Below are 57,671 nucleotides of genomic sequence, written 5' to 3'. Positions count from 1 at the left end.
AATATGTTGTTGATTTAGTGACCGTTCATACTGTTGGGGGTTTGCAGAGGGGGTATTTATAGGGCAAAAAAAATCCTCCTGCGACAGTAAGTTGCCGCAGGAAGCGCTTAAATTCAGGAGATTTTACGTGCCACAGTTTCGGATTAAACCGATTTTGCTGATGAATGATTTAGGCGTTTTCTACGAACTTGCTGGCTATAATAGCTCAGCGTTTTGCGCAGTTGCTCAAGCGTGACCGGCTTGGACAGACAGTTGTCCATGCCCGCCTCAAGACAAAGCTGCTTCTGCTCGGCCAGCGCGTTGGCCGTTACACCGATGACCGGCAGTTTATAATCGAGCTCACGCAGTCGTTTGGTTAAGCCGTAACCGTCCAAGTTTGGCATGTTAACATCGCTGAGCACGATATCAATCGAGTGTACTTTCATGGCTTCAAGCGCGTCGAGACCGTCATTGGCGGTGACCACCAGATACCCCATCGAACCTAATTGATCTGCCAGCAGTCGGCGATTAATGGGATGGTCATCAACCACCAGCAGATTAATGTCGCCATTATCCTGCGACTCCCCAACTTCCGGCAGCATCGCCAGGCTATTTTCGCTTACGTCGTTCAGACGATAAATACGATTAAGTAGCAAGGTAATCTCCAGCGGCGTTGAAGTGCTGTGGATCCAGTAACCGGGGCTACTTTCCTGCGGCGGACCAATATGGTCGATTGAGAATTCGATTTGCGCACAGAGTGCACCGCGGTGAATAAGCGGCGTATCGGTGATCAGCACGTCTTCAATGCGGCTCTCATCCTCGGGCTTCCAACGCTGAACATCAGCGCCGTGATGATGTAAAAGCTGCATCAAATAGCTCTCGAGATAACCGTTGCGGATATTGACCCACAGACGTTTTCCCGCCCAAAACGCCAGCGGCGGCGGTGCTGGATGTTTCTGCCCGTACAGCGGCAGGCGCACGGTGAACGCGCTGCCCAGTCCCGGTTCTGAATCGACTGAAATATCGCCATCCATCAGATTGATCAGCTTTTCGCAAATCGCCAGCCCCAACCCCGTCCCCTGGAAATGCCGCTGCACCCCGCTTCCGACCTGGAAAAAGGGATCAAACAGGCGAGTAATTTCCTTACCGGGAATGCCAACGCCAGTATCACGGATCATAAACTCCAGGTAATTTCCGCAGGTACGCGCGTGCAGTATGATGCAACCGGTATCGGTAAATTTAATGGCGTTATTGAGAATATTGGACAGCACCTGCTGCAAACGCACCGGATCGCCGACAAAAATCTCTGGCACGTTGTGCTCGATAAAGCAGTAGAGAGCAAGGTGTTTTTTAACCACCAGCGGCAAATAGTTACCGGCTACGTGGGTTATCACTTCGCGACATGAGAACTCCTGCGGCTCGATTTTAAGTTGCTCAGACTCTATTTTCGAGAAGTCGAGAATATCGCTGATGATTTTAAGCAGCAGCGCCGATGAGTTGTTCATCGCCGTTACCAGACGATCAACGCCCTGCGGCAGTCCCTGAGTTTGCAGTAAATCGAGGTTACCGATAATGCCGTACAGCGGCGTGCGCAGCTCGTGACTGACCGTCGCCAGGAACATCGACTTCGACTGGCTCGCCTGCTCGGCCGCGTTAGCCATTTCTTGCAGCGACTCTTCCATCTTGACGCGCGCGCTGACGTCGATCAGCACACAGATGGCCACGTCCTCGTTGCGGTAGCGAGAATGTACAAAGCTGAGCTGTATATTGTTGTTATCACGAGTAATAATGTCCATAAACCGCGTTTGCTGGTCACAGATAATACGCGTGATGCGCTGTCGGTCTTCGTGCGTCAGCATCGAAATATAGTTATGCGCCAGCTCGTTACTGAGGATGTTGACCCCGTCGCTGATGCGCAGAATAGAAATACCCACCGGCGCCGAGGCGACAATTTTATGGTTGAACTGCTCGTGCTCCTCGAGGCGGAAGGCGTTCTCTTCAGCGGGAAGGAACATTTTTCGCTCAAATAGCCATGCCAGCACAAAAAGCAGTAGCGCAGAGAAAAGGTTCAGCAGTACCGCATTGAGGATGAGAATTTTGAAACGCTCAATGATGGTCTTGAACGGCAGGGAATAAACGATGCTCATCGAAGACGGCGGCAGAGGCTTTTTGTAAATCAGGTCGTTATAACCGTTCATGTAGCCAAAATAGCTTTTCCCGGCAGGATAGCGGTCAAGGATCGAAATATAACGATCACCATCGGAAAAACTCATCAACGGCGTGTCATCGGCGTCAAGCACCGTGACGCTAGTGTGCGAGGTGCCGGAGGCCGTTAAATCGTCGAGACGCAGTGTTTGCTGAACGCCCATCAGCGCTTCTAACTTATTGCCGATATAAATTGGCGTCAGCACATAAAGATTTCCCTGATCTTTATTGGAACCCGCCTCTACCCAGTACTGACTTTTATCTTTGTCCTGACTTTTACTGTTGCGGTATTTAATAATTTTATCGTGCAGCGTCTTGAGCACGTTTTCGCGCTCGATAGGCGTGGTGTTGGCAATCAGACCAAAGTCGACCAGGCAAAGATTCTCGCCGCCGATGTAGAACACCCTCTTCAGGTCATAATCATCGGAGAAGTTATCCTTCCAATACTGGATCATATTGCCCAGCGAGGTCAACGCGTTGTGATTACTTTCAGTGACTTGTGAGCAATCAGAGTCGCTAAAAGGTGAATGATAGGAAGGGGTGACATTTTTGGTGCTCAGAACGCCGTTGATGATGTCCAGACCATTTATCGAGTCACCAAGGCGTTTTTCAGCCATCGCCTTTACGCTGCGCACAATATCTGCAGTATTTCTGATGTAGCTTTGGGCCTGATTGTAGCTGAGGTTGTCCTCTTCGCGGATTTCAGACTCTTTATTATGGAATATATTCAGTACGTAGAAAGTCGTCAGCAGTGCGCCGAGCGACCAAAGCATGATAGCCAGTACCCTGAACAGGTAACGGGAGATTCTTAACGTTGTTCGAAACGAAGTTAAATACTTCAAGCGGCTACCATATCTATCACGTAAAAACGTATAAAAAAACAAGGGCACAATATGTCGCCATATTATGCCCTTTATTATTCAACCAATGAAATCGATTTTATTCGTCTTCGGCCGGTTGTTCGTCATCTTCTGCGTCGACGTCTTCAGGTGCTTCACTTTCCTGCGCGGCTTCCAGTTCACCTTCAACCGTTGCTACGCCGTCCAGCTCTTCATCTTCAACAGGTTCGGCAACGCGCTGTAGGCCGACAACGTGTTCGTCATCGGCAGTACGGATAAGCGTGACACCCTGGGTGTTACGGCCTACGGTACTGACTTCAGAAACACGTGTACGAACCAGCGTACCGGCATCGGTGATCATCATGATCTGGTCAGCGTCATCCACTTGGATTGCGCCGATAACCGGACCATTACGTTCACTTACCTTAATGGAGATAACGCCCTGAGTGGCACGAGATTTCGTTGGGTATTCGCTCGACTGGGTACGTTTACCGAAGCCGTTCTCGGTAACGGTAAGAATACAGCCGTCTCCGCGAGGAATAATCAACGACACTACGCTGTCGCTTTCGCCCAGACGGATACCGCGAACACCGGTCGCCGTTCGGCCCATCGAGCGCACGGCCTCTTCAGAGAAGCGCACAACTTTACCGGCGGCGGAGAACAGCATGACTTCATCTTTACCGTCGGTCAGGTCGACACCAATCAGCTCGTCACCCTCATTGAGGTTGATAGCGATGATACCCGCGCTGCGTGGGCGGCTGAAATCGGTCAGTGCGGTCTTCTTGACCGTACCGCTTGCGGTTGCCATAAATACGTGGCGCCCTTCTTCGTATTCACGCACCGGAAGAATCGCGGTGATACGTTCGTTAGGCTCAAGCGGCAGCAGGTTGATAATCGGACGCCCACGGGCACCACGACTCGCTTCCGGCAGTTGGTAGACCTTCATCCAATACAGACGTCCACGGCTGGAGAACATCAGAATGGTGTCGTGCGTGTTGGCAACCAACAGGCGGTCAATAAAGTCTTCTTCTTTAATACGTGCCGCAGACTTGCCTTTACCACCGCGACGCTGCGCTTCGTAATCGGTCAGAGGCTGGTACTTGACGTAGCCCTGATGCGAAAGCGTAACAACCACGTCTTCCTGATTAATCAGGTCTTCGATGTTGATGTCGGAGGTGTTGGCCGTGATCTCGGTGCGACGTTTGTCGTTGTACTGATCGCGAATCGCTTCAAGCTCTTCACGAATAACTTCCATCAGACGGTCCGGGTTTTCGAGGATAAAGATAAGCTCGGCAATTTGCGTCAGCAGCTCTTTATATTCGTCGAGCAGTTTTTCATGCTCAAGCCCGGTCAGTTTCTGCAAGCGCAGATCCAGAATCGCCTGTGCCTGTTGTTCGGTCAGGAAGTATTTGCTGTCGTGAATACCGAACTGCTTCTCGAGCCATTCAGGACGCGCGGCGTCATCACCGGCAGCGGCCAGCATGGCGGAAACGTTGCCCAGATCCCAGGAACGGGCGATCAGACCCGCTTTCGCTTCGGCAGGCGTGGGTGCAGCACGAATAAGCTCGATGATAGGGTCGATGTTTGCCAGAGCAATCGCCAACGCTTCGAGAATGTGTGCACGGTCGCGCGCTTTACGCAGTTCGAAAATAGTACGACGCGTCACCACCTCACGGCGATGGCGCACAAACGCGGACAGGATCTCTTTCAGGCCCAGAATCTTTGGCTGACCCTGATGCAGAGCAACCATGTTGATGCCGAAAGAAGTCTGCAGCTGAGTGAGTGAATAAAGGTTATTCAACACCACTTCGCCAACCGCGTCGCGTTTGATTTCGATAACGATACGCATACCGTCTTTATCAGACTCGTCGCGCAGCGCACTGATGCCTTCGAGACGCTTCTCTTTAACCAGCTCAGCAATCTTTTCGATCAAACGCGCTTTGTTCACCTGATAAGGAATTTCGTGAACAATAATGGTTTCGCGGCCGGTTTTGGCATCAGCCTCTACTTCAGCACGTGCGCGAATGTAGATTTTGCCGCGACCGGTACGATAAGCCTCTTCAATACCGCGACGACCATTGATAATGGCAGCCGTTGGGAAGTCAGGACCTGGAATGTGTTCCATCAGCCCTTCAATGCTGATGTTTTCGTCTTCAATATAGGCCAGACAGCCGTTGATAACCTCAGTCAGGTTATGCGGCGGAATGTTAGTGGCCATACCCACCGCGATACCGGAAGAACCGTTGACCAACAGGTTGGGAATACGGGTCGGCATAACGGCAGGGATCTGCTCTGTGCCATCGTAGTTCGGCACAAAATCAACGGTCTCTTTTTCAAGGTCTGCCAACAGTTCGTGGGCAATTTTTGACATGCGTATTTCGGTATAACGCATGGCAGCAGCGGAGTCGCCGTCTACCGAACCGAAGTTACCCTGCCCGTCCACCAACATATAGCGGAGGGAGAAGGGTTGAGCCATACGAACGATGGTGTCATATACCGCAGTGTCGCCATGCGGGTGATATTTACCGATAACGTCACCGACCACACGGGCCGATTTCTTATAGGCTTTGTTCCAGTCATTACCCAGAACGTTCATTGCGTAAAGTACGCGGCGGTGCACCGGTTTTAAACCATCGCGCACATCTGGCAGCGCACGTCCGACGATAACGGACATCGCATAATCCAAATAAGAGTTTTTAAGCTCTTCTTCGATGTTTATCGGTGTGATTTCTCTGGCAAGGTCGCTCATGGAGCTGCTATCCCTCTACTGATTATTCATGGCCGCTGCCTAGATAGGCAAAGGTGTAAAATTATACCACAAAGCTGTGATTCGTGGGAAACAACCGCACCCTTATGCTCACTATTATTCCGCGTCTTTCAATCCATTGCACAAGTTGAACAATTGGCAGACGTCTTTTGTACAAATAACAGACGAAAGACAAAGCGCTGACTCTCGGTCACTGGAATATGTATAATCCGTTTTACCAGGCATAAGGAGTTTATCAGCCCAATGACAACCACATCGAACGGTCATCAACAAAATATCATCCCGAAAAATGGGGCAACCCAGAACGTGGATCAGTCTGAAATCGCCAAATTTGAGGCCGTAGCCTCACGCTGGTGGGATTTGGAAGGCGAGTTTAAACCGCTGCACCGTATCAATCCGCTGCGTCTGAACTATATTCTCGAGCGTTCGAACGGGCTGTTCGAGAAAAACGTGCTCGACGTCGGCTGCGGCGGCGGTATTCTGAGCGAAAGCATGGCTGTAGCCGGTGCTACTGTGACCGGTTTGGACATGGGGGCAGAGCCGCTTGAGGTCGCCCGTCTTCACGCGCTGGAAAGCGGTGTGAAGGTAAAATACGTGCAGGAAACCGTGGAAGCGCACGCCGAGGCTCATCCACAGCGCTATGACGTCGTCACCTGCATGGAAATGCTCGAACACGTTCCTGATCCAGCTTCCGTCGTTGCCGCCTGTGCGCGTCTGGTTAAGCCCGGCGGTCACGTGTTTTTCTCAACCATTAACCGCAACAATAAAGCCTGGCTGATGGCAGTATTCGGCGCCGAGTACGTGCTCAAGATGGTGCCTAAAGGTACCCACGATATCAAAAAGTTTATCAAGCCTTCCGAGCTGCTTTCGTGGATAGACCGCACGCCGCTGTTTGAGCGTCACATTATTGGTTTGCACTACAATCCGCTGAGCGACAGTTTCAAGCTCGGCCCGAACGTTGACGTTAACTACATGCTGCACACCCAATCGCAGGAATCTGCTGAAAGTTAAGCATTAGTCAACCCCTCTGCGCCCTCCTGGCCGGCTAAATACGGGCTTAACCGAATTTAGCCGGCCAGGATTTAAGATAAAAGCTTAGTTTTTAGCGCGTTGAGTGCTATCACTGTTTAACATGATTTTTTAGAATAGTTTTCTTCTGCAATATAGCGTTTTTTTCTAACGTTTAATAAACCGGCAGTCGATCAAGTTTTCGAAAAATATAAGAAAATCGTATTACAGATATTGACAGTTCTTTAAGGCCTTCTGCGCTGGGCACTGCGGACGCGACCACAGATTTTCTCCCCAACTTATCCACAAAACAGGCCGGTTTCATCCCTTGCAAAAGTATGGGTTGAACACTATCTTGTCGTCATTAAATATCAAATCCACAATATGTAGTGTTTATATCCTGAGCAGCACACTAGGTTTGGTCTGGGCGTCTTAGCTCGGCGAAGCCTTTTGCACGTTGTCGTCAGTAACTTTATAAACCTTAAAGGTATAATCCCGAATGAATCAGAGTCTACTTGTTACTAAACGTGACGGTCGTAAAGAACGCATTGATCTTGATAAAATCCACCGAGTCATCGACTGGGCGGCGGAAGGTCTCCAAAACGTATCAGTTTCTCAAGTAGAATTGCGTTCCCACATTCAGTTTTACGACGGGATTAAAACGGCTGACATCCACGAGACTATCATCAAGGCTGCCGCAGACCTTATCTCCAAAGATGCACCGGACTACCAATACCTGGCCGCGCGCCTGGCTATTTTCCATCTGCGTAAAAAAGCGTACGACCAGTTCGAGCCGCCGCACCTGTTTACTCAGGTCAGCAAAATGGTCGAGATGGGCAAATACGACAAACATCTGCTGGAAGACTACACGCGTGAAGAGTTCGAGCAGATGAACAGTTATATCGATCACTGGCGTGACATGAACTTCTCTTACGCTGCGGTCAAGCAACTCGAAGGCAAGTATCTGGTGCAGAACCGTGTAAGCGGCCAAATTTATGAAAGCGCCCAGTTCCTGTATATTCTGGTTGCTGCCTGCCTGTTCTCCGGCTACCCGCGTGAAACGCGCCTTAACTACATCAAGCGCTTCTACGACGCCGTATCAACCTTTAAAATCTCGCTGCCTACGCCAATCATGTCCGGCGTGCGCACCCCAACCCGTCAGTTCAGCTCCTGTGTACTGATCGAATGCGGCGATAGCCTGGACTCCATTAACGCCACCTCCAGCGCCATCGTGAAATACGTTTCACAGCGTGCCGGTATTGGCATCAACGCCGGCCGTATTCGTGCATTGGGTAGCCCAATTCGCGGCGGTGAAGCGTTCCATACCGGCTGCATTCCTTTCTACAAACACTTCCAGACGGCGGTTAAATCCTGCTCTCAGGGCGGCGTTCGCGGCGGTGCTGCAACCCTGTTCTACCCAATGTGGCATTTGGAAGTTGAAAGTCTGCTGGTACTGAAAAACAACCGCGGCGTTGAAGGCAACCGCGTACGTCATATGGACTACGGCGTGCAGATCAACAAACTGATGTACCAGCGTCTGGTCAAAGGCGGCGACATCACGCTGTTTAGCCCGTCTGACGTGCCTGGACTCTACGATGCCTTCTTTGCCGATCAGGATGAGTTTGAGCGCCTGTATGTTCAGTACGAGCAGGACGACAGCATCCGCAAGCAGAAAGTGAAAGCGGTTGAACTGTTCTCCCTGATGATGCAGGAGCGCGCCTCTACCGGCCGTATTTACATTCAGCACGTTGACCACTGCAACACGCACAGCCCGTTTGATCCGGCGATTGCACCGGTTCGCCAGTCCAACCTGTGTCTGGAAATTGCGTTACCTACCAAGCCGTTAAACGACGTTAACGACGAAGAGGGTGAAATTGCGCTGTGTACGCTGTCAGCCTTCAACCTTGGCGCTATCGACAGCCTCGACGATTTGGAAGAACTGGCCACGCTTGCCGTACGTGCACTTGACGCCCTGCTCGACTATCAGGATTATCCAATTCTGGCGGCTAAACGCGGTGCAATGGGTCGTCGTACGCTGGGTATCGGCGTAATAAACTATGCTTATTATCTGGCGAAACATGGCGTTCGCTACAGCGACGGCAGCGCCAATGGCCTGACTCACCGCGCGTTTGAAGCTATTCAATATTACCTGTTGAAAGCCTCCAACGAGCTGGCGCGCGAGCAAGGTGCCTGCCCGTGGTTCAACGAGACGACCTATTCGCAGGGCATTCTGCCTATCGACACCTATAAAAAGGATCTCGATGCGTTATGCGACGAGCCGCTGCACTACGATTGGGAAGCGCTGCGTGCCAGCATTGTCGAACATGGTCTGCGTAACTCGACGCTGTCTGCGCTGATGCCGTCTGAAACGTCTTCACAGATTTCAAACGCCACCAACGGTATTGAACCTCCACGCGGCCACGTCAGCATCAAGGCATCAAAAGACGGCATTCTGCGTCAAGTAGTGCCTGAGTACGAGCGTCTGAAAGACCAGTACGAGCTGCTGTGGGACATGCCGAATAACGACGGTTACCTGCACCTCGTCGGCCTGATGCAAAAATTTATCGACCAGGCGATTTCGTCGAACACCAACTACGATCCATCCCGCTTCGCCAACAGCAAAGTGCCAATGAAGCAGTTGCTCAAAGACCTGCTGACCGCCTACAAATATGGCGTGAAAACGCTGTACTACCAGAACACCCGTGACGGTGCGGATGATGTTCAGGAAGATATGAAGGCTGACGTTGATGACTGCGAAAGCGGTGCCTGCAAGATTTAATGGCTCAAATTCAAAAACCGCCCCTGATTAGGGGCGATTTTTTCAGAGGATGTTATGGCTTACACCACTTTTTCCCAAAATAAAAACAATCAACTGCTAGAGCCTATGTTCTTTGGCCAGTCGGTGAACGTTGCGCGCTTCGACCAGCAGAAATACGAAATTTTCGAAAAGCTGATTGAAAAACAGTTGTCTTTCTTCTGGCGTCCGGAAGAGATTGACGTTGCGCGCGATCGTATCGATTTTCAGGGTCTGCCTGACCATGAAAAACACATCTTCCTCAGCAACCTGAAATATCAGACGCTGCTGGATTCGATTCAGGGTCGTAGCCCTAACGTCGCCCTGCTGCCGCTTATCTCTATTCCAGAATTGGAAACTTGGGTTGAAACCTGGGCGTTTTCAGAAACCATTCACTCACGTTCTTACACGCACATTATCCGTAATATCGTGAACGATCCGGGTCTGGTATTTGACGATATCGTCACCAACGAAGAGATCCTAAAGCGCGCGAAAGACATCTCCGGCTATTACGATTCGCTGATTGAGATGACCAGCTATTATCACCTTTTGGGTGTTGGCACGCATCAGGTTAACGGTAAAACCGTCGTGGTAGACCTGCACGAGCTGAAGAAAAAGCTCTACATCTGCCTGATGAGCGTGAATGCGCTCGAAGCAGTGCGCTTCTACGTCAGCTTTGCCTGTTCGTTTGCCTTCGCCGAGCGCGAGCTGATGGAGGGTAACGCAAAAATCATCAAGATGATCGCCCGTGACGAGGCTCTGCACCTGACCGGCACTCAGCACGCGCTGAACCTGCTGCGCAGCGGCGTTGATGATCCGGAAATGGCCGAAATCGCCAAAGAGTGCGAGAAAGAGTGCTATGACCTGTTCGTGCTGGCCGCCGAGCAAGAGAAAGACTGGGCAGAATACCTGTTCCGCGACGGCTCGATGATTGGTCTTAACAAAGATATTCTTTGCCAGTACATTGAATACATTACCAATATTCGTATGCAAGCGGTGGGATTAACGGCACCGTTCAAGACGCGCACTAACCCGATCCCTTGGATTAACGCTTGGTTAGTGTCTGACAATGTGCAGGTTGCGCCTCAGGAAGTAGAAGTCAGCTCTTATCTGGTGGGTCAGATCGATTCAGAAATGAATGCCGATGACCTGAGCGATTTCGAGTTCTAATTAATGAGTCAGCCGATTATTACGCTGCAGGATTCCGGCACAACGCTCGTCTGCGAAGGCGAGCACAACAACCTTCTGGAAGTCTTTGAATATCATAAGGTCGTGGTTGAATACCAGTGCCGCGAAGGCTACTGCGGCTCGTGCAGAATGCGTTTATTGAAAGGTGAAGTGGCGTACAGTGCCAAGCCGCTGGCATTTATTCAGGACGGTGATATTTTGCCGTGCTGCTGCCTGCCGATCGGGGACGTTGAGCTGGCGTTTTAAAAATCTCACCTCTATCTTCTGTTGTTTTCTCCCTCATTGAGACGCCATTTCCCCCATCCCACCCCAAAAGGGGACGTTGGGATGGGGGCACAACATACTGATTGCTAGATTTTTTCCAGCACCGTCAGCCACGGATAATCCGCGACAACCGGCCACTCATTCAGATAACGGCGCAGCATATCCATAGCCACCATCGCTATCGTCTCTTGACGCAGCTCGTGACCGTGACGGCCTGCGGTGTACTCAATGGTCATGCCGCGGGTGCCCGCGGGGGTATGCAACGCCAGGCTTAAGCGGTTTTCCCACACCCCGCCTACTGCTAACGCCAGCTGCGTGCCGCTGCTCTCGGCCAGGGTTTGTGCGCGAGCCAACACGGCAGAAAGCGATTCATCGGCCGTGCCGGTCGGCAATAGCTCGCCACCCGCCAGCGGTACATCCGCATTCTGCATCCGCCAGTTAAGCAGCCCGCCGGTAAAGCTTTCACTGATCGCCAGGCGTAAATTCTGCTCGAGCAGCCTTTCAGCAAGGCGCGCTGGCAGGCCACCCCAGCCTTCAAAAATAGTACTTTCGCCCGCAACTTCACGTACGCGTTCCCAAATCTGCCGCATCGCTGCTTCCTGGCTGCGAGGGCCAGTAAGCTTGAGCTCGATAATTGGCGAAGAAGAACGATAACCAATCGCCACACCTTCTGGCAGCTTCAGCACGTCGAGCTCACTTGCTAAATCACTTTCTCCGCGTCCGAAGGTGGTTAAACGCAGGCACAGTGGCGCTTCAAGGGCCGGATGGTCGCGATGCAGACGCGGTACAATCTGCTGTTCGACCATGACTTTAAATTCGGAAGGAACACCCGGCGTAAAGAACATCTGGCAGCGATTGAGCTTTAAGGTAAAGCCGCAGGCGGTGCCAACCGGGTTATCAAGGACGTCTGCGTTAGCAGGAATTTGCGCCTGCTTGCGGTTGGATGCAGCCATCGGTCTGCCGCGCTGAGAGAAAAAGGCTTCCATAGTCGCAATCCAATCGGCATCCTCAATCAACTCGACGCCGCAGGCCGTTGCCGCCGCCAGAGAACTGAGATCATCACTGGTTGGCCCAAGACCGCCGTTAACAATCAATACGTCAGCGATGTGGCTGCGTTCAAGCAGAACAGCAACCAGCGCATCGAGGCTGTCGCCGACGGTTTCACGGCTCGTCATGGGCAAGCCCTGTTCAAACAGGTAGCTCGCAAGCCACGCCGCGTTTGAATCGACTATCTGCCCGTGCAAAACTTCTTCGCCGGTGCTAAGCATCTCAACCCTAAGCATTGTCCTCTCCTTCCGTTACGTAGTTTTTGCTTTAAAAATTAACCGCCCCACCGATATAAGCACCGTCTGCGATAACATTGTCGCGATGACCGTCTTTGCCCTCAAGTGCCTGATAACGATAGCCTACATCAACGCTAACCAGGCTGATAGGTGTGAAGCGGATGCCGCCGTTAGCTTCTTTATAGTTATTGATGCCGCTGGAAAGTGAATCTGGCGCGTAATAACCCTCACCGTACAGGCTCACGTAGCGGCCGAGTGGCAACTGCAAACCACCGCCCACAGGAACCGCATAGCCGTCGCTGCCGTTTTTAGGGCTGGTGTAGAGTGCCTTGGCGCCTACGGTTGCCATAAATGGGCCGAGTCCGATGTTGTAACCCAGACCAAGACCTGCAACGTCGCCGTCGTTGTCGCTGTGGGCCCAGTTGCCGGTCAATGCCAGACCTGAGGTCGTAGTACCCAGGCCAAAGCCCAGATTAGTGTAGTGTTGGCCGATTTCTGCATTCACGCCAATTGCGTGGGCAGAAACGGTGGCCATCATAAGCGCAGCGGCCGAACAGGCCAGTAGAGACTTTTTCATTATTTATCCTGAATAATCATAAAACTAGTGTTTGAAACATCAGCAGGCAGTCTAAAGCAATTCACCGGCGGAGTAATCAGCCCAAATGCTTAAAATTTATTTCAACCTCAAGGTAAGTTACCTGATGGAAATTAAATAAATGCGACGAATTGAAGCCAAAAAATGAAAAGCCCCACCTTCAGATGACCTTAGGCGGGGCTTTGTTAATCCCTGGGAAGAAGTCGCCCCTTAACTTGCCGTTTTAAGCATACTCTGCTGATACGCACGTTGACGGGTTACCCACGGCAGCACCACAATCGCCAGCAGTCCACACACTGCTGAAATCGCCAGCCACACGCCGGGCATCGCTTTGTTACCGGTCACGTGGATGAGGTAGCTGGAAATTGCCGGCGTAAACCCGCCGAAAATGGCGGTTGCCAAACTGTAGGCCATCGAAAAACCGGTCGCTCGCACCTCGGGAGGCATTACCTCGGTCAGAGCCACGACCATTGCCGAGTTGTAGCTGGCGTACATAAACGACAGCCACAGCTCAACCTCCAACAGGCGTGCAAAACTCGGGGCACCCACCAGCCAGTTTAGCGCTGGATAGGAGGTCAGAAGAATCAATGCGCTAAAGGTCAATAGCAGCGGACGGCGCCCAACTTTATCGGAGAATGCTCCCATAATCGGCAGCCAAAACAGGTTTGAAATCCCTACACACAGCGTAACGATAAAACTTTGCTGCTCACTGAGCTGCAACACGTTTTTACCATAAGTCGGCGTAAACGCGGTGATCATGTAAAACGAAACGGTCGTCGTCACCACCATCAGCATGCCAACCAGCACAATTTTCCAGTTGCTGCCTACGGAGCGTACAATTTCGCTCATTGAAGGATGGTGCTTACGCTGCTGGAAGGCATCGGTTTCCTCCATCATGCGACGGATCCAGAACAGGAACGGCACAATCATGCAACCAATGGCGAACGGGATACGCCATCCCCACTCGTTCATCACCGTGTTGCCCAACAGGTTATTCAGCAACACGCCAAGCAGCGCAGCAAACACCACTGCCACCTGCTGACTGGCCGACTGCCAACTGACGTAAAAGCCTTTTTTCCCTTTTGGCGCAATCTCGGACAGATAAACAGAAACACCGCCCAGCTCAACGCCGGCAGAGAAGCCCTGCAGCAGGCGGCCGAGCAGGATGAGGATCGGCGCGGCGACGCCAATACTGTGATAACCGGGCACGCAGGCGATGGTCAAGGTACCAAACGCCATCAACCCCAGCGTGATAAGCAGTCCCTTTCTACGGCCATGATGGTCAATGTAGGCACCAAGCACCATGGCGCCCAAAGGCCGCATCAGGAATCCCGCGCCGAAGGTCATCAGCGTGAGCATCAGCGAGGCAAAGGGGTTGGAATCAGGGAAGAAGGTGTGTGCAATGGCGTTAGCGTAATAGCCGAACACCATAAAATCGTACATTTCGAGAAAATTCCCGCTGGCGACGCGGAAGATATTTTTGGCTGTACCCTGCCGGTTGCCACCGGAAGTGGCGTTAATGGATGACATTGTGTTAACTCCTGGTTTTTTTATACCTCCAGTTAACATTTCTTTATCATCACTCAATGTGATGGCATTCACATTTCCATAGCCGGCTATGTAGTTATCGGTAACACAATATTAACCAAGGTTATCGATCGGCGTATTTTGCCCTACCCCAGTGCATGACCTCGCGTCGAGACACTTTTATACCGCCATTCTGCAAATTTTCTGGCAGCCTAAAAAGTGCGATCGGCCGTTGAAAACTCGCCAGTTTATCGCGCGCCCATTCCATTAGCTCGGCGAGCGTCGGGCTGCCCTCTCCTTCAATAACCGCTACCGGTCGCTCGCCATACTGCGGGTCGTCAACCGGGATAATAAATACCGCATTAAGCTGCGGATGTTCCAGCAAAATTCGCTCAACCTCTTCCGGCTGAATCCCCTCGCCGCCGCTAAAAAAAAGATTATCCAGCCTGCCGTTAATATTCAATTCGCCGTTCTGCCACTCGCCGCTGTCGCGCGTGTGCAGCCAACCGTCGGTTTCATCCAGAGGCTGCAATCTGCCCTGTTGCCAATAGCCCAGCGCCATTGAAGCCGCACGCAGCTGAATTTCCTGATTAACGACTCGGACCTCGCGCCCTTTTAACGGATTTCCCACACCTGGCAAGTCATCGGCGCGCTTGGCGGTAACAGTGGATGCCGTTTCGGTCATCCCGTAGCCACACCAACAGCGAATGCCCGCCCGTTCGGCGCGCTGAACAAGCGCTTGTGGAATATCAGCCCCGCCAAGCAGCACGTCGCACAAACCCGCCGTCGAGACGCTACTCTCGAGCAAACGCCACAGCTGAGTAGGCACCAGCGATGCATGGGTGCTGAACTGCAGAGCCTGCGCCAAAGGACGGCCATCGCTGAGTACTAATCCTGCGCCAACTGCGAGCCAGCGCCAGACAATGGCCTGCCCCGAAACGTGAAACAACGGCAGCGAGAGCAGCCAGCGGTGTTGATGCGTGAAAGACATCAGCTCAACCACGCCCTCGGCGCTGGCAATATGCGCCGCGAGTGTATGCACCGCCGCCTTGGGTAAACCGTTAGACCCCGAGGTTAGGGTCAGCGTGGCCGCTCTTGCCGATGACCACACCGCAGCGTGCTGACGGGATAGTGTGGCCTTTTGCGCCACGACCTCGGGTCGGATAACTTCATGGGTTAAATCCATTACGCGGGAAATACCCAAACGCGTGAGCAATACTGGCAGTGTGCCTGCGGCAAGCTGAGGATTCAGCGGCAAACAGCACGCGGCGAGCTGTAACAGGGCAAAATAAGCCAGCAATAAGTCGAATCCGTTATTACCACGCACATCACCGATCAGTGCCACTGCCTCGCCGGCCCGAACGCCTTGAGCGCTAAATTCGGCCGACTTATGGTCGATTTCACGGGCCAATTCTGCCCACGTCAGCGTTTTGTCTGCCAAAAAAATAGCCACTGTGTTGGGTGAGCGCCGCTGCCAGTGTTGCCAAGGCCAGTCGTTTATTGCTGCCATATAACCTCCAGCGCATCGGCCGTTATTAACGGCAATCTACTGCCCGGCCAAGGACGCAACAGTTGGGCTTGCATCAGGTTGAGGGTATCAAGTCCCGGCGTACTTTCCGGTAACAGCCAGCGGGAGAGCCGCGCCAGCTGACTCAGCCCTAAGCTGGATTCAAGACTGGAACTGATAACCACCTCTATCCCCAGGCTTTGCGCCTCGGCTATCTGCCGCTGGCAGGCGTCAATACTGCCGGTGAGGGTAGGCTTGAGGATAATAGCCGCTACGCCAGACTGCCGCTGCAACATAAAGCCTGTTTCGCGCAGGCTTTCGTCCCAGGCAATCGCAATACCGGTGGCGGCGGCAAATTCCAGCGACTGCTGCGGGGTGTGACACGGCTCCTCAATAAAACAAATACGCCTGCGCTGCTCGGCGCAAAGATAGCGTGCAAAGGCCGCGGCCTGGCTAGGGCTCCAACTGCGGTTAGCATCGAGGCGCAGCTTCAGGTCAGGCAACGCCTCAAGCAGTGAGCTGACGTTTAATCCATCGCCCACCGCCTCATACAGTCCGACCTTTACCTTACCCAACTTACTGTTCGGCAGAGCATTAAGTTGGAGCAGCAGTTCGTCTGGGTCCCCGTGACACATCACTGCGCGTCGCGTGTCGAAAGCCGTAGGCAACGAGCCGTCAATTTCCGCCAAGGCGCAGCTCACGCCAAAGGCCACTGAGGGCAACGCGCAATCGGGAAACGGGTCGCCTCGTTGCCATCTGTCGAGCAGCGGTAGAAGCGCCAGTTGCGCCTGCTCTAAAGACTCTGGGCTAAAACCGGGCAGCGGCGCTATTTCTCCCCACCCTTGTCGGTGGTTTTTCCATAGCTCAATCAGCAAACCCTCACGGGTTTTAAGCCGCTGATTGCGCAGTACGACTCCGGCGTCCATCGGCAGTGAGTAGCGGTACACTTTTACACGGCGCATCACGGATTACGTTTAAATCGGCTGAAATCAGGCGCGCGCTTTTCATTGAATGCATTGCGCCCTTCCTGACCTTCAGCGGTCATGTAAAACAGCATGGTGGCATTACCCGCCAGCTCCTGAAGGCCCGCCTGTCCGTCGCAGTCGGCGTTAAGGGCCGCCTTCAGACAGCGCAGTGCTATCGGGCTGTTTTGCAGGATTTCTCGGCACCAACGGATGGTCTCTTTTTCAAGCTCGGCCAGCGGCACTACGCTGTTCACTAATCCCATATCCAACGCGGCAGCCGCGTCGTACTGACGGCAGAGGAACCAGATTTCACGGGCTTTTTTCTGCCCGACGATGCGCGCCATATACGAAGCGCCCCAACCGCCATCAAACGATCCCACTTTAGGGCCGGTTTGCCCAAACATTGCGTTGTCTGCGGCCAGCGTGATGTCACACATCATATGTAAAACGTGTCCCCCCCCGATGGCATATCCGGCCACCATCGCCACCACCGGTTTGGGGCAAGTGCGAATTTGGCGCTGAAAATCCAGGACGTTAAGGTGATGCACGCCGCTGTCATCACGATAGCCACCGTAGTCGCCGCGCACCTTCTGGTCGCCGCCCGCGCAGAAGGCTTTATCCCCCTCCCCGGTTAAAATAATCACCCCGATGCTGTCATCAAAACGGGCGTCTTCCATTGCGCGCATCATCTCTTTGACCGTCAACGGACGAAAAGCATTGCGCACCTCGGGACGATTAATCGTGATTTTAGCCATGCCGTCGGCCGATTTATGATAGCGGATATCCTCAAAATCAGCCGAGCAGTCCAGCCAGTTGAGGGGCGCATAAAGGCGTTTCTCGTCGATAGGGATCATCTCGGTTCTCTTTTAAACGGTTTAAGGAAATAAATTCAGTCAGACGATTGGCAAACAGTGCCGCCTGCGCCCGATGGGCATTGTGACCGGCTCCCTCTATGGCAGTGTGCGGCAGGTTCGAGCGATGGATAAGCGAGAGGAATTTTTCATCTTCGCTGCCACACAGCCAGAGATAGGGAATACGAAGCTTGCGGATTTGTGGGCGTAAATCAGGCTGCAGCGCCAACGAGGTCGCGGTAAATATCGCGGCCAGCCTTTGGGGATCATTGGCCAGCCGCAGCTGAATAAGCGAGCAGCGCTGCGCGGCAGACAGGTCGTGAAACACCGGTTGTCGATACCACTGCGTTAGAAAATTTTGCAACGGCATCTGCTGCAGTTTTTCACGCCAGCGGCAGTCGCACTGCTGTCTTGACTGCCTTTGCAATAAGGTTTCAAGTCCAGGATGCCCGCCTTCAATAACCAGCCCCTGCAGGCCAGAATTTTCCCCGCAGCAGGCGTGATAAAGGGCGACTCTACCGCCGAGCGAATAGCCGATTAGCCAATATTGACTGATGTTATGCTGCTTGAGGGTCACGCACAGTTGGTGACTCAGGTCGGCGAATCCGGCGGCGGTAAGGTGTGCCGATGCACCGTGCCCCGGAAGGTCAACCAGCAGGCAGCGCCAGTGTGATAGATGATTGAGTAAAGAATACCAATCACTGCCGTTGCCCAAAAATCCATGCAAAAACACCAGCCACGGGCGTGTAGTGGCAAAACTGCCACCGTCGATGCGAGTGCAGGAAAGGGTCATAATTCACTCACCTGCTGCAACAGCTGCGTCAATGCTTCGCCGCCTGCGGTGGGGGCCACCATAAGTTCAATCAATGTGACGCCGCCGTGCTGCCAATGCTGAGTCACATCGTGAAGCAGCGCATGCCAGCTTTCGGGTCGGGAATACTGCAAACCGAACGCAGCGGCGGCGTAACTGAAATCAATCTGCTGCGGCATGCAGTAAAAACGCTGACGTGCGGCCAGCGGCGTTGGCAACAGGGAGAAAATTTGCCCGCCCTGATTATTGACCACCAGGATAACCACCGGGGCAGAGCTTTGGCGTAGCAGCGCCAGAGAGTTGAGGTCGTAGAGGGCGGAGATGTCTCCCAGCAGGATAAGCGTCGGCCTGCCACAGGCGCGTTCCACACCGGCGGCGGTCGCCAGCAGGCCATCAATACCGCTGGCACCGCGATTAGCGAATACCGGATATTCAACAGGCAGTTGGGCAAAGGCGTCGACCATTCGCACCACCAGACTGTTGCCTAAAAACAGCTGTCCGTGCGGCGGCAACAGCTCGACAATTCGGCTGGCCACCTGTGCTTCACCAAACTGCGTAGCTAAACGTTGCTCAACGCAGGATTTGGCCATAGAAGAGAGAGTGGCCAGTGATTCTGCCCACGGAGCTTGGGCTAATGCAGGATGCTGACTCAACCATGGGCCAATCGGTGAAACAATGCGTCGCCCGCGATGATGTGCGGGATCCAGGCGTCCTGCCCGGTTTTCAATCAACCAATACTCTGCTACCTGACAGGATGACTGCCACTGCAACAGCCGCTTGCTGGTCAGCCGGCTGCCAAATTGAACCACCAGCTCTGCACGCTGTAATAACGCTTGTGCCTTAGGATTCGCTAACCACAAATCCGCGCAGGCGAGAGGCTGTCCGCTATGCGACTGAGTATCCGACAGCAGCGGCCAGCCGAGCGTGGCCGCCCATTGCGCCACCCGTTTTCCTTCATCCACACTCAAACACCCGGCAATCACTACCCCGCGCCTTTGACACCCAGCCTCCCAATCGTGCAGGACCGGCGGATGAAAATGGACCGATTGCTGCAGCCAGGGCTTACTGCCCTGCCACCAGTCGCCGAGCGCCCCGCTCCACGCCGCGTCTTCCTCGTCCGGCTCACCGTATAGCGGTTCGGCAAAGGGGCAATTAATATGGACTGCTCCGTGCGTTTGACGGCCCATCAGTTCATCGATTGCCGACACCAGCCAGCGGGCGGCAATCGTCGCCGTCGGCGTGGGTAAATTTAAGGCATCGGTGACGTGAGAGGAGAAAATGCCCGGCTGTGAAATGGCCTGATTGGCCCCGCAGCCGATAGACTCGAGCGGGCGATCGGCGGTCAGCATTATCAACCTTTCACCGGTAAGGCCGGCCTCAATAACCGCAGGATAGAGGTTCGCAACGGCGGTGCCCGAGGTGACAATCACCGCCACGCGTTCACCTGCGCCTTTGGCAAGTCCCAGCGCCAGGTGCCCTAATCCGCGCTCGTCGAAATGAGTATGGCAAATAAAATGCGCATTGGCCGCCGCGGCCAACGTAAGGGGGGTGGAGCGTGAACCGGGTGCAATACAGACGTGGCGAACGCCGTGACGTGACAAGGCTTCAAGAATGACATTTGCCCAGCGATGGTTAAACGCGCTCATCGACATAGCCTGTTCCCCCGCTTATTTTGCCTGATGGCAGAATTATGCGCGGTTAACTGATGTCAGATGCTGTTACAGATCAAAAGGACGTTTCGGGAGGGAGAAATGTTAAAAAAATAGAGACAGCCTTAGCTGTCTCATTGTGGTTCACGCGGTGTTCATCGCAATAACTCGGGCGTCTAGCGGCGTAACAGCAGCCCAACAACCAAACCTACTGCCGCACCTACACCTACGCCGTGCCATGGTTTGTCATGCACGTAGGAATCGGCCTGACGGACCACGGTTTTCGCCTTCGCGCAGTAGGAGTCAGTTGCCGAACTCAGACGTGATTGCACGTCATTCAACGCCTGCTCGGCTCGGCTCTTTATTTCGATATATTTCTCATCCGCTTTATCACCTGAAGATTTAAGCACCTCTTCCAGCGTTTCACTGAGCATTCTGAGATCATCATCAAGACTGGTTTGCTGTGGTTCGAATTGGTTAGCCATTCTGTTCTCCTTGTTGTGTGATTCAGCGAGTTTTGCACCCGATGTCTTTAACCCTAGCCTACTTTCAGCCGAGTTGCTGCCCCAAGTGGCAACTAAATACACCGGATTCAGCCTTTTAAGAACCTTCCGACCCTGGCACTGCGGAATAAGCTACCGGAGGAATTTTGCTTTTTAGTCGCGCCTCGCTAAGCGCCCGCTGCTTGTGCAACAGCCACATTCCGCTCAATTTCATGGCATAGGCAAATATCAGCCCAAGCAGCAGCGAAACAATGATTGTCTGCCAGTTTTGTTGGCTTGCAAGCACGGCACTGGCACCTATAAAGGTTCCGGGGAGAAAGGCCAGCCACTGATACGTAGACTGCATGCACATGGCAAACCCAACCAGTCCGATAACTACGTAGCCTAAAATGCTCCATTCGGGGCGTAGGGCGCTGCCCGTTTTAATCATTTCGCCCCAGAACACTCCGCTACAGCAGGTCAATATGGTGATCAAAAAACCTCTCAAACCGCTTATCGGTGAAGCAAAGCAGGCGGCATAACCCAGAAAACCCGCCCAGCCAATCAGGCCAAGCGTAATAGCAATCCAGCCCCAAATCCCTGAAAGAAGCCCTGTCGTTATGGCAATCATAAATAAAACATTCATTGCAAAGTCCCCAGTCAATACGACCGAAAAATAAAGTGCAGATTCTACACTCGAAATTACAAAATGAAATATTTACAGGCGCTTCACTAACGAAATTAATATGAATTCATCAAAATTTAATAAATTTATTAAAGGCAAAAAAAAACCGCACATCAATGACGTACGGTTTTTAAGGTTAATTCAGCAGCATCACATTAGAGGCTGAGCCAACTGAACCAGCGAGATGAGCGGCTGTGGATAGATACCCAGCACCAGTACCAGAATCGCCGAGATAAGTACCACGACACCGCCTGCGGTAAGCGCCCAGTTGGACGGCGTATCGCGTACCAGTCGGTCCGGCGCATTCAGGAACAGGCTCACGGTAACGCGCAAATAATAGTAAAGGCCTATCGCACTGCCCACCACCACGGCACCGGTCAACCACCACAGATGCGCGGTGACGCCGGTTGCAATCACGTAGAACTTGCCGATGAAGCCCAGCGTCATTGGAATACCCGCCAATGACAGCATCATCACCGTCATTACCGCCGAAAGAATCGGCTTGTGCCAGAACAGACCGCGGTAGGAGAACAGTGATTCTGCATCCGGACCGCTGTAAGGACTGGACATCAGGCTAACCACGCCAAAGGCACCCAGGCTGCTGAACAGGTAACCTGCCAGATAAACGCCCACGGTTTCCATCGACAGCTGATGGGTCTGTACGGCAATCAGCGCCACCAGCAGGTAACCCAGATGCGCGATTGAAGAGTAACCCAGCAGACGTTTGATATTGCTTTGGCTGATGGCCATCAGGTTACCGACCAGAATCGAGCAGAAGGCGATAATGCCCAGCACGACGCGGATGGCTTCACTGTTGGCAACCGGTGCATAAAGGAACAAGCGCATGACTACGGCAAAAATCGCAATCTTGCTGGCGGTGGCCAGGAAGGTTGATACCGGTGCAGGCGCGCCCTGATAAACGTCCGGCGTCCACAGGTGGAAAGGCACCAGAGACAGCTTGAAGCCCAGACCCACGATCATCATACCCAAACCTGCCAACAACAACGGTTCGTGCATCACGGCGTCGCTGAGGTTTTTACCCAGCGCCATGAACGACAGGTCGCCGGACTGTGCGTACAGCAGTGCCATACCAAACAGCAGGAACGAAGACGCAGCGGCCGAAAGCAGCATGTATTTGATACTGGCTTCCAGCGAGCGTTTCTGTCGATACGCATAGCCTATTAAGCCAAACAATGGCAGGGAGATCAGTTCAATCCCCAGGAACATTGAGGCAAGGTGATTAGCGCAGGCCAGTAAAATACCGCCCATCGCTGCTATCAGCACCAGCAGATAGAATTCTTCGCGGTTGTCCGGATAGCCCACCAGCCAAGGGTACGCGAACGTACAGGTGGCCAGGCTCGCCAACAGCACCAATGCAATGTAGAACATTGAATAACCGTCGATGCGCAGCAGAGGGGTCACATCCTGTGGCCCCACTTGAGCAACGAAATACAGCGAAATCAGCGCGATGTTCAGGCCAATGACTGTCAGTGTGGCATTAAAGAAATGGTCGCGTCGCCACGCAATGGACAGCATCACCAATACCACCGTCAATCCGACGATCAACAGTGGTAACAGTGCGATCAGATCTTGAGGAGTAAATGTCATGGCGAATTACGGCCTTGTCGTTGAAATTGATGAAACTGATGACCCGTACCAGTGCTGAATATTGCTCATCGCTGCGTGTGAGGTATCGAGGATTGGCTGCGGGTAAACCCCGAGCAGCACCAGCAACACGACCAGCAGCAGGATGATTGAGAGCTCACGCCCCGTCATACCCTGCAAGGGTTGGTCCGACTTAGGCGCGCCGTAGTATGCACGCTGCATCATAACCAGCGAATAAACCGAGGCAAATACCAGGCCGAAGGTCGAAATCACAGTGATCACCGGCACAATTGGGAAGCTGCCGAACAGGATCATGAATTCACCCACAAAGTTACCGGTACCCGGCATACCCAGCGTTGCCACCGCGAAGAACAGCGACAGCGCAGGCAGGTATTTGATGCGCCCCCACAGGCCGCCCATCAGGCGCATGTCACGAGTATGCAGGCGTTCGTAAATCTGACCACAGATAATGAACATACCGGCTGCGGAAAGCCCGTGTGCGATCATCTGGATCACTGCACCTTGGTAGGCAAGCTGGCTGCCGGTGTAAATGGCAATCAGAACAAAGCCCATGTGTGACACGCTGGTGTAAGCAATAAGGCGTTTGATATCAGTCTGTGCGAACGCCATCCAGGCGCCGTAGAAGATACCAATCACACCCAGCCACATCGCGATCGGGGCAAACTCGTGTGAAGCATGTGGGAACAGCGGCAGGCAGAAGCGCAACATGCCGTAGGCCGCGGTTTTCAGCAAGATGCCTGCCAGGTCAACCGAACCCGCGGTAGGTGCCTGGCTATGTGCATCCGGCAACCAACCGTGCAACGGCACGACCGGCATTTTCACCGCGAAGGCAATGAAGAAGCCCAGCATCAGCAGGTACTCAACGTGTTCCGACATTGGCGTTTTCAGCAGTTGCTCATAGCTGAAGGTCCACACGCCAGTCGCGTTGTAGTGCACAAACACCAGTCCCAAAATCGCAATCAACATCACCAGACCACTGGACTGGGTATAGATGAAGAATTTGGTTGCTGCGCTGATGCGCGTTTTACCGTCAGACGCTTTATGACCCCAAAGCGCAATCAGGAAGTACATCGGAACCAGCATCATCTCCCAGAAGAAGAAGAACAGGAACAGGTCGATGGACAGGAACACGCCGATCACGCCGCCGAGGATCCACAGCAGGTTCAGGTGGAAGAACCCCTGATACTTCTGGATTTCGCGCCACGAACAGAGAATAGCCAGCAAACCGAGCAGGCCGGTCAGCACAACCATCAGCAGCGAAAGACCATCAAGAGCCAGATGGAATTCAATGCCAAAGCGCGGGATCCACGGCAGAGAAAACTCTGACTGCCATTGAGGAATACCCACGGGTGCGGTTAATGAATAACCCCCCTGCAACCAGAGTTGCAGGGAAAGTGCCAAAGTCAGCCCCATCGCGATAAGAGCTATCCAGCGCGGTACTTTGCTTCCGAAGCGCTCAGTCTGCCAAGACAGCAGTCCGCCAATAAAGGGGATAAGAATTAGCCAAGGTAATAGCATGGCGTATAGGTCCCTATGTTTTTACTATGTTAAATCGCCAGCAACAGCGCTAAAACGACGACTGCACCCAATCCCATAGACGCGACGTACCAACGCGTCTGTCCGTTTTCACTCAATGTCAGCCCGCGGTTACCCAGACGGGCAAACAGTGCAGGGAAATTCATTAGCGAGTTCAACGGATCGCGCTGCAGGAGTTTCGCGATGGCCAAATAAGGTTTCACGAAAATCATGTCGTACAGCCAGTCAAAGCCCCAGGCATGGAACCACCAGGTCGTGAAGAAGCGTCCCGGTGCGCTTTTTGCGATGCTGTTAACCAGCGTACGCTTGCCGAGATACAACGCTGCGGCCAGTAAAATGCCGACAATAGCCACCACACCTGAAGTAATTTCAAGCGTTAATACCGTACCGTGCGGCAGCTCGGTAGTACCCGGCAGCACGCCCTGCAGTGGCGGAACAATCATCGCGCCAATGAAGGTGGACAGAACCAGCAGCACCAGCAGCGGCAAGTGGTGGGTAATCCCTTTACCGGCATGGGCTTTAATCTTCTCTTCGCCGTGGAAGACGATAAAGATCATGCGGAAGGTATACAGCGAGGTCATAAACGCACCGACCAGTCCGGCAATCAGCAGATTAAGATGACCATTTGCCAGCGCACCGGCCAGAATTTCATCCTTACTGAAGAAGCCGGCAGTGATGATTGGCAAGGCCGACAGCGCCGCACCGCCCACCAGGAAGCAGACATAAACCAGTGGAATCGATTTGCGCAGGCCGCCCATTTTGAAGATGTTCTGCTCGTGGTGGCAGGCAAGGATTACCGAGCCGGAGGAGAGGAACAGCAGCGCCTTGAAGAACGCGTGGGTCATCAGGTGGAAAATGGCAGCGTCCCACGCCTGAACGCCCAGCGCCAGGAACATGTAGCCAATCTGACTCATGGTCGAGTAGGCCAGCACGCGCTTGATATCGGTTTGCACCAGCGCCGCAAAGCCCGCCAGAACCAGCGTCACTGCGCCAATAATGCCGACCAAATGCAGAATCTCAGGCGCCATCAAGAACAGACCGTGGGTACGGGCAATCAGATAGACACCGGCGGTGACCATCGTCGCAGCATGGATCAGAGCAGAAACTGGTGTAGGACCGGCCATCGCATCCGCCAACCAGGTTTGCAGCGGCAACTGTGCCGATTTACCTACGGCGCCGCCCAGTAACATCAGCGTTGCCCAAGTAATGGCGGTATCGCCAACGGCCAGCTTCTGCGGTGCCAGAATCATCAGTTCACGAATGTTGAGCGTGCCCAGTTCGCGATACAAAATGAACAGCGCAAAGGCCAGGAATACGTCGCCCACGCGAGTGACGATAAAGGCTTTCATCGCCGCCGCGCCGTTCTCAGGATTGGTGTAGTAGAAACCAATCAGCAGGTAACTGCACAGCCCTACCCCTTCCCAACCCAGATACAGCAGCAACAGGTTGTCTGCCAATACCAGAATCACCATGCTGGCGATAAACAGGTTGGTATAAGCAAAGAAGCGTGAATAGCCCTCTTCACCGCGCATGTACCATGAAGCAAACATGTGGATGAAGAAACCTACGCCGGTCACCACAGACAGCATGGTCATCGACAGGCCGTCGAGCGTTAGCGTGGCAGAGATGTTGAAATCACCGACCTGCATCCAGTTCCACAGCGTCTGGTTAAACACCTGAACGCCGGTAGCCTTTTGACTAAGGAAATTGATGCCAACGTAAATCGTCACCAAAGCGGCCAGGCCAATCGAGCCTACACCCACGGTAGCTGACGTGTTTTCTGACCAACGCCCGCGAGAAAAGGCTAACAGCAGGAAGCCGATCAGCGGGAACAAAATGGTTAAATATAATAGGTTCATCCGCGCATCTCACTGACAGTGTCGATATTCAGGGTATGACGACGACGATAGAGTTGCAGCAGTAAGGCCAAGCCGATGCTGGCTTCCGCTGCCGCCAGGCTGATAGCCAGTATGTACATCACCTGTCCGTCTGCCTGTCCCCAATAGCTGCCGGCCACAATAAAGGCCAGCGCCGCCGCGTTGATCATCACTTCAAGGCTGATCAACATAAACAACAGGTTACGTCGTACCAGTAACCCGGTCAGTCCCAACACGAACAGGATTGCGGCCAAGATCAGGCCATGCTGTAGAGGGATCATGCTCTCTCCTCCGTTTTTCTTTTTGCCATCTCTTTGACCGGCGCAGCGGATGCGTTGCCGAGCACTTCGCCCGGCTTGTGTTCACGTCCGATGTGGAAGGCCACCACCAAACCGGCCAGCAGCAGCATTGATGCCAGCTCTACCGCCAGTACGTAAGGACCGAACAGCGCAATGCCTACCGCTTTCGCGTCAACCATTGTTCCTTTGATGCCCTGATCGTGCAGGCCGGTGATTGAAGCAATCATCACCACCAGCAGAACCACGGCCAGAATCGAAGGCCCAATCCAGGTCGAAGGTTTCAGCCAGGCGCGCTCTTGTTCCTGCACGCTGCCTAGGTTCAGCATCATCACCACGAACACGAACAGCACCATAATGGCACCGGCGTAGACGATGATTTCCAGCGCTGCGGCGAAGTATGCGCCGAGCGAGAAGAACACGGCGGCGATAGCCAGCAGTGAAATGATCAGGTACAGCAGCGCGTGAACCGGGTTGGTGTGCGTGATTGTTCGCAACGTCGCCAACACGGCCACCAGGGCTGCAGTGTAAAATGCAAATTCCATGCTCGCGGCTCCTTAAGGCATGAGACCTTTGACGTTGATCGGCTTGGCTTCGTTCTCGGCTTCGCCTTTCGCTTTGCCGTCAACTGCCATACCGGCCATCCGGTAAAAGTTATATTCCGGATACTTACCGGGTCCAGAGATCAACAAGTCTTCTTTCTCATACACCAGATCCTGGCGTTTGAACTCACCCAACTCGAAGTCCGGCGTCAGCTGAATTGCCGTCGTTGGGCAGGCTTCTTCACAGAGTCCGCAGAAGATGCAGCGCGAGAAGTTGATACGGAAAAACTCCGGATACCAACGACCGTCTTTCATCTCGGCTTTCTGTAGTGAAATACAGCCTACGGGACAGGCTACCGCGCAAAGGTTACAGGCTACGCAGCGCTCGTCTCCATCAGGATCGCGCGTCAACACAATGCGACCACGGTAACGAGGCGGCAGATATACAGGTTCTTCCGGGTACATCAAGGTTTCGCGTTTGGCGAAGGTATGCATACCTATCAGCCACAAACTGCGAACCTGGGTGCCGAAACCAACCACTAGTTCTTTCAATGTCATGGTTCAATCACCCCTTAAATTAATTTGCGTTGTACAAAATGACGGCCGCGGTGCCCAGCAGATTCAGCAAAGTCAGCGGCAGGCAAATACGCCAGCCAAATGACATCACCTGGTCGTAGCGAGGACGAGGTAAAGCGGCTCGTAGCAAAATGAACATCACCATGAAGAAAGCGGTTTTCAACGCAAACCAGATGAACGGTGGCAAGAATGGCCCCTGCCAGCCCCCGAAGAACAGCGTAACTATCAGTGCAGATACGGTGACGATACCAATGTATTCACCGACGAAGAACAGACCGAACTTCATGCCGGAATATTCGATGTGGTAACCATCGGCCAGCTCCTGCTCTGCTTCTGGCTGGTCAAACGGATGGCGGTGACACACGGCGATACCGGCAATGGCAAAGGTCAGGAAGCCAAAGAACTGCGGAATGATATTCCACATGTGCTCTTGGGCATGCACGATGTCCTGCAGATTAAACGAGCCCGCTTGTGCAACGACCCCCATCAGCGACAGGCCGAGGAACACTTCATAGCTCAGCGTCTGTGCCGAGGCGCGCATTGCGCCCAGCAGGGAGTATTTGTTGTTGCTTGACCAACCGGCAAACAGCACGGCGTAAACCGTTAAACCCGCCATCATCAAGAAGAACAGAATACCGATATTGAGGTTGGCGCCGTACCAGGTCGGTGCAACCGGTACAATCGCAAACGCCATCAGCATCGAGCTAAAAGCAATCATCGGCGCCAGCGTAAAGATGGCGCGGTCAGAGAACTTTGGCGCCCAGTCTTCTTTAAAGAACATTTTGATCATGTCGGCAACCAGCTGCAGCGAGCCGCCCCAGCCGACACGGTTAGGTCCGTATCGGTTCTGGAACAGGCCCAGCAGGCGGCGTTCCGCGAAGCTCATAAAGGCTCCGCAGGTGACGACGACCAACAGGATCACCACCGCTTTAACCACGGCGATAATGGTGTCGATAACTTCTGGTGTAAACCAACTCATCGGGTTGCCTCCCGCAGATTCTCAACCGTTGCGCCGACCAGCACCGGAGAAATTCCCGGCAGGCCCAGCGGCAGGCCAACTTGTCCTTTATGGAGGGTCTCGCTCAGACGAACCGGCAAGGTCAGAGTTTGTCCACCGCAGGTGAATTCAACCTGAGTGCCCTGATTAACGCCAAGTGCAGCGGCATCGGCCGGGTTAACCATCACGTAAGGCTGTGGCATACGCTGTTGGATAACGTTTGAACGCTGAGACATCTCTTCACTACCAAACAGGTGATAGTAAGGGGCAACGCGCCAGTGATTTTCCTGTGCAGCAAAGGCCGCAGGGATTTCACTGAAGTACTCAAGAGTGCCCTCGCCTGCTTCAATCAGACGCACACCCGGATCGCCGTGACGCAGTTTACCGCCCACTTCGGCCTGGAATTTATTCCATGCCTGCGGTGAGTTCCAGCCCGGAGCCCAGGCAAACGGCACCTGTTGACGGTTCGCGTAAGGGCTGTTGTTACCTTCCATCGAGAAGGCAAACATGGTGTCTTTGTCCTGCGGCTGACGCGGTTCGTGCACGTTGATGTTGGCGCGCATGGCGGTACGTCCACTTGAACGAATCGGTGAACGCGCCAGTTTCTGACCACGAATACGGAAAGAAGCATCCGGCGCAGCGTCAATCATACCTTTTAACTGCGGAAGAGCCGCAACGCAGGCCTCAATGACGTGATCCAGCTGAGTCCAGTCAACGTGACGGCTGTTGATGGTGGAATGCAGCGAGTGCATCCAGCGCCAGCTCTCAAGCATCACGATGCTGTTGTCGTAGTACGCCGGGTCATAAACCTGGAAGAAGCGCTGTGCGCGGCCTTCCTGATTGACCAACGTACCGTCGCTTTCAGCGAAACTTGCGGCCGGAAGGATAAGGCTGGCCTTGTCCATAATGCGGGTGCGCTGGTGGTCAACGATCAGCAGGTTTTGAACCTTCGAAAGCGCCTCGTCAACGACAGATTCAGGTGCCTGACGATACAGGTCGTTTTCCATGACGATAGCGCTGTCTGCGCCGCCGCTGGAAAGCAGGCCAAGCGCGTCGTCGAGGTTGCCGCCGCCAATCATCGACAGACCGATGCTGTTGGCAGAAGAGGCCACGAAGGTGATGCCGACGTCAAGACCGCGCGCTTTCAGGGCTTTCGCCACGTTGGCTGCGGCAGAGATAATCGCGTCGCTGCCGGCGTTAGTGCCGGTAATGATCAGCGGTTTTCTTGCGCCAGTTAATGCCTGCGCAATCATGTCGACTTTCTTGTTGAGGCTTTCGTCGATGTCAGTGACCGCCGGTGCCGCGTCGTCAATAGCGTGGGCAATGGCGAAACCGAAACGTGCCTGCTCGTCAACCGGTGCGCGGTAGTTCAGAGCCGCGATATCATCGAGACGGGTATTATCAACGTTGGTCACAAACAGAGGATGCTTGGCGTGCTGTCCGATGGTCTGGATAGCGGCAATCTGCCAGTCGGCAACGCGCTGGGCCGCCGCCATGGCGCGGGCTTTACCCTTGACCGCCTGACGAACCGCCAACGCAATGCGTGCGCCAGTTTGCGTGAGATCTTCACCCAGAATCAGCACGGCGTCATAGGACTCAATGTCGTGCAGAGCCGGCGTGTGAACCCCGCTGTTTTTCAGGATGTTCAGCATCAGCGCCAGACGATTTTGCTCCGCCGCGTTGATACCGGTATAGAAGTTTTCAGCACCGACCAATTCCCGCAGCGCAAAGTTGCTTTCGAGGCTGGCGCGCGGAGAGCCGATACCGATAGTTTTGCTCGACTGACGAAGAATGTCCGCCGCGCCCTGCATCGCCTGCTCGGCGTTGAGCGCAATCCAGTCACTGCCGCGCTGCTGCATCGGTTTGGATGGACGGTCTTTGGCGTTGACGTAGCCGTAGCCAAAACGTCCGCGGTCGCACAAGAAGTAGCGGTTCACGGTGCCGTTATAGCGGTTTTCGATGCGACGCAGTTCACCGTAGCGCTCACCCGGGCTGGTATTACAACCGACGCTGCACTGTTGGCAAACGCTGGGTGCAAACTGCATGTCCCATTTACGGTTGTAACGCTCTGAGTGTGTTTTGTCGGTGAACACGCCGGTCGGGCAAACTTCTACCAGGTTACCGGAGAATTCGCTTTCCAGCGGACCGTCTTCCGGGCGCCCAAAGTAGACGTTGTCGTGCGCGCCATAAACGCCAAGATCGGTACCGTCAGCATAGTCTTTGTAGTAACGCACGCAGCGATAACAGGCGATACAGCGGTTCATCTCGTGAGAAATGAACGGGCCGAGATCCTGATTATGATGCGTACGTTTGGAGAAACGATAGCGACGCGTGGCGTGGCCGGTCATGACTGTCATATCTTGCAGGTGACAGTTACCGCCCTCCTCACACACCGGGCAGTCGTGCGGGTGGTTAGTCATCAACCATTCCACGACGCTTTCCCGGAACTGTTTGGCTTCTCCGTCATCGATGGAAATAAAGGTTCCATCAGACGCAGGCGTCATACATGACATAACCAAACGGCCGCGCGTATCTTCTGCGTTTTGGTATTGCTTAACCGCACATTGGCGGCAAGCGCCGACGCTTCCCAGCGCCGGATGCCAGCAAAAATAAGGAATATCGAGGCCAAGAGAGAGGCAAGCCTGAAGTAGGTTGTCCGCTCCGTTTACATCGTATTCTTTGCCGTCTACATGAATCGTAGCCATAGTCAGCATGCTTCCACAAGGCCCACCTTTCGGCAGGCGTTAATCAAAAATTCTGGCCGGGTTGCCCGCGTTTCTCGGGCATCGTTTTTAGCGGCTTACCAACGCGCTTTCAGCAGGTTATTTGGCTGTATGCCGCCAATTGCCCGCGCATTGTTGTAATGTTGCTTGGCGATGCCTGCTTCAAATTCTTCCCGGAAATATTTAATCGCACTCTGCAATGGCTCCACGGCACCCGGCGCGTGTGCGCAGAATGTTTTACCCGGGCCAAGCTGGCGGCAAAGCTGCTCGAGAGTTTCAATGTCTCCCGGCTGGCCTTCACCGCGCTCCAGCGCGCGCAGGATCTTGACGCTCCACGGCAAACCGTCACGGCATGGCGTACACCAGCCGCAGGACTCGCGCGAGAAGAACTCTTCAAGATTGCGCACCAACGGAACCATGCCAATTTCATGATCGACGGCCATCGCCAGCGCGGTACCCAAACGGCTTCCGGCTTTACCAATGCTGGCAAATTCCATCGGCAGGTCGAGATGCTGATCGGTCAGGAAATCGGTCCCTGCCCCACCCGGCTGCCAGGCTTTAAACTTCAGACCGTCGCGCATGCCGCCGGCGTACTCTTCAAGAATTTCGCGTGCGGTGGTGCCAAACGGTAGCTCCCACACGCCCGGATTTTTAACGCGACCAGAGAAGCCCATCATCTTGGTGCCGGTGTCTTCACTGGTTGAAATGCCTTTGTACCACTCGACGCCGTTGGCCAAAATCGCCGGGACGTTAGACAGCGTTTCGACGTTGTTCACGCAGGTCGGCTTGCCCCATGCACCTACAGACGCCGGGAATGGCGGCTTGGAGCGCGGGTTGGCGCGGCGGCCTTCCAGCGAGTTAATCAGCGCCGTCTCTTCACCGCAGATATAGCGTCCCGCGCCGGTGTGAACAATCAGTTCGAAATCAAATCCGGTACCGAGAATATTTTTGCCAATCAAACCGGCTGCTCGGGCCTCTTCGATGGCGCGACGCAGGTTTACGGCGGCTTCGATGTATTCACCGCGCAGGAAGATGTAGCCGCGGTAGGCTTTCAGTGCGAAGGCGCTGATCAACATGCCTTCAACCAGCTGGTGAGGCATCTGCTCCATCAACAGGCGGTCTTTATAGGTGCCCGGCTCCATTTCATCAGCGTTACACAGCAGGTAACGGATGTTCATGGATTCGTCTTTCGGCATCAGGCTCCACTTCAAACCAGTAGAGAAACCTGCGCCGCCACGCCCCTTCAGACCGGAGTCTTTTACCAATGCGACAATTTCGTCCTGCGACAAAGTTTTAAGCGCTTTCTCTGCACCGGCATAGCCGTTTTTACTGCGGTATTCGTCAATCCAGACCGGCTGCTGGTCTTCACGCATGCGCCATGTCAGCGGATGCATTTCCGGCGTACGGATAATTTCTCTTGGCGTGTAACCGTAGACATTCATGAGTAACGCTCCAGTAACTGACCGATTTCTTCTGGTTTCAGGTAGCTGTGCGTGTCTTCATCGATCATCATGGTCGGGCTTTTATCACAGTTGCCCAGACAGCAGGTTGGCAGCAAAGTGAAGCGTCCGTCCGGCGTAGTTTCACCCGGTTTAATATTCAGCTTCTCTTCAATCGCGGCCTGAATGCCCTGATAGCCGGTGATGTGGCACACAACGCTGTCGCAATAGCGAATCACGTGACGCCCAACCTGCTGGCGGAAGATTTGGCTATAAAACGTCGCCACACCTTCTACGTCGCTGGCCGGAATAGCCAGAATTTCCGCGATGGCATAAATAGCCCCATCAGGCACCCAGCCACGCTCTTTCTGCACAATTTTCAGTGCTTCAATCGAGACCGCGCGGGCATCTTCATAGTGATGTTTTTCGTGTTCAATCGCGTCACGTTCAGTCGCGCTCAGCTCAAACTTCTGCTTGTTCTGCGCCGCGTCAAAGGCCGCAGGTGCAGACACGTTGATATACTGAAGCTCTGAGTCTTTATTAAGATCTGTCATCGTTAGCGGTCCACATCTGACATTACAAAATCAATACTGCCCAGATAGACGATAAGGTCTGATACCAGGCTGCCACGGATAACTGACGGGATCTGCTGCAGGTGCGGGAAGCTTGGCGTACGCACGCGGGTGCGATAGCTCATGGTGCTGCCATCGCTCGTCAGGTAGTAGCTGTTGATCCCTTTCGTTGCCTCGATCATCTGGAACGATTCGTTGGCAGGCATTACCGGCCCCCACGAAACCTGCAGGAAGTGAGTGATCAGGGTTTCGATATGCTGCAACGTGCGTTCTTTCGGCGGCGGCGTCGTCAGTGGATGATCGGCTTTAAACGGACCTTCAGGCATGTGATCCAGGCACTGCTGCAGAATGCGCAGACTCTGGCGCATCTCTTCCATTTTCAGCATCACGCGCGAATACGAGTCGCTCACGCCATCGCCGACCGGCACTTCAAAATCGAAGTTTTCATAGCCGGAGTAAGGACGCCATTTACGCACATCAAACGCGACGCCAGTGGCGCGCAGACCCGCACCGGTGGTGCCCCAAGCCAATGCATCTTCTGCATTGTAGGCGGCAACGCCTTTGGAACGCGCAACCAGAATGCTGTTTTTCAGCGCCGTTTTCATATAGGAATCAAGACGTTTCGGCATCCACTCCAGGAAGTCGCGCAGCAGACGTTCCCAGCCTTTTGGCAGGTCATGCGCCACGCCGCCAATGCGGAACCACGCCGGGTGCATACGAAAACCAGTGATTGCCTCAACCACGTCATAAATTTTCTGACGGTCGGTGAAGGCAAAGAACACCGGGGTCATTGCGCCGACGTCTTGAATAAAGGTCGAGATGTAGAGCAAGTGGCTGTTGATACGGAACAGCTCGGAAAGCATGACGCGGATGGTGTTAACGCGATCGCCAACGGTGATACCAGCCAGCTTTTCAACCGCCAATACGTAAGGCATTTCGTTAACACAGCCGCCGAGGTATTCGATACGGTCGGTGTAAGGAATGTAGCTGTGCCATGACTGGCGCTCGCCCATTTTTTCGGCACCGCGGTGGTGGTAACCGATGTCCGGAACGCAATCGACAATCTCTTCGCCGTCAAGCTGCATCACAATGCGGAAAGCACCGTGCGCAGACGGGTGGTTAGGGCCGAGGTTCAAGAACATAAAATCTTCGTTTTCGGTACCGCGCTTCATACCCCAGTCTTCGGGTTTGAAGGTCAGCGCTTCCATTTCGAGATCTTCTTTCTGTTTGGTCAGTTCGAACGGGTCAAACTCGGTCGCACGCGCCGGATAATCTTTACGCAGCGGGTGCCCTTCCCAAGTCTTAGGCATCATGATGCGCGTCAGATGGGGGTGGCCGTCGAAGGTAATACCGAACATTTCCCAGGTTTCGCGCTCATACCAGTTGGCATTCGGGTATACCTTGGTCAGCGTTGGCAAATGCAGGTCGTTTTCAGCCAGCGCCACTTTAAGCATAATGTCGCTGTTGCGCTCAATAGAAAGCAGGTGATAGAAAACGGAAAAATCCGCGGCAGGTAAACCGTCGCGGTGGTTACGTAAACGCTCATCAACGCCGTGCAGGTCATAAAGCATGACGTAAGGCTTAGGCTGTTTGCGTAAAAAGGTAATAACTTCCAGTATCTGCTCGCGTTTTACCCACACCACCGGGATACCGGTACGGGTCGGCTGAACAGAAAAGGCCTCTGGCCCAAAACGGTTACGCAGCTCGCCAATAACGGGATCATCAAGATGATCGCGCGTCTGCCATGCTGGCTGAGCGAGGTCTTGCGTCGTTAAATCTGTCATATTTTCTCACCACACTAAATGTGTCATGGTTGCCTAAGGGGAGTACACCTGGCTGTAACCGTCATTTTTAAATAATAATTTCCTGACGGCGTTGCCCCTCAGGTTTGACGAACAGTGTTAAACCTCGTCAGGTGTCCGCAAATTCGTCACGGCGATACGCTCGGCGCGTTTGCGCTCTTTTTCAGACTGCATATTGGCGCGATAAACACCTTGGTCACCGACTACCCAGGAGAGAGGACGGCGTTCTTTTCCAATCGACTCCTGCAGCAGAAGCAGTGCCTGCATGTAAGCTTCAGGGCGCGGAGGGCAGCCAGGAATATAAACGTCGACCGGCAAGAACTTATCAACGCCCTGCACTACGGAATAGATGTCGTACATGCCGCCCGAGTTGGCACAGGCGCCCATGGAGATAACCCATTTAGGTTCAAGCATCTGGTCATAAAGACGCTGAATAACCGGCGCCATTTTGGTAAAGCAGGTACCGGCAACCACCATAAAGTCGGCCTGACGCGGTGAGGCACGGATAACTTCCGAACCAAATCGCGCAACGTCATGCACCGCGGTAAACGAGGTCGTCATTTCCACATAGCAGCATGAAAGACCAAAGTTAAATGGCCAAAGCGAGTTTTTACGACCCCAGTTCACCACGTCATGCAACGCGTGTTCGAGTTTCCCCATATACACGCTTTGATTAACTTCCTGCTCAAGAGGATCGGCAACCGTCTCTTGTTTCTGCAGGGGGTAACGGTCGTTCTCACCGTTCGGGTCTAAGCGCGTGAGCGTATAGTCCATCTTGATGCCTCACTTTATTGTTGGCGATTGCCATGCGGGTGATTGCTGGTCTTAATGACTGGGCTCGGAATAACCGGACTGGCTTTAACAGGACCTTTTGAACGAGTTGGAGTCCAGTCAAGCGCACCGATGCGAACCAGATAAAACAGGCCGGCTAAAAGTACAAATATGAAAATCGCTGCTTCTACAAAGCCGGTCCACCCGCTTTCACGAATCGAGGTTGACCATGCATAGAGATACAGGGCTTCCACATCGAAAATGACGAAGAACATCGCGACTAAATAGAATTTTGCCGACAGGCGCATGTGTGTCGAGCCAACGGGTGCGATACCCGACTCGAACGGGGTTTCTGTGTGGCGTCCGCGAACTTTCCCTCCCAGGAAAGCTGCGCCGAGCAACATCAGGCAACACAGGCCGACTGCGATAATAAGAAAAACTGCGAGCGCCCAGTTATGAGCGGTGACATCTGTGGCTGTTGACATACTCTATGCATACTCATCAAAAGTGGCATCTTGCATTTGCTCTTGCCCGGCAACTTGCCTGCCACATCGATTCAAGGGAAGGATTAATAACCACCAGTCTTCACGGGACCTTTGAGACCAAAATCGCCGGTTTTAGCAGCAACCTTATAGACTCTAGGGTTTTAAAAGCGATTATCCAGTGAATTACTGTGGGCTTTTTACCCTTTTCTATAACCTTTTGTCAACTTTGACAAAAGTATATCCACGTTAATTTACATCTTTAGCATTTTATTAACACAACATGCGATAGTTGGTAGCTAAATCGAGTCAGTCAAAAGAGTAAAAAAAAGGATGTAACTTATCTGGAGTCAAAGATTTAGCAACCTACCCCTACTATTGTCGCAGGATTACCCCATTCTTCCACTCACAAAACAGGGTTATTTGTTGATCCAGGACACGTTTTTGGCAAGATTGCTAAAAAATAAGACAATTTTTGAATGAATTTTGTTTAATTATTTAAAATAAAAATGCATTTCATAAAAAATTTAAGGAAGGGAATGCGGAAACTGGTCAGAAAGAAAAGAACTCATTTAGGAGCGTGATAGTTTACTTACCTGACGATGTGAAGGCGGTTTTAAGGAGCATAAAACGCTGAAAATAGCAGTTTCGTGAAGAAAATCTTATGAGTTGTTTATTAATTCACCTTTTAACTTTTGCCCTTCCCTACCTCCTAAGTCGTCATCGAGTTTAGGGGAGGACAAAAGCCTTCAAGGCTCAGGATTTAGGTGCTTCTACAAACTCGTCGTCAGTGCCGGCACGTTGAGCATAATTGTTAAGGGAATAAGGATCGCTGCCCTGCTCCACGGCATTGAAAATTGCCATGGCGAGGTCGTTATCGCAGTGCTGGTTTTTGTACAATACATATTGGGTGTCAGGCAACCTCGGTAGACCATCCTGCTCGCCCAGCACGCGCAGCTCCGGACTCATCATTTCAATAGGCCTGACGGTAACGCCCAAACCGGCACGAACGGCGGCACGGATAGCAGAGAGCGTAGAGGCAACGTAAGCAACGCGCCACGGGATGCCCGCTTTATTGAGATGTTCGATTGCCATAGCGCGATAAGGACTCGGTTCGTCCAAAAGCACCAAGGGCACGCTGTCGCCTGACGGATAAGCGAAATCGGCGGAGCAGTACCACAAGGTCGGAGACGTGCGTAACACAATGTGGGGATGATCCTTGGTAGTAATGGTAGTAATTGCCAAGTCTACCTCATCGCTCTCCAACATCGGTAACATAAACGGACTACGTTTTACCCGTACATCGATGGCCAGTTTCGGGTAAATAGAGGTCACGCGACTCAGCAGGTACGGTAAAATAGTGTCTGCAGTGTCGTCGGAAGCCCCAATAATGACACTGCCCTGTACGTCGCTGTACATTAAGGAAGTGCAGGCTTCGTCGTTGAAGCGCAATATTTTTCGAGCATAGCCAAGCAACTGAATACCGTGTTCAGTCAATAACTTATTGCGTCCATGCCTGGCGAACAGCTCTTTACCTACAAGTTGTTCGAGACGTTGCATCTGCTGGCTTACTGCTGATTGTGTACGACAAACTGCAGCGGCGGCAGCGGCGAAAGTATTTAAATCAGCAACGGCTACAAAGGTCCTTAGCAGGTCAAGATCTAGATTAAGAATTGGACGATTTGCATTTGTCATAGTTTTTCTTCACTTTTAAAATCTAATAACAAGCTACCCTGGATAGTGCGGAAAACTTCCCGCAAAATGCAGAATACCAGATCTGAAAGGCACTCACTCATTAGATAATGATGAAATGAGAAATATTTATGCCCATTAGGTAATTTTCAAATGATTATCATTAACCCACTTTTTCAAATAAGTATTAAATTCAAAGAAATATAATTCCATACTGACAAAGCATGACAAATACAATCATTACAATAGGCGCACACTGACAGCAGGCCTTGCGCTTACTCTGGACGCGAAAGCAGGCGCAGCAAAGCGCTAGCAATTTTCAATATAAAAAACCGTCGAGATTAAATGGCTAATAATCTATTTATTGGACGCCATTTCAACAGATTGTTTTTCGCGAAATGTTATATACATTTCGTGCGTTAAGATTAATCCTAATGAAAATTGCACCGCTGTAAAATCGACAAAAGTACCAATAATGACTCTTAATTAAATTATTCTTCGCGGGCTAATCATCAGATTAACTTAACTAATTACTGAGGTTATCGTTTCACGTTACTGATAAATTGACAAAGCGATGAGTTGACCTATTCAGATCGTTTATACACTATTAAAAATGACAAAAAATCATCCCCCCTTCACTTTAAGATAAAGCCTTAGTCCAAAAATATTGCTAGCATCATCATAATTTTTAAGTCAATACGAGGGTCAAAAAATTATCCTCATGAATAAGTTGAATTAAAGGTTATATAGCCATGAACATAACGCCAAGCGGCTTACACGGCCAATCAAACAAATACACCATGATAATTAGAATATTTGGAATTTTATTTTGCTTTACAGAAAAAAACAGGTGATTAGTGTTACAAGCTGTACCATGACTGCAGTTTTACCCCAAAGCCCGCTTTAGCCCTTCAAAATCCCGCGTCTTGAGAGTAAATTGACGGCTTCGCCATGTTCTACGGCACCTCTTACCCAGGGAAGAGCAAGCTTTCCGCAAAAGGTTCACAACTGACTATGTCACCCATTGAAAAATCCCACAAACTGGATAACGTTTGCTACGACATCCGCGGACCCGTGCTTAAAGAAGCTAAGCGTCTGGAAGAAGAAGGCAATAAAGTTCTTAAACTGAATATTGGTAACCCTGCCCCTTTCGGTTTCGATGCACCCGATGAAATTTTAGTCGACGTCATCCGCAACTTGCCGACGGCGCAGGGATATTGTGATTCCAAGGGACTTTTCTCGGCGCGCAAGGCCATCATGCAGCACTATCAGGCCCGCGACATGCGTGACATGACGGTTGAAGATGTTTATATCGGCAACGGCGTTTCTGAACTGATCGTACAGTCAATGCAGGCATTGCTTAACACTGGCGATGAAATGCTAGTTCCTGCGCCTGACTATCCTTTATGGACGGCGGCAGTTTCGCTTTCGGGCGGTAATGCCGTGCACTACCTTTGCGATGAAGGCGCCGACTGGTTCCCGGATCTTGACGACATCCGCGCAAAAATCACTTCACGCACTCGTGGCATTGTTATCATTAACCCGAACAATCCTACCGGCGCGGTTTACAGCAAAGAACTGCTGATGGAGATTGTTGAGTTAGCGCGCGAGCACAACCTGATTATCTTCTCTGACGAAATTTACGACAAAATTCTTTACGATGAGGCCCAGCATATTTCGATCGCCACGCTGGCGCCCGATTTGCTCACTGTGACCTTTAATGGCCTGTCCAAAACTTACCGCGTTGCCGGCTTCCGTCAGGGCTGGATGGTGCTTAATGGTCCGAAAAAACATGCCAAAGGCTATATCGAAGGGTTAGAAATGCTCGCCTCGATGCGTTTGTGTGCCAACGTACCGATGCAGCACGCCATTCAGACGGCATTGGGTGGCTATCAGAGCATCAGTGAGTTCATTCAACCCGGCGGACGTTTATATGAGCAACGTAATGCTGCCTGGGAAATGATCAACCAGATCCCTGGTGTATCCTGCGTGAAGCCGAAGGGCGCGCTGTATATGTTCCCAAAAATCGATGCCAAGCGTTTCAATATTCACGACGATCAGAAATTGGTGCTCGATCTCCTGCTACAGCAAAAAGTTTTGCTGGTGCAAGGCACGGCGTTCAACTGGCCTTATCCTGACCACGTGCGCATCGTGACGCTGCCACGCGTTGATGAGCTGCAGATGGCGGTCGGTAAGCTTGGACGTTTCCTGGAAACTTATCGCCAATAAATCCCCTGCATCTTTCAGGCATTCTGCCTTGAAAGCGTATCGCGTTATGCCACAATGGGACTCTGTTTATTTATCGACGTTTAGATAGTAAGAGAGTCCTATGAGCCAGAGTCATTTTTTCGCCCATCTTTCCCGCCTTAAACTCATTGGTCGCTGGCCTCTCATGCGTAATGTGCGCACGGAAAACGTGTCGGAACACAGTTTGCAGGTTGCCTTTGTCGCCCATGCTTTAGCGCTGATCAAAAACCGTAAATTTAACGGTGAGCTTAACGCCGAGCGCGTAGCCCTGCTGGCCATGTATCATGACGCCAGTGAAGTGCTGACCGGTGACATGCCCACGCCAATTAAGTATTACAATCCTCAAATCGCACACGAATACAAAAAGATAGAGAAAATTGCCCAGCAAAAATTGATTGAAATGCTGCCTGAGGAGTTTCAGGAAGACTATCGCTCGTTGATTGATGAGCATCATTTTAGCGAAGAAGAGAAGAAAACGGTCAAACAGGCCGACGCACTCTGTGCTTATCTAAAATGCCTTGAGGAACTTTCGGCGGGCAATACAGAGTTCACGATGGCAAAAGTACGACTGGAAAGAACGCTGTCAGATAGGCAAAGTCCGGAAATGGATTATTTCATGGCCGTGTTTATTCCCAGCTTTAGCCTTTCACTGGATGAGATAAGCCAGGATTCCCCTCTTTAACCTGTCGGCGAGGGTGGTGTTATCGCCCACCCTCGCCCTTGTGCAACACCAAATCAGGCATTGATAATTTGTGAGATTTCCACCGCGCTCAAATGATACTGTCGAGGACACTCCTGCCAGGTGGTCAGCATGCGCTGATACTTCTCCCACATTTTAGTCTGTGAGTTAAAACCGTGGGTACCCGCGTCAAAATGCGTATATCGTCCCTCGGTGTTAACCATAAAACGTACATAACTCAGGTAGCGAGACTCGGTGGCGGCGTCGAATCCAAGAAACTCGATGCGCCGAGGATCAACGCCGTTGGTATCGGCAAGGTTGGAGAAGGAAACTTGCAGCGCGTGGTGCATTTCCATGATGTTAATGATGGTGCGGCAGGTCTCTTCGGTCAGCATGCCAAAGTCTCTGTCGAGCTCGCGCATCTGCAGGCCAAAGCCACGCTCGACGATGGTTTGTAACCGCCGATAGCGTTCTATGTTATCGGGGTCGAGCATAGTCATCATTTTATACTGATTGGATAAAATCAGACGCTGTGCGTGAGTCATTTCCATCATGGTATTCCTCAAAAGGTCATATTGAGGAAAGCATGACACAGAGCTAACTTTGGCGAAATATTAAGCTGACCGTTCTTTGATCTGAACCTATGATTGGGCGAAATTCTTTAGTTAAAGGTCATCGAGAAAAGTTTTATCCAGCTGCTTGAAGGCGCGTTTCAGGACTTCAGCCAAAGACTGATAAGTCGGTGCGCCTTCAATAGGCGCGAGTGCCAGTCCCGCTTCCACCAGCTTGTGGCGCACTTCGTGGAACCAACCCAGCAAGGTGGGTGGCAAAGGCGTAATTGACCGGCGTCCTAACCACCACAGCCCCTGCATAGGCAGGCTGCAAGCGAAAATAGACGTCGCAACTGCCGGGCCTAGCTGCCCACCCAGTGCAATTTGCCAGGCCAGCGTGAAGACGGCCAGCGGCGGCATAAAGCGCACGCCAAAACGCGTGGCGGTAGCTATACGATTTTCAGGAAACACCGGAGCGAGGCGCTTGTCAGACGGCCAGGTCTTCATATAGTGCTGCCCGCGCTGGAAAACTTGAAACCAACCGACGGAACCCGATGGCTTGCTCGACATGGTGCACCTCAACGTCTAAATTTAAAAAAAAGTTGCAAGACTAAAAATATATTTTACCACACACAAATATATTTTGTTTTTATCAAACCCTATCGGTATTCTAGCCCCGCCTTACGCGGCACCCAGATGGATAGCGAAATAACCTTACTAATACAACTGGTTTTACTGCATTTTACGCTACCTGAAAGCATTCAGGAAACAGGTAGCAACGATTGAACGAATCGTCAGGAACTTACTCAAAATAAGTCTCCGGTATGCGTTAAATCGGCCAACTCTTCACTAAATTGATCTTTGAAGAGTAAATCATGTCATTAAACGACTCAGGCATGATGTTAATCATAATTGCCGAGTACAGAATGCGCTACGCTTATGTGATTACGGCGATTAATTAACCGTGTGTATTGTTACTAAACGACACCAACACAATAAATAGGTACTTTCATGTCAAGTAAGTTAGTTCTGGTTCTTAACTGTGGCAGCTCTTCTCTCAAGTTCGCCATCATCGATGCCGCTAATGGCGAAGAACATATTTCAGGTCTGGCCGAATGCTTCCATCTTCCAGAAGCCCGCATCAAATGGAAACTTGATGGCAGTAAACATGAAGCGGCACTGGGTGCTGGCGCCGCGCATAGCGAAGCATTGAAGTACATCGTGAATACTATTTTCGCAGAAAAACCTGAGTTGTCCGCTAATCTGGTCGCTATTGGCCATCGTATCGTACACGGTGGTGAAAAACTGACGAAGTCCGCAATTATTGATGCTGATGTTTTGCAGGGTATCAAAGATTCTATCCCATTTGCACCGCTGCACAACCCGGCGCACCTGATTGGTATTGCTGAGGCATTGAAATCCTTCCCGAAATTGGCTGAAAAAAATGTTGCGGTATTCGACACTGCATTCCATCAGACCATGCCAGAAGAGTCTTATCTTTACGCCCTGCCGTACAGCCTTTACCGCGATCACCACGTTCGTCGCTATGGCGCACACGGTACCAGCCATTTCTACGTAACGCAGGAAGCGGCTAAAACGCTGGGCAAACCTGTTGATGAAGTTAACCTGATCACCTGCCACCTGGGCAACGGTGGTTCCGTCAGCGCTATTCGCAACGGTAAATGTGTCGATACCTCAATGGGCCTCACCCCGCTTGAAGGATTGGTGATGGGAACCCGCAGTGGTGATATCGACCCGGCAATTATTTTCCATCTGCACGATGCCCTGGGCATGAGTGTTGACCAAATCAACAAAATGTTGACCAAAGAGTCTGGCCTGCTGGGTCTGACCGAAGTGACCAGCGACTGCCGCTACGTTGAAGATAACTACGCCACCAAAGAAGACGCCAAACGTGCGATGGACGTATTCTGCCACCGCCTCGCCAAGTACATCGGCGGCTACACGTCACTGATGGAAGGCCGTCTGGACGCGGTAGTATTTACCGGCGGTATCGGCGAAAACGCCGCGTTGGTGCGCGAACTGACGTTGAACAAGCTGGGCCTGCTCGGCTTTGAGGTTGACCACGACCGCAACCTGGCTGCGCGTTTTGGCAAGTCGGGTGAAATCAACAAAGAAGGCACTCGTAAAGCATTGGTTATTCCAACCAATGAAGAGCTGGTGATTGCTCAAGACGCCGCGCGTCTTACTGCATAAATAAGTTCCCCCACTGCCAGCCACCGCTGGCAGTGTTGTTTGCACCGCAGGCAGGCGCTGCCTTTTATATCAGCAAGCTGCTGCCTGAAATCGTCAAAGAGGTTTGCCGTGTCCCGTACAATTATGTTGGTTCCAATTGGTAATAGCGTCGGCCTGACTAGCGTCAGCCTGGGCGTTATTCGTGCTATCGAACAGAAAGGCGTGAGCCTGAGCGTGTTTAAACCGGTTTCACAGCCGCGCTCAGGGGGTGATGCTCCCGATCAAACCACCACGATTATTCGTGCAAATTCTAACATCACGGCGGCAGAACCGCTGAAGATGAAGCACGTACAAAGCCTGTTAAGCTCTAATCAGCAGGACGTGTTGATGGAAGAGATTGTGGCCAATTACCATGCCAACACCAAGAATGCCGAAGTGGTCTTGGTTGAAGGTCTGGTATCGACCCGCACTCATCAGTTCGCCAGCGCATTGAACTACGAAATTGCCAAAACCCTGAATGCCGAAATTGTGTTTGTTATCGGCCAAGGCAACGACACGGCCGCCCAGCTTAAAGACCGCATTGAACTGGCTCGCAGCGTGTTCGGCGGCAGCAAGAATAAAAGCATTACCGGCGTTATCATCAACAAGGTCAATGCACCGGTTGATGAACAGGGTCGCACCCGTCCAGACCTGTCAGAAATTTTTGATGATTCGACGAAAGCAAACTTTGCCCACGTAGACATCGAGCAACTGATTGCGCTTAGCCCAGTACCGGTTCTTGGCTGCATTCCGTGGAGCTTCGAGATGATCGCGGTTCGCGCAATCGACATGGCCCAGCACCTTGACGCACGCCTGATTAATGAAGGGGACGTCAAAACCCGCCGCATTAAATCAGTGACATTCTGCGCCCGCAGTATTCCAAACATGCTCGAACATTTTCGCCCTGGCTCACTGTTGGTGACGTCCGCAGATCGTCCCGACGTGCTGGTCGCCGCCTGTCTGGCAGCGATGAACGGTATCGAACTCGGTGCTATTCTGTTGACCGGCGGTTATCCGGTTGATGAACGTATTAAAAAACTGTGTGCTCGCGCTTTTGACACCGGCCTGCCGGTATTTATGGTCGACAGCAACACCTGGCAGACCTCGCTGAACTTACAAAGCTTCAGCCTCGAAGTGCCTGCCGATGACCACCAGCGCGTAGAGAAGCTGCAGCATTATGTTTCTTCTCACATTAACGCGGACTGGATAAACTCACTCAGCGCCCACTCAGAGCGTTCACATCGTCTTTCCCCACCGGCGTTCCGCTATCAGTTGACCGAACTGGCACGCAAAGCCGGTAAACGCATCGTGCTGCCAGAGGGCGACGAGCCGCGTACCGTTAAAGCGGCCTCACTGTGCGCCGAGCGGGGTATCGCCGAGTGTGTGCTGTTGGGTAATCCGGATGAAATCAAACGCGTCGCGGCGGCTCAGGGCATTACTCTGGGTGCCGGCATTCAGATCGTAGACCCGGTTGCGGTACGTGAAGAATACGTTGCCCGTTTGGTTGAACTTCGCAAAAGCAAAGGCATGACCGAAGTGGTTGCGCGTGAGCAACTGGAAGATAACGTCGTACTTGGCACGCTGATGCTCGAGAAAGGTGAAGTTGATGGCCTGGTTTCGGGCGCCGTTCACACCACCGCCAATACCATTCGTCCGCCACTGCAGCTGATTAAAACGGCACCAGGCAGTTCACTGGTTTCTTCAGTATTCTTCATGCTGCTGCCGGATCAGGTTCTGGTTTACGGTGACTGTGCGATCAACCCGGATCCTACCGCTGAGCAGCTCTCTGAAATCGCTATTCAGTCTGCGGATTCTGCTGCTGCGTTTGGTATTGAACCGCGCGTGGCGATGATTTCCTATTCCACCGGCAACTCGGGTGCGGGTAGCGACGTTGAGAAAGTTCGCGAAGCGACTCGACTGGCGCAGGAAAAGCGTCCTGACCTGATTATTGATGGCCCGTTGCAGTACGACGCCGCTATCATGGCGGATGTAGCTAAATCCAAAGCGCCTAATTCACCGGTTGCAGGCCAGGCTACCGTGTTCATCTTCCCTGACTTGAACACCGGTAATACCACCTATAAAGCGGTGCAGCGTTCTGCGGATCTGGTCTCCATCGGGCCAATGCTGCAGGGTATGCGTAAGCCGGTCAATGACCTGTCACGCGGTGCACTGGTTGACGACATCGTTTATACCGTCGCATTGACTGCGATTCAGTCTGCACAAGCTGATGAAGCGGTGGCGGTAAAATAATCTCCGCTGAAGCGTTGCAATGCCAAAAACCCTAAAGCCGGTCAATGAATGACCGGCTTTTTTAATGGCTCAACGAGGCTATTTTAGTGGAAGAAATTCAGGATATGCCCATAAATCAGACCGACACTGATAATGTCTGCATCACTGAAAGTGACGTTTTGCAGCCCATAACTGCCGAGTAAAGGCAGGAGCAGTGCAGGCAGCAAAGTAATCAGGAGCCCGTGAAAAACACCGCCAATCACCACACCGCGACGTCCACCGACCGCGTTAGCAAAAATTCCCGCCGTCCCTCCGGCAAAAAAGTTGGTTAACATTCCCGGCAGTATCATCGCCAGCCCCACACTGGGGAAAAGAAACATGCCAATCACAGAGCCAATTGTCGTCGAGATAAAACCGATAATCACCGCGTTTGGGGCGTAGGGAAACAGCACAGGGCAATCAAGCGCAGGCACGGCATTGGGCACGATACGCAGCGCAATGCCGCGAAACGCCGGAACAATTTCAGCCAGCAGCAGACGCACACCCGCAAGCAACACATAGACACCAACCACAAATTGCACCGACTGCAGGAAAGCAAATACCAGATAGCTGACACCCTTCGAATACTGGGCCACCACCTCCGGCCCGGCGGCGATGGTCGGGATGAGATAGATTGGGATCATCACCACCATCATCGACAGATAGGTATCCTGCAAAAAGGAAAAAGCACTCGGCAATTCAATATCTTCCGTGCTCTTATTCACGTTACCGGTGAGCTTGGCGACGCCGGCCTGGATCAGATATCCGAGGGTGCAGAAATGCCCTAACGCTATATCGTCCGAACCGGTTATCTTGCGCACGATGGGTTGAGCAAGCGCTGGCATTCCCACCGCCATCAATCCGGCAATGCATCCCCCCATCACAATAAGCTCAGTACCGCGCAGGCCGCCCATATAGCCCACAACCGAGCACACTGTTGCCATCCACAGTGAGGCCTGACCGGTCAAAAAGATGTATTTGAAGCGGGTAAAACGGGCAATCAGAATGTTGATAATAAAGGCCAGCACCATGATCAGTGCCGTTTCACGCCCAAGCGTTTGCTGGGCGATACCCGCTATAGAACCCACGTCAGTTACCACGCCGCGCATGTGGAAACCTTTTTGGAAGACTTCTCCCAAAAAGTTTAAGGCGCCGACGATGATGTTGGCCCCTGCCAGCAGCACCAGGAAACCGAGCAGCGTTTTCAGCGTGCCGGTGATCACCTGACCGACACTTTTCTTTAAAGCAATCAGCCCTACCATAGCGATAAGGGCGATAAGTATTGAAGCCTGGCCTAATACGTCATTCACAATAAAATATAAGAAAGACATCGTCTGCCCCTCGTCTTTGCAGGGTTAAAATATGTTGTTTTATTTATTCTTAGGCAGAGATTTTTAATTCATATATCCCAACACTTTTAATACCGGGGTTAATTTTTCGGTAATTTCTTTTTTATCCACCAAACGTTTAAGATAAATAACAGTGGAATCAAGCGTGTAGTTCTCAAATTGAGACTTAAAGTTAGAACCTGTCACAATAATATCCGCTCGCGTAGAGGCTGCACTTGAGATATCACAATGAGACAGGTTAGCTTTAATACCCAAATCCTTGAGCGCCGCTTCGATACTCATTTCGCAGGCGAAACTGCTTCCCAAACCTGCACCGCAGACTGCTAATATTGTTAAAGATTTCATTATCCATCCTCATTTCATGATAACGACGGGGAGGATCCCCATGGCGAAAGCAAACTCATTGACCACCACCACTTATTTATGGAGCAGAAATTTTAAAACCTGATAAATACAACTTTGAATAATATTTAGTATGCTGTGAAGCAAGTAAATAACCGTGATAGAGCGCACAAAGATAGCGCTATCATTTGGACGCTTTGCTTTTTGTGATAGCGCTATCAAAAAGTGGGTTTATCCTGCATTAATTTCACTGAAAACGGCTATGATAGAATGGAGTAATAAGGTCACCGGCCAGTTATTGGCCTATTTTCTAGAACGTTAATAAATAAAATCTTAAAGGTCGGCGATAAACCCGGTGTTCATGAAGAAAAGTCAGGAGTAAAAAATGGAGGGGAAAAAACGCCGAGGTACAGGTCGGGTAACGCTGGCAGACGTAGCCAAAATGGCGGGCGTGGGGTCAATGACCGTCTCGCGTGCATTGAATCGTCCCGACATGGTGTCTGAAAAGCTCAAAGAGAAAATAGATTCCGCCGTCACCGAGCTTGGATATATTCCTAACTATTCAGCCAGCGCGCTTGCCTCTGCGTCATCTAACGTGGTGGCAGTCGTTACCTCCTCACTGGCGGAATTTGGCCATGCAGAAATGATTGCCGGTATCCAGGAGGTGTTTATTCCGGCTGGTTTTCAACTGATGCTGGCAGAATCGCAAAATCAGGAGGAGCGTGAACAAAAGCTGCTTGAAACCTTCATGTCCTATAATTTAGCGGCGGTTATTCTTTTTGACGCAAAACATACCCCGAGTACTTACGAGCTGCTCTCAGCCGCCCAGTTACCGATAGTGGAACTGGGCGCTGCCGTAGAAAACCCGTTGGATATCAATATTGGTATTGATAATGCTTCAGCGGTTTATAAGGTGACTGAATATCTGATTTCACTCGGATACGAGAAAATTGGCCTGATGTGCGCCGCACAAAAACAGTGGGTTTCTCAGCAGCGCCTGCGAGGATGGCACCGCGCCATGCTCGATAATAATCTTACGACTACGCGGGTTATCAGCACGCACGCGCCTTCCAGCTTTAGTACCGGTGCCCGACTGCTGCCAGAGCTGGTCCTTAATTGGCCAGACATGGATGCACTGATTTGCAGCAGCGACGACCTGGCCTGTGGCGCCCTGTTTGAGTGCCAGCGGCGCAAAATTCGCGTGCCCAAAGATTTGGCGATTGTAGGATTTGGCAACAGCGACATCAGTAAAGTTTGCCAGCCGCCGCTCACTACCGTGGCCGTGCCGCATCGAGAAATTGGCATTCAGGCCGCCGAGGCACTGCTGGCCAGAATACAGGGGGATGAGTGGCAGCAGAAAACGCCTATCGCCTCTGTACTTTGCAAAAGAGAGAGCTGTTAGCATAAAGAGAAAATGCGCTGACGCCGCGTCGGCGCATTCAACTGATCACCGATTTGTTTACTCTTCTTCAACACTCAGCGGTTTGCCGTGGTTTTTTTCATTGTTACGGCTCATCCACAGTGACAGCGCCTTTAGCGAGTCGGGGGTGAACTCATCACAGCGTGCGGTTATTTCTTCCGGCTTCATCCAGCGCACTTCGTCCACTTCTTCTTCCTGCAATGCAAACGGCCCGTGAGATACGCAGCTAAAAAGCGCTCCCCACACGCGGCAATTATCTTCTTCGAAATAAAATGACCCATGTTCAGCGAAAGGCACACCGGCAATTCCCAGCTCTTCTTCGGCTTCACGTCGGGCTGAATCGAGGATGTTCTCACCGCTCTGCACCACGCCGCCCGCTGTTGCGTCCAGCCAACCCGGATAGAAATCTTTGATTTCGGTTCGACGCTGAACCAAAATATTCCCCATCCCATCATGCACCACAATATAGCTAGCACGATGACGCAGGTTTTGAGCACGCATCTGTTGGCGGCTGGACTGGGCAATCACTTCGTTTTCTTCGTTAACGATATCAACCCATTCGCTGCTGCCGTTGTTCTGCTCTTGGTTCGTCATCCTATGAAACCTTCTCTGTAGCGCGGAGTGATGCGCGGTGTTTTTTCAATGAGTCCGCTGATTCTATCTGGCTCATGGGGCATGCTTCAATAGCAATAAATCGTTAGTAATATGTAAAACTTATGTCAAACGGTCTTGGAAACCCTCAGACTAGTCTCACACAGACTGCTATCATTAGCCGCTATAGTAAACTTATGGCTATTCTTTAAAACTGGCAAACTCAATGTCGGGTAACTTTCGCATCCAGCCCCATCGGTAATGACTGTAAAATGCTGATGGACGATTAAAAAAATTATGCAGGAGGCAATTATGATCGACCTTTATTATGCACCAACACCTAACGGCCACAAAATTACGCTTTTCCTGGAAGAAACCGGCCTTCCCTATCGATTGCACCGCATTGATATCAAATCTGGCGATCAGTTCAAGCCCGCCTTTCTTGCCATTTCCCCCAACAATAAAATGCCTGCCATTGTCGATAGCCAACCTGTTGACGGCGGCGCACCACTCAGCCTGTTTGAGTCAGGTGCAATCTTGCAGTATTTGGCCGAGAAAAGTGGAAAATTACTCAGCAAAGAACTTCGGGAACGAACCAATACCCTGCAGTGGTTGTTCTGGCAAATGGCCGGTTTCGGCCCGATGTTGGGGCAAAATCACCACTTTACCCACTTTGCTCCGCAACCCGTGCCTTACGCCATTGAACGTTTTCAACAAGAAACCAAGCGCCTTTATGGCGTACTCAACAATCAATTAGAAAAAAACGTTTATATTTCAGGTGAGCACTACAGCATCGCGGATATCGCGACCTATCCTTGGGTGGTATCTCACGAGCGTCAACGCATCAGTCTGGCTGATTATCCGGCAGTTCGTAACTGGTTTGAACGCATTAAAAATCGTCCGGCGACCCTCAAAGCTTACGCGCTGGCCGAAAGTAATTAACGTCCTTGCCCCCGCACTCGGGGGCTTGAAAACACCTCAAAAAGCCCCCTTCTGCTTCACAACTTTTCCGCATTCAACAATAAAATAACTGCAGGATGTGCACTGCATCGCGCGTAACAAAGCCAGCATAATCTAAGCTATTTATAAGGGTACAGAGAGGTATCAGCGAGTTAACAGGAGTTAGACTATGAAGATTTTCTTAACCGGTGCCAGCGGACTGATTGGCCGTCGTCTTACTGAAACACTCGTGAGCCAGTCTCACCAGGTTACCGCACTGACGCGCGCGCCCGAGCGCACAGCAAAAATTCTTGGCCCACAGGTTCAGCTATGGGATTCGCTTGAGGGAAAAACCTCGCTTGACGGATTCGATGCGGTAATCAATCTGGCCGGCGAACCCATAGCCGACAAGCGCTGGACCAAGGAGCAAAAACAAAAACTGTGCGACAGCCGCTGGCAGCTAACAGAAAAATTGGCCCGCCTGATCAACGCCGGTGAGCGGCCTCCCGCCGTCTTCATCTCAGGCTCGGCGGTGGGTTATTATGGCGACCAGGGTCAGGCAGTGGTGGCAGAGGATGAACCGCCGAACAAGCAGTTTACCTGGCAACTCTGCGCCCGTTGGGAAGCATTGGCGCTGGCGGCAGAGAGTGACAAGACCCGCGTATGCCTACTGCGTACCGGCGTGGTGCTGGCGCCAAAAGGTGGCGCATTGGCCAAGATGACGCTGCCGTTCCGCGCGGGTCTCGGCGGCCCATTTGGCGACGGTCAACAGTATATGCCGTGGATACACATCGACGATATGGTGAACGGAATCATCTTTCTGCTCGGCCACGAAACGCTCAACGGCCCGTTCAATATGGTCGCACCCTATCCAACCCGCAACGAGCAATTCAGCGCGCTGCTGGGTGAGGTTCTGCACCGGCCTTCATTTATGCGCGTACCGGCCAGCGTGGTGAGATTATTGATGGGCGAGTCCGCCGTACTGGTACTCGGTGGGCAAAGAGCTGTTCCACAGCGGCTGGAGGATGCCGGATTTGAGTTTATCTATACGGAGCTGAAACCGGCCTTAGAGGACGTACTGAAGCAATAAATAAGAAAAATAATCATAAAAAACCCTCTCCCTTTTTGGAGAGGGTTAGGTGGACTTTACTGCGCTCTGATTTACGGTTTCACGCTGGTTTGGTAGAAAATGTGTTTACCAAAGGGATCAATTTCATAGCCGGTGACTTCTTTACGCACCGGTTCAAAAATTGTGGAGTGCGCAATCATGATTGCCGGTGCCTGATCGTGCATCATCTGTTGAGCCTGCTGATAAAGCGCCACGCGTTTATCATGGTCGGTGGTGGTACGGGCTTGTTCGATCAGCTTATCAAACGGTGGGTAACACCATTTTGCCGAGTTTGAACCGCCCTGTGCCGCTTTACAGGTAAACAGCGGGCCAAAGAAGTTATCAGGGTCACCGTTCGCCGTGGTCCAACCCATAAGCGCTGCCTGATGCTCGCCGTTACGGATGCGCGTTTGGTATTCAGCCCACTCATAACTCACGATGTGCGCCTTCACGCCAATTTTAGCCCAGTCGGACTGGATCATTTCCGCCATACGTCGTGCATTCGGGTTATAAGGACGTTGAACCGGCATCGCCCAAAGATCGATATCAAATCCGTTTGGATACCCTGCCTCGGCCAGCAGCGCTTTTGCTTTTTCTACCGAGTAAGGATAGTCCTGCATTGTTTGGTCTTCACTGCTCCACACCGCCGGTGGCAGCAGACTCTTAGCCACGGTTCCGGTTCCCTGGAACACCGCTTCAAGAATCGACGCCTTGTTCACCGCCATGGTCAATGCCTGACGAACCTTCACATTATCCAGCGGTTTTTTCTGCGTATTAAACGCCAGGAAACCGGTGTTCAGCCCTGACTTGCTCATCAGCGTGATGTCTTTATTTTCGCCCAGACGTTTGAGGTCAGCCGGATTTGGGAAAGGCATCACCTGACACTCATTTTTCTCAAGCTTGGCCATACGCACCGAGGCGTCCGGCGTAATGCTGAAAATCAGTCTGTCGATGTTTGACTTGCCCTGCCAATATTCAGGGAAAGCCTTATAGAGAATGCGTGTGTCTTTCTGGTATTGAACCAGTTCAAACGGCCCTGTGCCGACTGGGTCAGTATCTACCTTTTGCGGAGTACCGGCTTTCAGCATTTTATCGGCGTATTCGGAGGACAGAATCGAGGCAAAGTACCAGCCAAGGTCAGCAACAAACGGCGCTTCGGGACGAGAAAGATTGAAACGCACGGTGTAATCATCAACGCGATCAATACTTGAAATAAGGTGCCCCATATCCAAACTGTCGAAGTTTAAATAGGTACCGTTTGAAACATTGTGGTACGGATTGTTAGTATCTTTCTGCCGCATAAACGAGAAGATAACGTCATCGGCGTTGAAATCGCGCGTCGGGGTAAACAGTTTATTGCTTTGGAACTTAACCCCTTTGCGCAGATGGAAGGTATAGGTTTTACCGTCCGGGCTGACGTCCCAGCTTTCGGCCAAGCTTGGAATAAGATCGGTAGTGCCGGTTTTGAAATCAACCAGACGGTTGTAAATAGGCACTGCGCTGGCATCAACGTTAGTGCCAGAGGTATAAAGCTGAGGATTAAAAATATCCGGCGAGCCTTCGGAGCAATAGACCAATGTCTGCGCCGAAGCGCCCGCAACCATGGCAAGTGCCAACAGTCCGGTCGATAATTTTGCTATTTTATTTTTCATACATTTCCCTGTTACTGAGACTTTAGGCTTGTTAATTAGTTAGAACCCCATCCAAAAACAGACTACCATTCAAGATGTACTTAGTAATACTCTGTTATATATGAAAATCTTATAGATAAACAACTCAGAGGTTAGGATGTCGACTCAAATTGCCAAGCAGCTCACTGAACGTTTCTTCCGCTACCTGTCTGTTACCAGCCAAAGCGATGCCAAAGCTATCGTCCTGCCGAGCACCCCGGGGCAGCAAGAGCTCGCCAATTTACTGGCCGCAGAACTCCACACTCTGGGCTTGGAAAACATTCAGATTGACCAGCATGCTACCGTTACAGCGGTAAAACCAGGCACCAAACAAGGTGGTCCGCGAATTGGTTTTATCACCCATATCGATACGGTCGACGTCGGACTGAGTCCAGACATTTATCCTCAGACGCTGGTTTTTAACGGCGATGACGTGTGCCTGAATGCAGAAAAAGATATTTGGCTGCGCACTGAAGAGCACCCAGAAATTTTGCCTTACAAAGGCGAAGAGATCATTTTCAGCGACGGAACCAGCGTGCTGGGCGCGGATAATAAGTCTGCAGTTACCGTGGTGATGACGCTGCTCGAAAATCTGACGGCGCAGGATCAGTACGGCGATATCGTCGTCGCTTTTGTGCCAGACGAAGAGATAGGGCTACGCGGTGCAAAAGCACTCGACCTAAAACGCTTTGACGTTGATTTCGCCTACACCATTGACTGCTGTGAATTGGGTGAAGTGGTTTATGAGAACTTTAACGCCGCGTCGGCCGAAATCACCTTAACCGGCGTGACCGCGCATCCAATGTCGGCCATCGGCGTGCTGGTGAACCCGATACTTATGGCGCATGACTTTATCAGTCACTTCGATCGTCAGGAAACGCCAGAGAAAACGCAGGGGCGTGAGGGGTACGTCTGGTTTAATGACATCAGTGCCAACCAGCAGGCTGCCACCTTAAAAGCCTCGATTCGTGACTTCGACAGCGCCAGCTTTGCCGCGCGCAAAGTCAAAATTGAAGACGTCGCAAAAATTATTGCCGACAAATATCCAACGGCAAAAGTCTCGGTAGAGATAAGCGATACCTACAGCAACATCAGCAGTGCGATGGGTGATGACAGGCGGGCAATCGACCTTATTTTTGCCGCTCTGGATGAAATTCAAGTTGAGCCAAAAGTGACGCCAATGCGTGGCGGCACAGACGGCGCGGCGCTTTCAGCCAAAGGCCTGCTGACGCCAAACTACTTCACCGGCGCGCACAATTTCCATTCAAAATTCGAATTTCTGCCGGTTAGCTCCTTCGTAAAGTCTTATGAATTGACTAAAGCCCTTTGCCTGCTTGCGGCAAAAGGCTAGAGCCGAGTTATCTACATTCAGTAGATGCAGTTTACAGACAGCCCCCAATCTCACCGTTGGGGGCTTTTTTTTAAGAAGTCACCCTCTGTGTACTGCTGCGCAGAACGCCGTACCGCTTCTGAGTGAACTGGATATAAAGTGTGAGAATAAACGCCACGATATAGAGCCCGCTGTAGGCAAACACCACACCTTTAACTCCCACGAAAGGCAGCAAAATGGTTGCGATAGCAGGGGCAAAGAAGTTGCTTAATCCCGCAGAAAGATTGCATACAGAAATCGCCGCACCTTTATGTTCTGGCTCTAAAGCAGGGAAAAGCGCGGTCATTGGCACGAAGGCCGCCGTCGATGCCCCGAGAAGCGTTGCACCGAGTGCCGCTATCCAGAAATTATCGCCAAAATACATCGGCAGGTAATAGAACGACAAACTAAACACCGCGCAGCCAATACAGCCATACCATCGAATAACACGGATGATGCCCCATTTCTGAGACATAATCCCCCAGAAAACGTTAAACACAATGGTCGAGAAGAAGAAGATAGCCCAGATTTGCAGCCAGTCCGGCATCGTAAAGCCTAAATCACCAACAAAAAGCAGCGGCATAATTATCGCAAAACCATACAGCGACAGCGTATTGATTATTCTCACAATACTGGCAAGGCAAATATTTCTGTTACTCACCAATAACGTCACCGCCCGACTCATTTCGCTAAACTTTTCTTTATTAGTCAAACTCAACATGTGAGTGGAGGTTTTAATATCCCTAAGTGAGAACATGGCCAATATTCCACCCGCGCAAACCCAGACCAATGAGAACCACAATACATTTAGCTCACCAATATAAATTATAATTAAACTTGGCAAGTAACTGCCAATCACGCCAATGCCGAGTGAATAGGCGGCCCAAAACCAGCCACATGCCGAACCCACCAACTCCTCACGAACGTTATGAACTATAACCACGATAAATGAATAGAGAAATAATGGATAAGCCAGCCCGCGTATTCCATAAAATAAAAGAATGAAATAATAGTTCTTTTGCGTGAGTCCGAAAATCATAAACAAAACGTGGAAAATGACCCACATGAAAAATCCTATTTTCATGGCCTTTTGCGGCGTAATCACCTCAGCTATTACTCCTGACCCCCATGCTGCAAGTGCGGCGCATAGCCCGTAAACGGTAAAGGCAAAGGTTGCCTGTGCGGGTGAAAACCCTAATTCAACGATGTACTTAGAGAGGAAAGCCAGTTCAAAACCATCTCCTGTCATAAACAAAAAAATAGCCACGTACCCCCATAACAAATTTTTCGGCAGTCCTATCCAGTGATCATTATTAATGTTCATTTTATTCCCTTAATTATTTTCATTGCTCATGTCACGTAGCGTTACTTTCGAACTTCGGCTGCTATCTAATCCCCAAGACCCCCCTTAGGGTCAACAAATATGTAGCATTAATATGAGTGCAGTCACAAAACAACTCACTCTAACCAATAACAATTAAAAACAATATTTCAATAAAGCAGCCCATTCATTATTTTCTAATTAATTAAACGAAATGAATAAAAGTGATGCCGCTCTAAAATAACCACCAAAAATTTGACGGAAAGGTTTTTAAAAACTAGGGTAAAAATCCCGAAACGATGCGCAGGCCAATAAATCAGAGAGCTCCGTCGTCATCCCATGACTATTCGTTATAGAATTGAGCCCTGATTGCTTTAAAGCTAAATATATTATTTTATGGCTTCGCTCACCCAGGATTTATTACGATAAAATTTCCAAATCATTATATAAGGATTATAAAATGAACCACTCTGTCCCCTCCATGAATACATCTCTTACGGGCAAAGTCGCTGCTATCACTGGCGCGGCGTCAGGGATCGGTCTCGCGTGTGCAAAAATGTTGTTAAGTGCAGGTGCAAAAGTTGTTCTGGTTGACCGGGAAGGCGAAAAGTTAGAGAAAATCGTCGCGGAGCTCGGCGAAAACGCGTTTGCATTACAGATAGATTTGATGAAATCGGAAGAGGTCGACAATATTCTCTCCGGTATTCTCGAACTGACTGGCCGTCTGGATATTTTTCACGCCAATGCAGGCGCGTATATTGGTGGCCCCGTTGAGGAAGGAGATCCCGACGTCTGGGATCGTGTGCTTCACCTGAATATCAATGCTGCATTCCGCAGTGTCCGTGCAGTTCTGCCGCACATGATCTCTCAAAAATCGGGTGACATTATTTTTACCAGCTCCATTGCGGGGGTGGTGCCTGTTATTTGGGAACCTATCTACACTGCGTCGAAATTCGCCGTTCAGGCCTTTGTTCATTCCACCCGTCGTCAAGTCGCAAAACACGGCGTCCGCGTCGGAGCTGTCCTGCCGGGGCCGGTCGTTACTGCGCTGCTCGACGACTGGCCACAGGCCAAAATGGATGAAGCGCTGGCTAACGGCAGTCTGATGCAGCCTGTAGAGGTGGCTGAGTCCGTCCTGTTCATGGTGACCCGCGCTAAGAACGTCACCGTTCGCGATTTGGTTATCCTTCCTAACAGCGTCGATCTCTGACCCTCAATACTCGGCCTCTGTGGCTGAAAGGAACAGGTATGAATA

The 57,671-nt window shown here is 51.8% G+C and carries 47 protein-coding genes (1 of these 47 only partly in view); 14 read left to right on the top strand and 33 right to left on the bottom strand.

What is annotated here, in order from left to right; genetic code table 11:
- Positions 1 to 143: 143 nt before the first annotated feature.
- Both rcsC and gyrA read right to left on the bottom strand, forming a co-directional pair.
- Positions 144 to 3,026, bottom strand: coding sequence for a two-component system sensor histidine kinase RcsC (gene rcsC, locus GA565_RS07985; RefSeq protein ID WP_152198036.1), 2,883 nt, complete (start codon positions 3,024 to 3,026; stop codon positions 144 to 146).
- A 97-nt stretch (positions 3,027 to 3,123) separates the two neighbouring features.
- Positions 3,124 to 5,772, bottom strand: a complete 2,649-nt coding sequence (gene gyrA / locus GA565_RS07980; protein ID WP_152198035.1) for a DNA topoisomerase (ATP-hydrolyzing) subunit A — start codon at positions 5,770 to 5,772, stop codon at positions 3,124 to 3,126.
- Between the two features lie 261 nt (positions 5,773 to 6,033).
- Between gyrA and ubiG the strand changes: the two genes are divergently transcribed.
- The 4 genes from ubiG (at position 6,034) to yfaE (ending at position 11,026) form a co-directional block, all read left to right on the top strand.
- Positions 6,034 to 6,801: a bifunctional 2-polyprenyl-6-hydroxyphenol methylase/3-demethylubiquinol 3-O-methyltransferase UbiG gene (ubiG, locus tag GA565_RS07975; protein WP_152198034.1), complete on the top strand. Its 768-nt coding sequence runs from the start codon at positions 6,034 to 6,036 to the stop codon at positions 6,799 to 6,801.
- 496 nt (positions 6,802 to 7,297) lie between these two features.
- Entirely contained in the window at positions 7,298 to 9,577 is a 2,280-nt protein-coding gene (gene nrdA / locus GA565_RS07970) for a class 1a ribonucleoside-diphosphate reductase subunit alpha (RefSeq protein WP_152198033.1), read from the top strand.
- Positions 9,578 to 9,631: 54 nt separating this feature from the next.
- Positions 9,632 to 10,762: a class Ia ribonucleoside-diphosphate reductase subunit beta gene (nrdB, locus tag GA565_RS07965; RefSeq protein WP_152198032.1), complete on the top strand. Its 1,131-nt coding sequence runs from the start codon at positions 9,632 to 9,634 to the stop codon at positions 10,760 to 10,762.
- A gap of 3 nt (positions 10,763 to 10,765) precedes the next feature.
- Positions 10,766 to 11,026 carry a class I ribonucleotide reductase maintenance protein YfaE gene (gene yfaE / locus GA565_RS07960; protein ID WP_152198031.1) on the top strand — a complete coding sequence of 87 codons (261 nt, stop codon included), beginning with the start codon at positions 10,766 to 10,768 and terminating at the stop codon, positions 11,024 to 11,026.
- A gap of 104 nt (positions 11,027 to 11,130) precedes the next feature.
- Here the strand turns inward: yfaE and GA565_RS07955 are convergent, their stop codons facing one another.
- From GA565_RS07955 to lrhA, 24 genes are all read right to left on the bottom strand, one after another.
- Positions 11,131 to 12,327 (bottom strand): nicotinamide mononucleotide deamidase-related protein YfaY, encoded by a 1,197-nt coding sequence (locus GA565_RS07955; protein WP_152198030.1) that lies wholly within the window; start codon positions 12,325 to 12,327, stop codon positions 11,131 to 11,133.
- Between the two features lie 31 nt (positions 12,328 to 12,358).
- Entirely contained in the window at positions 12,359 to 12,904 is a 546-nt protein-coding gene (locus tag GA565_RS07950) for a YfaZ family outer membrane protein (RefSeq protein ID WP_152198029.1), read from the bottom strand.
- A gap of 228 nt (positions 12,905 to 13,132) precedes the next feature.
- Positions 13,133 to 14,452, bottom strand: a complete 1,320-nt coding sequence (locus tag GA565_RS07945) for an MFS transporter (RefSeq protein ID WP_152198028.1) — start codon at positions 14,450 to 14,452, stop codon at positions 13,133 to 13,135.
- 121 nt (positions 14,453 to 14,573) lie between these two features.
- Positions 14,574 to 15,959 (bottom strand): o-succinylbenzoate--CoA ligase, encoded by a 1,386-nt coding sequence (gene menE / locus GA565_RS07940; RefSeq protein ID WP_152198027.1) that lies wholly within the window; start codon positions 15,957 to 15,959, stop codon positions 14,574 to 14,576.
- Positions 15,947 to 16,918, bottom strand: a complete 972-nt coding sequence (menC, locus tag GA565_RS07935; RefSeq protein ID WP_152198026.1) for an o-succinylbenzoate synthase — start codon at positions 16,916 to 16,918, stop codon at positions 15,947 to 15,949. The genes menE and menC overlap by 13 nt, the downstream gene beginning before the upstream one ends.
- A complete protein-coding gene (gene menB / locus GA565_RS07930) occupies positions 16,918 to 17,775 on the bottom strand; it encodes a 1,4-dihydroxy-2-naphthoyl-CoA synthase (RefSeq protein WP_152198025.1) in 858 nt (285 codons plus the stop codon). The genes menC and menB overlap by 1 nt, the downstream gene beginning before the upstream one ends.
- On the bottom strand, positions 17,714 to 18,565 hold the full coding sequence (gene menH, locus GA565_RS07925; protein ID WP_152198024.1) for a 2-succinyl-6-hydroxy-2,4-cyclohexadiene-1-carboxylate synthase: 852 nt from the start codon (positions 18,563 to 18,565) through the stop codon (positions 17,714 to 17,716). Before menH ends, menB begins: the two co-directional genes overlap by 62 nt.
- Positions 18,562 to 20,235: a 2-succinyl-5-enolpyruvyl-6-hydroxy-3-cyclohexene-1-carboxylic-acid synthase gene (gene menD, locus GA565_RS07920; RefSeq protein WP_152198023.1), complete on the bottom strand. Its 1,674-nt coding sequence runs from the start codon at positions 20,233 to 20,235 to the stop codon at positions 18,562 to 18,564. Before menD ends, menH begins: the two co-directional genes overlap by 4 nt.
- 173 nt (positions 20,236 to 20,408) lie before the next feature.
- Positions 20,409 to 20,717, bottom strand: coding sequence for a stress response protein ElaB (gene elaB / locus GA565_RS07915; protein ID WP_152198022.1), 309 nt, complete (start codon positions 20,715 to 20,717; stop codon positions 20,409 to 20,411).
- 115 nt (positions 20,718 to 20,832) lie between these two features.
- On the bottom strand, positions 20,833 to 21,360 hold the full coding sequence (locus GA565_RS07910; RefSeq protein WP_152198021.1) for a DUF1097 domain-containing protein: 528 nt from the start codon (positions 21,358 to 21,360) through the stop codon (positions 20,833 to 20,835).
- Positions 21,361 to 21,549: 189 nt separating this feature from the next.
- Entirely contained in the window at positions 21,550 to 23,007 is a 1,458-nt protein-coding gene (gene nuoN, locus GA565_RS07905) for an NADH-quinone oxidoreductase subunit NuoN (protein ID WP_152198020.1), read from the bottom strand.
- Between the two features lie 6 nt (positions 23,008 to 23,013).
- Complete coding sequence (nuoM, locus tag GA565_RS07900) at positions 23,014 to 24,543, bottom strand: NADH-quinone oxidoreductase subunit M (protein ID WP_152198019.1); 1,530 nt, start codon at positions 24,541 to 24,543, stop codon at positions 23,014 to 23,016.
- Between the two features lie 29 nt (positions 24,544 to 24,572).
- A complete protein-coding gene (gene nuoL / locus GA565_RS07895; RefSeq protein ID WP_152198018.1) occupies positions 24,573 to 26,420 on the bottom strand; it encodes an NADH-quinone oxidoreductase subunit L in 1,848 nt (615 codons plus the stop codon).
- The gene (gene nuoK, locus GA565_RS07890) at positions 26,417 to 26,719 is read right to left on the bottom strand and encodes an NADH-quinone oxidoreductase subunit NuoK (protein WP_004936014.1); all 303 of its coding nucleotides are present in this window, start codon (positions 26,717 to 26,719) and stop codon (positions 26,417 to 26,419) included. Before nuoK ends, nuoL begins: the two co-directional genes overlap by 4 nt.
- Positions 26,716 to 27,279: an NADH-quinone oxidoreductase subunit J gene (gene nuoJ / locus GA565_RS07885; RefSeq protein WP_055779147.1), complete on the bottom strand. Its 564-nt coding sequence runs from the start codon at positions 27,277 to 27,279 to the stop codon at positions 26,716 to 26,718. Before nuoJ ends, nuoK begins: the two co-directional genes overlap by 4 nt.
- 12 nt (positions 27,280 to 27,291) lie before the next feature.
- Positions 27,292 to 27,834 (bottom strand): NADH-quinone oxidoreductase subunit NuoI, encoded by a 543-nt coding sequence (gene nuoI, locus GA565_RS07880; protein WP_055779151.1) that lies wholly within the window; start codon positions 27,832 to 27,834, stop codon positions 27,292 to 27,294.
- A gap of 19 nt (positions 27,835 to 27,853) precedes the next feature.
- Positions 27,854 to 28,831: an NADH-quinone oxidoreductase subunit NuoH gene (gene nuoH, locus GA565_RS07875; protein WP_055779154.1), complete on the bottom strand. Its 978-nt coding sequence runs from the start codon at positions 28,829 to 28,831 to the stop codon at positions 27,854 to 27,856.
- Complete coding sequence (gene nuoG, locus GA565_RS07870) at positions 28,828 to 31,554, bottom strand: NADH-quinone oxidoreductase subunit NuoG (protein ID WP_152198017.1); 2,727 nt, start codon at positions 31,552 to 31,554, stop codon at positions 28,828 to 28,830. The genes nuoH and nuoG overlap by 4 nt, the downstream gene beginning before the upstream one ends.
- A 95-nt stretch (positions 31,555 to 31,649) precedes the next feature.
- Positions 31,650 to 33,014, bottom strand: a complete 1,365-nt coding sequence (nuoF, locus tag GA565_RS07865; protein ID WP_152198016.1) for an NADH-quinone oxidoreductase subunit NuoF — start codon at positions 33,012 to 33,014, stop codon at positions 31,650 to 31,652.
- A complete protein-coding gene (gene nuoE, locus GA565_RS07860) occupies positions 33,011 to 33,565 on the bottom strand; it encodes an NADH-quinone oxidoreductase subunit NuoE (protein WP_055779162.1) in 555 nt (184 codons plus the stop codon). Before nuoE ends, nuoF begins: the two co-directional genes overlap by 4 nt.
- Before the next feature lie 2 nt (positions 33,566 to 33,567).
- On the bottom strand, positions 33,568 to 35,367 hold the full coding sequence (gene nuoC / locus GA565_RS07855) for an NADH-quinone oxidoreductase subunit C/D (protein ID WP_055779165.1): 1,800 nt from the start codon (positions 35,365 to 35,367) through the stop codon (positions 33,568 to 33,570).
- Positions 35,368 to 35,484: 117 nt separating this feature from the next.
- Complete coding sequence (locus tag GA565_RS07850; protein ID WP_152198015.1) at positions 35,485 to 36,159, bottom strand: NADH-quinone oxidoreductase subunit B family protein; 675 nt, start codon at positions 36,157 to 36,159, stop codon at positions 35,485 to 35,487.
- Between the two features lie 14 nt (positions 36,160 to 36,173).
- Complete coding sequence (locus GA565_RS07845) at positions 36,174 to 36,641, bottom strand: NADH-quinone oxidoreductase subunit A (protein ID WP_152198014.1); 468 nt, start codon at positions 36,639 to 36,641, stop codon at positions 36,174 to 36,176.
- A 753-nt stretch (positions 36,642 to 37,394) separates the two neighbouring features.
- Positions 37,395 to 38,333, bottom strand: coding sequence for a transcriptional regulator LrhA (lrhA, locus tag GA565_RS07840; protein WP_152198013.1), 939 nt, complete (start codon positions 38,331 to 38,333; stop codon positions 37,395 to 37,397).
- Positions 38,334 to 39,344: 1,011 nt separating this feature from the next.
- Between lrhA and GA565_RS07835 the strand changes: the two genes are divergently transcribed.
- Both GA565_RS07835 and yfbR read left to right on the top strand, forming a co-directional pair.
- On the top strand, positions 39,345 to 40,559 hold the full coding sequence (locus tag GA565_RS07835) for a pyridoxal phosphate-dependent aminotransferase (RefSeq protein ID WP_152198012.1): 1,215 nt from the start codon (positions 39,345 to 39,347) through the stop codon (positions 40,557 to 40,559).
- Positions 40,560 to 40,659: 100 nt separating this feature from the next.
- A complete protein-coding gene (gene yfbR, locus GA565_RS07830; RefSeq protein ID WP_152198011.1) occupies positions 40,660 to 41,259 on the top strand; it encodes a 5'-deoxynucleotidase in 600 nt (199 codons plus the stop codon).
- Positions 41,260 to 41,312: 53 nt separating this feature from the next.
- Here yfbR and GA565_RS07825 read toward each other — a convergent pair whose 3' ends face one another.
- Entirely contained in the window at positions 41,313 to 41,807 is a 495-nt protein-coding gene (locus GA565_RS07825) for a YfbU family protein (protein WP_152201364.1), read from the bottom strand.
- A gap of 114 nt (positions 41,808 to 41,921) precedes the next feature.
- Positions 41,922 to 42,377 carry a terminus macrodomain insulation protein YfbV gene (yfbV, locus tag GA565_RS07820; protein WP_055779190.1) on the bottom strand — a complete coding sequence of 152 codons (456 nt, stop codon included), beginning with the start codon at positions 42,375 to 42,377 and terminating at the stop codon, positions 41,922 to 41,924.
- Between the two features lie 441 nt (positions 42,378 to 42,818).
- Here yfbV and ackA point away from each other — a divergent pair, with 441 nt between their 5' ends.
- Complete coding sequence (gene ackA / locus GA565_RS07815; RefSeq protein ID WP_152198010.1) at positions 42,819 to 44,021, top strand: acetate kinase; 1,203 nt, start codon at positions 42,819 to 42,821, stop codon at positions 44,019 to 44,021.
- 123 nt (positions 44,022 to 44,144) lie between these two features.
- Positions 44,145 to 46,289 (top strand): phosphate acetyltransferase, encoded by a 2,145-nt coding sequence (pta, locus tag GA565_RS07810; RefSeq protein WP_226951022.1) that lies wholly within the window; start codon positions 44,145 to 44,147, stop codon positions 46,287 to 46,289.
- An 83-nt stretch (positions 46,290 to 46,372) separates the two neighbouring features.
- On the opposite strand, the gene GA565_RS07805 is transcribed toward pta, so the two are convergent.
- Both GA565_RS07805 and GA565_RS07800 read right to left on the bottom strand, forming a co-directional pair.
- Positions 46,373 to 47,638, bottom strand: a complete 1,266-nt coding sequence (locus GA565_RS07805) for a PTS sugar transporter subunit IIC (RefSeq protein WP_152198008.1) — start codon at positions 47,636 to 47,638, stop codon at positions 46,373 to 46,375.
- Between the two features lie 63 nt (positions 47,639 to 47,701).
- The gene (locus tag GA565_RS07800) at positions 47,702 to 48,001 is read right to left on the bottom strand and encodes a PTS sugar transporter subunit IIB (protein ID WP_152198007.1); all 300 of its coding nucleotides are present in this window, start codon (positions 47,999 to 48,001) and stop codon (positions 47,702 to 47,704) included.
- A 382-nt stretch (positions 48,002 to 48,383) separates the two neighbouring features.
- On the opposite strand from GA565_RS07800, the gene GA565_RS07795 reads away from it, so the two are divergent.
- Positions 48,384 to 49,400 (top strand): LacI family DNA-binding transcriptional regulator, encoded by a 1,017-nt coding sequence (locus GA565_RS07795; RefSeq protein WP_152198006.1) that lies wholly within the window; start codon positions 48,384 to 48,386, stop codon positions 49,398 to 49,400.
- Positions 49,401 to 49,457: 57 nt separating this feature from the next.
- Here the strand turns inward: GA565_RS07795 and yfcD are convergent, their stop codons facing one another.
- A complete protein-coding gene (yfcD, locus tag GA565_RS07790; protein WP_055779212.1) occupies positions 49,458 to 50,012 on the bottom strand; it encodes an NUDIX hydrolase YfcD in 555 nt (184 codons plus the stop codon).
- Between the two features lie 309 nt (positions 50,013 to 50,321).
- Between yfcD and yfcG the strand changes: the two genes are divergently transcribed.
- Positions 50,322 to 50,951 (top strand): GSH-dependent disulfide bond oxidoreductase, encoded by a 630-nt coding sequence (yfcG, locus tag GA565_RS07785; protein WP_152198005.1) that lies wholly within the window; start codon positions 50,322 to 50,324, stop codon positions 50,949 to 50,951.
- Between the two features lie 187 nt (positions 50,952 to 51,138).
- Positions 51,139 to 52,038, top strand: a complete 900-nt coding sequence (locus GA565_RS07780; RefSeq protein ID WP_152198004.1) for a TIGR01777 family oxidoreductase — start codon at positions 51,139 to 51,141, stop codon at positions 52,036 to 52,038.
- A 71-nt stretch (positions 52,039 to 52,109) separates the two neighbouring features.
- On the opposite strand, the gene GA565_RS07775 is transcribed toward GA565_RS07780, so the two are convergent.
- The gene (locus tag GA565_RS07775) at positions 52,110 to 53,660 is read right to left on the bottom strand and encodes an ABC transporter substrate-binding protein (RefSeq protein WP_304621435.1); all 1,551 of its coding nucleotides are present in this window, start codon (positions 53,658 to 53,660) and stop codon (positions 52,110 to 52,112) included.
- 184 nt (positions 53,661 to 53,844) lie between these two features.
- Between GA565_RS07775 and pepT the strand changes: the two genes are divergently transcribed.
- Entirely contained in the window at positions 53,845 to 55,077 is a 1,233-nt protein-coding gene (gene pepT / locus GA565_RS07770; RefSeq protein ID WP_152198002.1) for a peptidase T, read from the top strand.
- A 70-nt stretch (positions 55,078 to 55,147) separates the two neighbouring features.
- On the opposite strand, the gene GA565_RS07765 is transcribed toward pepT, so the two are convergent.
- Positions 55,148 to 56,419, bottom strand: a complete 1,272-nt coding sequence (locus GA565_RS07765; protein ID WP_152198001.1) for an MFS transporter — start codon at positions 56,417 to 56,419, stop codon at positions 55,148 to 55,150.
- A 457-nt stretch (positions 56,420 to 56,876) separates the two neighbouring features.
- On the opposite strand from GA565_RS07765, the gene GA565_RS07760 reads away from it, so the two are divergent.
- Positions 56,877 to 57,626 carry an SDR family oxidoreductase gene (locus GA565_RS07760; protein ID WP_193311884.1) on the top strand — a complete coding sequence of 250 codons (750 nt, stop codon included), beginning with the start codon at positions 56,877 to 56,879 and terminating at the stop codon, positions 57,624 to 57,626.
- 38 nt (positions 57,627 to 57,664) lie between these two features.
- On the top strand, positions 57,665 to 57,671 hold the start of the coding sequence (locus GA565_RS07755) for an FGGY-family carbohydrate kinase (protein ID WP_152198000.1). It continues 1,628 nt past the right edge of the window; only the first 7 of its 1,635 coding nucleotides appear in the window; its start codon is at positions 57,665 to 57,667; the stop codon falls past the right edge of the window.

It is taken from the genome of Rouxiella sp. S1S-2, assembly GCF_009208105.1.
GTDB lineage: Bacteria > Pseudomonadota > Gammaproteobacteria > Enterobacterales > Enterobacteriaceae > Rouxiella.
This window is presented reverse-complemented; position numbering and strand designations above follow the sequence as displayed.

Excerpts from the sequence above, each read along its gene's own strand:
- gyrA (WP_152198035.1), bottom strand. The coding sequence starts at position 5,772 with ATGAGCGACCTTGCCAGAGAAATCACACCGATAAACATCGAAGAAGAG.
- ubiG (WP_152198034.1), top strand. The coding sequence starts at position 6,034 with ATGACAACCACATCGAACGGTCATCAACAAAATATCATCCCGAAAAAT.
- nrdA (WP_152198033.1), top strand. The coding sequence starts at position 7,298 with ATGAATCAGAGTCTACTTGTTACTAAACGTGACGGTCGTAAAGAACGC.
- nrdB (WP_152198032.1), top strand. The coding sequence starts at position 9,632 with ATGGCTTACACCACTTTTTCCCAAAATAAAAACAATCAACTGCTAGAG.
- yfaE (WP_152198031.1), top strand. The coding sequence starts at position 10,766 with ATGAGTCAGCCGATTATTACGCTGCAGGATTCCGGCACAACGCTCGTC.
- GA565_RS07955 (WP_152198030.1), bottom strand. The coding sequence starts at position 12,327 with ATGCTTAGGGTTGAGATGCTTAGCACCGGCGAAGAAGTTTTGCACGGG.
- GA565_RS07950 (WP_152198029.1), bottom strand. The coding sequence starts at position 12,904 with ATGAAAAAGTCTCTACTGGCCTGTTCGGCCGCTGCGCTTATGATGGCC.
- GA565_RS07945 (WP_152198028.1), bottom strand. The coding sequence starts at position 14,452 with ATGTCATCCATTAACGCCACTTCCGGTGGCAACCGGCAGGGTACAGCC.
- menE (WP_152198027.1), bottom strand. The coding sequence starts at position 15,959 with ATGGCAGCAATAAACGACTGGCCTTGGCAACACTGGCAGCGGCGCTCA.
- menC (WP_152198026.1), bottom strand. The coding sequence starts at position 16,918 with ATGCGCCGTGTAAAAGTGTACCGCTACTCACTGCCGATGGACGCCGGA.
- menB (WP_152198025.1), bottom strand. The coding sequence starts at position 17,775 with ATGATCCCTATCGACGAGAAACGCCTTTATGCGCCCCTCAACTGGCTG.
- menH (WP_152198024.1), bottom strand. The coding sequence starts at position 18,565 with ATGACCCTTTCCTGCACTCGCATCGACGGTGGCAGTTTTGCCACTACA.
- menD (WP_152198023.1), bottom strand. The coding sequence starts at position 20,235 with ATGTCGATGAGCGCGTTTAACCATCGCTGGGCAAATGTCATTCTTGAA.
- elaB (WP_152198022.1), bottom strand. The coding sequence starts at position 20,717 with ATGGCTAACCAATTCGAACCACAGCAAACCAGTCTTGATGATGATCTC.
- GA565_RS07910 (WP_152198021.1), bottom strand. The coding sequence starts at position 21,360 with ATGAATGTTTTATTTATGATTGCCATAACGACAGGGCTTCTTTCAGGG.
- nuoN (WP_152198020.1), bottom strand. The coding sequence starts at position 23,007 with ATGACATTTACTCCTCAAGATCTGATCGCACTGTTACCACTGTTGATC.
- nuoM (WP_152198019.1), bottom strand. The coding sequence starts at position 24,543 with ATGCTATTACCTTGGCTAATTCTTATCCCCTTTATTGGCGGACTGCTG.
- nuoL (WP_152198018.1), bottom strand. The coding sequence starts at position 26,420 with ATGAACCTATTATATTTAACCATTTTGTTCCCGCTGATCGGCTTCCTG.
- nuoK (WP_004936014.1), bottom strand. The coding sequence starts at position 26,719 with ATGATCCCTCTACAGCATGGCCTGATCTTGGCCGCAATCCTGTTCGTG.
- nuoJ (WP_055779147.1), bottom strand. The coding sequence starts at position 27,279 with ATGGAATTTGCATTTTACACTGCAGCCCTGGTGGCCGTGTTGGCGACG.
- nuoI (WP_055779151.1), bottom strand. The coding sequence starts at position 27,834 with ATGACATTGAAAGAACTAGTGGTTGGTTTCGGCACCCAGGTTCGCAGT.
- nuoH (WP_055779154.1), bottom strand. The coding sequence starts at position 28,831 with ATGAGTTGGTTTACACCAGAAGTTATCGACACCATTATCGCCGTGGTT.
- nuoG (WP_152198017.1), bottom strand. The coding sequence starts at position 31,554 with ATGGCTACGATTCATGTAGACGGCAAAGAATACGATGTAAACGGAGCG.
- nuoF (WP_152198016.1), bottom strand. The coding sequence starts at position 33,014 with ATGAATGTCTACGGTTACACGCCAAGAGAAATTATCCGTACGCCGGAA.
- nuoE (WP_055779162.1), bottom strand. The coding sequence starts at position 33,565 with ATGACAGATCTTAATAAAGACTCAGAGCTTCAGTATATCAACGTGTCT.
- nuoC (WP_055779165.1), bottom strand. The coding sequence starts at position 35,367 with ATGACAGATTTAACGACGCAAGACCTCGCTCAGCCAGCATGGCAGACG.
- GA565_RS07850 (WP_152198015.1), bottom strand. The coding sequence starts at position 36,159 with ATGGACTATACGCTCACGCGCTTAGACCCGAACGGTGAGAACGACCGT.
- GA565_RS07845 (WP_152198014.1), bottom strand. The coding sequence starts at position 36,641 with ATGTCAACAGCCACAGATGTCACCGCTCATAACTGGGCGCTCGCAGTT.
- lrhA (WP_152198013.1), bottom strand. The coding sequence starts at position 38,333 with ATGACAAATGCAAATCGTCCAATTCTTAATCTAGATCTTGACCTGCTA.
- GA565_RS07835 (WP_152198012.1), top strand. The coding sequence starts at position 39,345 with ATGTCACCCATTGAAAAATCCCACAAACTGGATAACGTTTGCTACGAC.
- yfbR (WP_152198011.1), top strand. The coding sequence starts at position 40,660 with ATGAGCCAGAGTCATTTTTTCGCCCATCTTTCCCGCCTTAAACTCATT.
- GA565_RS07825 (WP_152201364.1), bottom strand. The coding sequence starts at position 41,807 with ATGGAAATGACTCACGCACAGCGTCTGATTTTATCCAATCAGTATAAA.
- yfbV (WP_055779190.1), bottom strand. The coding sequence starts at position 42,377 with ATGTCGAGCAAGCCATCGGGTTCCGTCGGTTGGTTTCAAGTTTTCCAG.
- ackA (WP_152198010.1), top strand. The coding sequence starts at position 42,819 with ATGTCAAGTAAGTTAGTTCTGGTTCTTAACTGTGGCAGCTCTTCTCTC.
- pta (WP_226951022.1), top strand. The coding sequence starts at position 44,145 with ATGTTGGTTCCAATTGGTAATAGCGTCGGCCTGACTAGCGTCAGCCTG.
- GA565_RS07805 (WP_152198008.1), bottom strand. The coding sequence starts at position 47,638 with ATGTCTTTCTTATATTTTATTGTGAATGACGTATTAGGCCAGGCTTCA.
- GA565_RS07800 (WP_152198007.1), bottom strand. The coding sequence starts at position 48,001 with ATGAAATCTTTAACAATATTAGCAGTCTGCGGTGCAGGTTTGGGAAGC.
- GA565_RS07795 (WP_152198006.1), top strand. The coding sequence starts at position 48,384 with ATGGAGGGGAAAAAACGCCGAGGTACAGGTCGGGTAACGCTGGCAGAC.
- yfcD (WP_055779212.1), bottom strand. The coding sequence starts at position 50,012 with ATGACGAACCAAGAGCAGAACAACGGCAGCAGCGAATGGGTTGATATC.
- yfcG (WP_152198005.1), top strand. The coding sequence starts at position 50,322 with ATGATCGACCTTTATTATGCACCAACACCTAACGGCCACAAAATTACG.
- GA565_RS07780 (WP_152198004.1), top strand. The coding sequence starts at position 51,139 with ATGAAGATTTTCTTAACCGGTGCCAGCGGACTGATTGGCCGTCGTCTT.
- GA565_RS07775 (WP_304621435.1), bottom strand. The coding sequence starts at position 53,660 with ATGGTTGCGGGCGCTTCGGCGCAGACATTGGTCTATTGCTCCGAAGGC.
- pepT (WP_152198002.1), top strand. The coding sequence starts at position 53,845 with ATGTCGACTCAAATTGCCAAGCAGCTCACTGAACGTTTCTTCCGCTAC.
- GA565_RS07765 (WP_152198001.1), bottom strand. The coding sequence starts at position 56,419 with ATGAACATTAATAATGATCACTGGATAGGACTGCCGAAAAATTTGTTA.
- GA565_RS07760 (WP_193311884.1), top strand. The coding sequence starts at position 56,877 with ATGAACCACTCTGTCCCCTCCATGAATACATCTCTTACGGGCAAAGTC.